This is a genomic window from Bradyrhizobium sp., assembly GCF_030654605.1.
In the GTDB taxonomy this organism is placed as follows: domain Bacteria; phylum Pseudomonadota; class Alphaproteobacteria; order Rhizobiales; family Xanthobacteraceae; genus Bradyrhizobium.
This window is the reverse complement of record NZ_JAURXB010000113.1, coordinates 1-41,099: the sequence shown is the minus strand read 5'-3', so window position 1 is coordinate 41,099 and position 41,099 is coordinate 1. Positions and strand designations below refer to the sequence as shown.

Annotated in this window: 32 protein-coding genes; 20 read left to right on the top strand and 12 right to left on the bottom strand. The window is 63.2% G+C overall.

What is annotated here, in order from left to right; genetic code table 11:
- Window positions 1–223 precede the first annotated feature (223 nt).
- The 6 genes from Q7U29_RS11160 to yghU all read left to right on the top strand — a co-directional run bounded on the left by Q7U29_RS11160 (window position 224) and on the right by yghU (window position 6,727).
- On the top strand, window positions 224–1,087 hold the full coding sequence (locus Q7U29_RS11160; protein WP_304741335.1) for an ABC transporter ATP-binding protein: 864 nt from the start codon (window positions 224–226) through the stop codon (window positions 1,085–1,087).
- Between the two features lie 13 nt (window positions 1,088–1,100).
- The gene (locus Q7U29_RS11155) at window positions 1,101–2,504 is read left to right on the top strand and encodes a hypothetical protein (protein ID WP_304741333.1); all 1,404 of its coding nucleotides are present in this window, start codon (window positions 1,101–1,103) and stop codon (window positions 2,502–2,504) included.
- Complete coding sequence (locus tag Q7U29_RS11150; protein ID WP_304741332.1) at window positions 2,501–3,652, top strand: Gfo/Idh/MocA family protein; 1,152 nt, start codon at window positions 2,501–2,503, stop codon at window positions 3,650–3,652. Before Q7U29_RS11155 ends, Q7U29_RS11150 begins: the two co-directional genes overlap by 4 nt.
- An 11-nt stretch (window positions 3,653–3,663) precedes the next feature.
- Entirely contained in the window at window positions 3,664–4,857 is a 1,194-nt protein-coding gene (locus tag Q7U29_RS11145; RefSeq protein WP_304741330.1) for a dihydrodipicolinate synthase family protein, read from the top strand.
- A complete protein-coding gene (locus Q7U29_RS11140; protein WP_304741328.1) occupies window positions 4,857–5,720 on the top strand; it encodes a sugar phosphate isomerase/epimerase in 864 nt (287 codons plus the stop codon). Before Q7U29_RS11145 ends, Q7U29_RS11140 begins: the two co-directional genes overlap by 1 nt.
- Before the next feature lie 122 nt (window positions 5,721–5,842).
- On the top strand, window positions 5,843–6,727 hold the full coding sequence (gene yghU, locus Q7U29_RS11135) for a glutathione-dependent disulfide-bond oxidoreductase (RefSeq protein WP_304741326.1): 885 nt from the start codon (window positions 5,843–5,845) through the stop codon (window positions 6,725–6,727).
- A gap of 53 nt (window positions 6,728–6,780) precedes the next feature.
- Here the strand turns inward: yghU and Q7U29_RS11130 are convergent, their stop codons facing one another.
- Window positions 6,781–9,561 (bottom strand): EAL domain-containing protein, encoded by a 2,781-nt coding sequence (locus tag Q7U29_RS11130; protein ID WP_304741324.1) that lies wholly within the window; start codon window positions 9,559–9,561, stop codon window positions 6,781–6,783.
- Window positions 9,562–9,741: 180 nt separating this feature from the next.
- Window positions 9,742–10,764: a GlxA family transcriptional regulator gene (locus Q7U29_RS11125; RefSeq protein WP_304741322.1), complete on the bottom strand. Its 1,023-nt coding sequence runs from the start codon at window positions 10,762–10,764 to the stop codon at window positions 9,742–9,744.
- A 255-nt stretch (window positions 10,765–11,019) separates the two neighbouring features.
- Between Q7U29_RS11125 and Q7U29_RS11120 the strand changes: the two genes are divergently transcribed.
- From Q7U29_RS11120 to Q7U29_RS11110, 3 genes are all read left to right on the top strand, one after another.
- On the top strand, window positions 11,020–11,619 hold the full coding sequence (locus Q7U29_RS11120; protein ID WP_304741320.1) for a class I SAM-dependent methyltransferase: 600 nt from the start codon (window positions 11,020–11,022) through the stop codon (window positions 11,617–11,619).
- Window positions 11,620–11,791: 172 nt separating this feature from the next.
- Complete coding sequence (locus Q7U29_RS11115; protein WP_304741318.1) at window positions 11,792–12,349, top strand: hypothetical protein; 558 nt, start codon at window positions 11,792–11,794, stop codon at window positions 12,347–12,349.
- Window positions 12,342–12,890, top strand: a complete 549-nt coding sequence (locus Q7U29_RS11110) for a hypothetical protein (RefSeq protein ID WP_304741316.1) — start codon at window positions 12,342–12,344, stop codon at window positions 12,888–12,890. Before Q7U29_RS11115 ends, Q7U29_RS11110 begins: the two co-directional genes overlap by 8 nt.
- A gap of 46 nt (window positions 12,891–12,936) precedes the next feature.
- Here Q7U29_RS11110 and Q7U29_RS11105 read toward each other — a convergent pair whose 3' ends face one another.
- On the bottom strand, window positions 12,937–14,154 hold the full coding sequence (locus Q7U29_RS11105; RefSeq protein WP_304741314.1) for a cytochrome P450: 1,218 nt from the start codon (window positions 14,152–14,154) through the stop codon (window positions 12,937–12,939).
- A gap of 265 nt (window positions 14,155–14,419) precedes the next feature.
- On the opposite strand from Q7U29_RS11105, the gene Q7U29_RS11100 reads away from it, so the two are divergent.
- The 4 genes from Q7U29_RS11100 (at window position 14,420) to Q7U29_RS11085 (ending at window position 20,335) form a co-directional block, all read left to right on the top strand.
- Window positions 14,420–15,100, top strand: coding sequence for a TetR/AcrR family transcriptional regulator (locus Q7U29_RS11100; RefSeq protein ID WP_304741339.1), 681 nt, complete (start codon window positions 14,420–14,422; stop codon window positions 15,098–15,100).
- A gap of 1 nt (window position 15,101) precedes the next feature.
- Window positions 15,102–16,295 (top strand): efflux RND transporter periplasmic adaptor subunit, encoded by a 1,194-nt coding sequence (locus tag Q7U29_RS11095; protein ID WP_304741312.1) that lies wholly within the window; start codon window positions 15,102–15,104, stop codon window positions 16,293–16,295.
- Between the two features lie 58 nt (window positions 16,296–16,353).
- Complete coding sequence (locus Q7U29_RS11090; protein WP_304741310.1) at window positions 16,354–19,449, top strand: multidrug efflux RND transporter permease subunit; 3,096 nt, start codon at window positions 16,354–16,356, stop codon at window positions 19,447–19,449.
- A 142-nt stretch (window positions 19,450–19,591) separates the two neighbouring features.
- On the top strand, window positions 19,592–20,335 hold the full coding sequence (locus tag Q7U29_RS11085; RefSeq protein WP_304741308.1) for a hypothetical protein: 744 nt from the start codon (window positions 19,592–19,594) through the stop codon (window positions 20,333–20,335).
- Between the two features lie 199 nt (window positions 20,336–20,534).
- Here the strand turns inward: Q7U29_RS11085 and Q7U29_RS11080 are convergent, their stop codons facing one another.
- From Q7U29_RS11080 to Q7U29_RS11050, 7 genes are all read right to left on the bottom strand, one after another.
- Complete coding sequence (locus tag Q7U29_RS11080) at window positions 20,535–22,340, bottom strand: gamma-glutamyltransferase family protein (protein ID WP_304741306.1); 1,806 nt, start codon at window positions 22,338–22,340, stop codon at window positions 20,535–20,537.
- 103 nt (window positions 22,341–22,443) lie between these two features.
- A complete protein-coding gene (locus tag Q7U29_RS11075) occupies window positions 22,444–23,445 on the bottom strand; it encodes an ABC transporter ATP-binding protein (RefSeq protein ID WP_304741304.1) in 1,002 nt (333 codons plus the stop codon).
- Window positions 23,442–24,428 (bottom strand): ABC transporter ATP-binding protein, encoded by a 987-nt coding sequence (locus Q7U29_RS11070; RefSeq protein WP_304741302.1) that lies wholly within the window; start codon window positions 24,426–24,428, stop codon window positions 23,442–23,444. The genes Q7U29_RS11075 and Q7U29_RS11070 overlap by 4 nt, the downstream gene beginning before the upstream one ends.
- Window positions 24,425–24,661, bottom strand: coding sequence for a hypothetical protein (locus Q7U29_RS11065; protein WP_304741300.1), 237 nt, complete (start codon window positions 24,659–24,661; stop codon window positions 24,425–24,427). The genes Q7U29_RS11070 and Q7U29_RS11065 overlap by 4 nt, the downstream gene beginning before the upstream one ends.
- Window positions 24,658–25,629: an ABC transporter permease gene (locus Q7U29_RS11060; protein ID WP_304741298.1), complete on the bottom strand. Its 972-nt coding sequence runs from the start codon at window positions 25,627–25,629 to the stop codon at window positions 24,658–24,660. Before Q7U29_RS11060 ends, Q7U29_RS11065 begins: the two co-directional genes overlap by 4 nt.
- A 16-nt stretch (window positions 25,630–25,645) precedes the next feature.
- Window positions 25,646–26,626, bottom strand: coding sequence for an ABC transporter permease (locus Q7U29_RS11055; protein WP_304741296.1), 981 nt, complete (start codon window positions 26,624–26,626; stop codon window positions 25,646–25,648).
- Window positions 26,627–26,721: 95 nt separating this feature from the next.
- Window positions 26,722–28,317 (bottom strand): ABC transporter substrate-binding protein, encoded by a 1,596-nt coding sequence (locus Q7U29_RS11050; RefSeq protein WP_304741294.1) that lies wholly within the window; start codon window positions 28,315–28,317, stop codon window positions 26,722–26,724.
- A 200-nt stretch (window positions 28,318–28,517) separates the two neighbouring features.
- Here Q7U29_RS11050 and Q7U29_RS11045 point away from each other — a divergent pair, with 200 nt between their 5' ends.
- The 7 genes from Q7U29_RS11045 to Q7U29_RS11015 all read left to right on the top strand — a co-directional run bounded on the left by Q7U29_RS11045 (window position 28,518) and on the right by Q7U29_RS11015 (window position 38,100).
- Window positions 28,518–29,774 carry an FAD-dependent oxidoreductase gene (locus Q7U29_RS11045; protein ID WP_304741292.1) on the top strand — a complete coding sequence of 419 codons (1,257 nt, stop codon included), beginning with the start codon at window positions 28,518–28,520 and terminating at the stop codon, window positions 29,772–29,774.
- A 125-nt stretch (window positions 29,775–29,899) separates the two neighbouring features.
- The gene (locus Q7U29_RS11040; RefSeq protein ID WP_304741290.1) at window positions 29,900–30,154 is read left to right on the top strand and encodes a DUF6489 family protein; all 255 of its coding nucleotides are present in this window, start codon (window positions 29,900–29,902) and stop codon (window positions 30,152–30,154) included.
- A 1-nt stretch (window position 30,155) separates the two neighbouring features.
- Window positions 30,156–30,953 carry a triacylglycerol lipase gene (locus tag Q7U29_RS11035; RefSeq protein WP_304741288.1) on the top strand — a complete coding sequence of 266 codons (798 nt, stop codon included), beginning with the start codon at window positions 30,156–30,158 and terminating at the stop codon, window positions 30,951–30,953.
- 81 nt (window positions 30,954–31,034) lie between these two features.
- Window positions 31,035–32,582: a wax ester/triacylglycerol synthase family O-acyltransferase gene (locus Q7U29_RS11030; protein WP_304741286.1), complete on the top strand. Its 1,548-nt coding sequence runs from the start codon at window positions 31,035–31,037 to the stop codon at window positions 32,580–32,582.
- A gap of 36 nt (window positions 32,583–32,618) precedes the next feature.
- Window positions 32,619–33,611 (top strand): alpha/beta fold hydrolase, encoded by a 993-nt coding sequence (locus Q7U29_RS11025; RefSeq protein ID WP_304741337.1) that lies wholly within the window; start codon window positions 32,619–32,621, stop codon window positions 33,609–33,611.
- Between the two features lie 159 nt (window positions 33,612–33,770).
- Entirely contained in the window at window positions 33,771–37,010 is a 3,240-nt protein-coding gene (locus tag Q7U29_RS11020) for a bifunctional cytochrome P450/NADPH--P450 reductase (RefSeq protein ID WP_304741284.1), read from the top strand.
- Window positions 37,011–37,056: 46 nt separating this feature from the next.
- Window positions 37,057–38,100: a glycosyltransferase gene (locus tag Q7U29_RS11015; protein WP_304741282.1), complete on the top strand. Its 1,044-nt coding sequence runs from the start codon at window positions 37,057–37,059 to the stop codon at window positions 38,098–38,100.
- Here Q7U29_RS11015 and Q7U29_RS11010 read toward each other — a convergent pair.
- Window positions 38,097–39,872 (bottom strand): hypothetical protein, encoded by a 1,776-nt coding sequence (locus Q7U29_RS11010; RefSeq protein ID WP_304741280.1) that lies wholly within the window; start codon window positions 39,870–39,872, stop codon window positions 38,097–38,099. The two genes, Q7U29_RS11015 and Q7U29_RS11010, sit on opposite strands and share 4 nt — an antisense overlap.
- Before the next feature lie 39 nt (window positions 39,873–39,911).
- On the bottom strand, window positions 39,912–40,832 hold the full coding sequence (locus Q7U29_RS11005; RefSeq protein WP_304741279.1) for an alpha/beta fold hydrolase: 921 nt from the start codon (window positions 40,830–40,832) through the stop codon (window positions 39,912–39,914).
- Window positions 40,833–41,099 lie beyond the last annotated feature (267 nt).

Genomic DNA, 41,099 nt, shown 5'->3' with positions numbered 1-41,099 from the left:
GGCCTCGAAGCCAAGGCCAAGGACAATCCGAAGGCGTTTTATACCAACGACTACCTGCCGAAGTAGGGCGTTGCTCTCTCAACGTCATTGCGAGCGCTGCGAAGCACTCCATGCTGTAACAAGCTGGATTGCTTCGTCGCTCTCCGCCTTCGCTCTGCGAGCTACGGCGGCCGCTGCTCGCAATGACGATTTTTCAACACCGTCTTCAAACGGACCGTGCTGAATGAACGCAGCGACCAACCCAGCCGGCGTCAATCAACCAGCCGCGCATCTTCGCGTCGTGTCCGACCGCGCGGGCTCAGATAAGGCCTTGGACGGCAAATCGGGCATCACACTCTCCGGTGTCTCGAAGACCTACCGGTCGCGCGATGGCGAGGTGGTGTCGCTAAAGCCGCTGGATTTCCACATCAATGCCGGCGAGTTCTTTGTCGTGGTTGGTCCATCCGGCTGCGGCAAGTCCACATTGCTGAAAATGATCTCCGGCTTGCTGGCGCCTTCGACCGGCGAGGTGTTCGTCGAGGGCGAGGCGGTGACAAAACCGCATGGCAATGTCGGCATCGTGTTCCAGAATTCGCTGCTGCTGCCGTGGCGCAATATCCTGGCCAACGTGATGTTGCCGATCGACATGAAGGGGCTGCCGCGCGACAAATACCTGCCGCGCGCCAAGGATCTGTTGAAGCTGGTCGGCCTCGAAGGGTTCGAGAAGAAACTGCCGTGGCAACTATCCGGCGGCATGCAGCAGCGGGCCTCGATCTGCCGGGCGCTGGTGCATGATCCCAAGATCATGCTGATGGACGAGCCGTTCGGCGCGCTCGACGCCATGACGCGAGAGCGCATGAATGTCGAGCTGATGCGGATCCAGCGCGAGACCGGCAAGACCGTGCTCTTGATCACGCATTCGATTCCCGAGGCCGTGTTCCTCGCCGATCGCGTGCTTGTCATGACCGAACGGCCGGGCTCGATCGCGGCGATCTACGACGTGCCGCTGCCGCGGCCGCGCTCGCTCGACGCCATGGCCGATCCCGTCTTCACCGAACTGGTGCAGCGCATCCGCAAGCATTTCTTCACCCAGAGCACGCTGGACTAAAGGTCAGGGCACCATGCCGCCACGCATCGCCGTGCGAGACATTTCATTCTTCGAGCGGCCGATCCCGTTCGCAAAGCCGTTCCGGTTCGGCAGCGTGGTCATCACCTCGTCGGTGCAGGTGTTCGTGCGCGCCGAAATCGAGATCGAAGGCAAGGGCACAGCCATCGGCGCCGCTGCCGAAATGATGGCCTCGAAATGGTTCGACAAGCGCGCGCATCTTTCGCCGCAACAGACCGTCGAGGAGTTGCGCCGCTCGCTGGCGATCGCGCGCGATCTCTACCTCGCGCGATCCGGATTCGACAGCGCGTTCGGGCACCACGCCGCGGTCATCGCCGCGCAGGTCGAGGCCTGCGCCAGGGAGGACATCCCGCCGCTCGCCGCCGGCTTCGGGCCGGCCGAGATCGACAAGGCGATCCTGGATGCGCTGCTGCGCGGGCTTGGCTCGAACTTCTTCGACGGCATGGCGCAAAATATCGCCGGGATTGATGCCCGGCTATCGCCCGATCTCGGCGATGCCGACATCGCGCAATTCCTCCGCGGGCGCCGGCGGCTGGAACGCGTCGCGATCCGGCACACCGTCGGCATGGACGACCAGATCGAGGGCGAGGGCGGCGTCGCCGACGTCAGGGAAAACGCCGGCGCCCGCTATTTCAAGCTCAAGCTCAATGGCGATCCCGACACCGACGCGGCGCGGTTGATCCGGATCGGCGCCGAACTGGCCACGCTGCCGCATGATTACAGCGTTACGCTCGACGCCAACGAGCAGTATGCGGATCTCAAAGCACTCGGCGCGCTGGTCGAGCATCTCGATTGCGATGCCGCGCTCAAACCGATCGGGGCGAAATTGCTGTATATCGAGCAGCCGATGCCGCGCGACAGCTTCAGGCAGTCGCCGCTCGGCGCGCTTTCGCGGCGCGACATCATCATCGACGAAGCCGACGATTCCTACGACGCCTTCCCGGCCGCCCGTGCGCTCGGCTATCGCGGCATCTCCTCGAAATCCTGCAAGGGCATCTACAAGTCTGTCGTCAACGCCACCCGCGCCGCCAAGTGGAGCGCGGACGGCGAGCGGTTCTTCATCTCGGGCGAGGACCTGACCTGTCAGGCCGGCCTCGGCGTGCAGCAGGATCTGGCGCTGGGCGCGTTGATCGGCGTCACCCATGCCGAGCGCAACGGCCACCATTATGTCGACGGCTTTGCCGAGACCCCGGCGGCCGAGGCAGAAGCATTTCTGTCAGCGCATCCCGATCTCTATATCGAGGAAGGCGCAAAGATCCGGCTGTCGATCCATGACGGCGATCTCCTGACGGAGTCGCTGACGGCGCCGGGCTTCGCCTCGAAAGTTCATCCGGAGTGGACGGCGTTGTCGCCGCTTCAACAACCAAAAGCAAAAACCCTGCAGGAGCAGTCAATATGACGACGCACCGCCTCGGCGTGATCATGAATGGTGTCACCGGACGCATGGGGCTGAACCAGCATTTGATCCGCTCGATCGTCGCAATCCGCGATGCCGGCGGCGTTCTGCTCGGCAATGGCGACCGCATGATGCCGGATCCGATTCTGGTGGGCCGCGATGCCGAGAAAATCGAGGGGCTGGCCAGGCGCTTCAACGTGACGCGCTGGACCACCGACCTCGACGCCGCCCTGCGCGACGAGAGCGACACCATCTTCTTCGACGCCGCCACCACCCAGGCGCGGCCGTCGCTGCTGACCAGGGCGATCAATGCCGGCAAGCACGTCTATTGCGAAAAGCCGATCGCGACCAACCTCGCCGAAGCCGTTGATGTGCTCAAGCTCGCCGCCGCCAAGGGCGTCAAGCACGGCACGGTGCAGGACAAGCTGTTCCTGCCGGGCCTGAAGAAGCTCGCTTTCCTCCGTGACTCCGGCTTCTTCGGCCGGATACTCTCGGTGCGTGGTGAATTCGGTTACTGGGTGTTCGAAGGCGACTGGCAGGAGGCGCAGCGGCCGTCGTGGAATTATCGCAGCGAGGACGGCGGCGGCATCATTCTGGACATGGTCTGTCACTGGCGCTACGTGCTCGACAATCTGTTCGGCGAGGTCGAAAGCGTCAGCTGCCTCGGCACCACTGACATTCCCGACCGCTGGGACGAGAAGGGCAAGAAGTACAAGGCGACGGCGGATGATTCCGCCTACGCCACCTTCAGGCTCAAGGGCGGCACGATCGCGCATATCAACATGTCCTGGGTGACACGGGTCTACCGCGACGATCTCGTCACCTTTCAGGTCGACGGCACCCATGGCTCGGCGGTGGCAGGACTTTCCGATTGCGTGATCCAGGCCCGCCAGGCCACGCCGCGGCCGGTATGGAACCCGGACGAGAAGCGCACCCACGACTTCTATTCAGACTGGCAGAAGCTGCCGGAGAACACCTCCTACGACAACGGCTTCAAGGAGCAGTGGGAAATGTTCATCCGTCATGTCTGTGAGGACGCGCCCTACAAATATACGCTGCTGGAAGGCGCCAAGGGCGTGCAGCTCGCCGAATGCGCGTTGCAGAGCTGGCGCGAGCGGCGCTGGATCGACGTCGCGCCGATCAACGTCTAGAGGAGAGGGACATGAACAAGCCGGTGATGCCGCTCTCGTCGCTGTCGCTGAAGCTGCCGAAGGCGGATCGTTCGATAGAGACCTATCGACTGGCGGCGGCGCGCAACTTTCCCGCCAAACTCGAGGGCACGCTGAACCGCGTCGCTTTCTCCGCCGCGCATGTGGTGGCCGATCCGCTGGCCGACGTCGATCCCTGGCTTGCTTCAGCGGTCGACTGGGACCGCACCATCGCCTTTCGTGAACATATCTGGGACCTCGGCCTCGGCGTCGCCGAAGCCATGGACACCGCGCAGCGCGGCATGGGGCTGGACTGGCCGACCTCGCTGGAACTGATCCAGCGCTCGGTGCGCGCGGCGAAGGCGAGGGGCGGCGCGCTGGTGTTCTCCGGCGCCGGCACCGATCACCTGGCGGTGGAAGATGCCAGGACTATCGACGACGTGATCCGGGCCTATGAGGAGCAGATCGCAGCGGTCGAAAAAGCCGGCGGGCGAATAATCCTGATGGCCTCGCGCGCACTGGCAAAACTCGGCCGCAACGCCGACGACTACGCCAGGGTCTATAACCGCGTGCTATCGCAGGTCCGCGAACCCGTGATCATCCATTGGCTTGGCGACATATTCGACCCGGCGCTGGGGAACTACTGGGGCACCGAAAGCCTAGATACCGCGATGGATATCGCGGTCGGCATCATCAACGCCAACGCCGCCAAGGTCGACGGCGTGAAGGTCTCGCTGCTCGACAAGCAGCGCGAAATCGACATGCGCCGCCGGCTCGACAAAGGCGTGAAGATGTATACCGGCGACGACTTCAATTACGCCGAACTGATCGCCGGCGACGACAAGGGGTTTTCCCACGCGCTGCTCGGCATCTTCGACGCCATCGCGCCGGCGGCGTCCTACGCGCTGTCGCGGCTTTCTGCCGGCGACGAGGCCGGCTTCCACGACGTGCTGGGGCCGACGGTGCCGCTGTCGCGCCACATCTTCAAGGCGCCGACCCGCTTCTACAAGACAGGCATCGTGTTCATGGCCTACCTCAACGGCCATCAGGACCACTTCACGATGGTCGGCGGGCAGGAGAGCACGCGCTCGACGCTGCATCTGGCCGAACTGTTCCGGTTGGCGGACCAGGCGGGATTGCTTTCCAACCCTGAAATGGCGACGCGGCGCATGAAGGCGGTGCTGGCACTGCGCGGTATCGAGGCGTGATGCGGGATTTTTCCGCCGACCATCGCTGGCTGTCGCTCAACACCGCGACGGTGCGCAAGCAGGGCGATCTCCTTGCGATCATTGATGCCTGCGCGCGGCATGGCATCCGCGCCATCGACCCCTGGCGCGACCAGGTCGCGGCGGTCGGACTTGATCGCGCGGCGCGGGCGGTGCGTGACGCCGGGCTCGAACTGACCGGCTATTGCCGCGGCGGCATGTTCACCGCGGACGCCGCGCACCGGATCGAGGCACGCGACGACAACCGCCGCGCGGTCGACGAAGCCAAAGCGCTCGGCGCGCCCTGCATCGTGCTGGTGGCCGGCGGCCTGCCGCAATATTCGCGGCCGGGCAGCGCAGTCTCCAAGGACATCGGTGAAGCGCGCGCCCAAGTGGATGACGCCATCGCCGAGATGATGGAATATGCCAAACAGGCCAACATGCCGCTGGCGATCGAGCCGCTGCATCCGGCCTATGCCGCCGACCGCGCCTGCGTCAATACGACAAAACAGGCGCTCGATATCTGCGACCGGCTCGATTCCGCCCGCACCGGCGTCCTCGGCGTCGCGCTCGATGTCTATCACATCTGGTGGGACCCGGAATTGCTGCCGCAGATCGCGCGGGCCGGAAAGGACCGCCTGCTGGCGTTTCATGTCTGCGACTGGCTGGTGCCGACCAAGGACATCCTCAACGACCGCGGCATGATGGGCGACGGCGTGATCGACATCAGATCGGTGCGTGCAGCGGTCGAGGCGGTGGGCTTTTCCGGCTATTCCGAGATCGAGATCTTTTCCCATGATTGGTGGGAAAAACCGATGGAAGAGGTGCTGCGGACCTGCATCGAGCGGCACCGCTCGGTGGTATGAGCTCACGCCATTCTGCATTGGGGGATTGTCGTGCCGAACCGCACCCGGCCCTTGCGGTTCGTCCCAACCTTGTTGATATCAGTTCGGCCGGCCAAACCGCCGGCTGTCTGGGAGCCACATCGATGACCGAGCCCGCCGAATACACGCCGCCGAAAGTCTGGACCTGGAACAAGGAGAGCGGCGGAAAATTCGCCGGCATCAACCGTCCTGTCGCGGGCCCGACCCACGACAAGGAATTGCCGGTCGGCCGCCATCCGCTGCAGCTTTATTCTCTGGCGACCCCGAACGGCGTCAAGGTCACAGTAATGCTGGAGGAACTGCTGGCGCTCGGACACAAGGGCGCGGAATACGATGCCTGGCTGATCAAGATCGACGGCAACCAGTTCGGCAGCGGCTTTGTGGCGGTCAACCCGAATTCCAAGATACCGGCGCTGATGGACCGCAGCGGCCCGGTGCCGATCCGGGTGTTCGAATCCGGCGCCATCCTGATGCATCTGGCGGAAAAATTCGGGACACTGTTGCCGACCGATATTGCTGCTCGCGCGGAATGCCTGTCGTGGCTGTTCTGGCAGATGGGCAGCGCGCCCTATCTCGGCGGCGGGTTCGGCCACTTCTACGCCTATGCGCCAAGCAAGATCGAATACGCCATCGACCGCTTCGCGATGGAGGTGAAGCGCCAGCTCGACGTGCTGGACCGGCGTCTTGCAGAAAGTGAATATCTCGCCGGCAAGGACTACACGATCGCGGATATCGCGGTCTGGCCCTGGTACGGCAGCCTGGTCAAGGGCGTGCTGTACGGTGCCGGCGAATTCCTCGATGTGCAATCCTACAAGAACGTGCAGCGCTGGACCGACGCCATCGCCGCGCGCCCGGCGGTCAAGCGCGGACGCATGGTCAACCGTACCTGGGGCGAGCCCTCGAGCCAATTGCACGAACGCCACGAGGCGAGCGATTTCGATACCAAAACGCAGGATAAGCTCGAGGCCGTTCAGGCCGCTGCGGGTTAAGTGAAATTTTCAGGGTGGGCAAAGCCGGCGGCCGCGCGAACGCGCTTCGCCGATCAGGCCGCGCCCGCCACCCTGCCGCGCGAGGAGAGCAACAGCCGGATCTGCGTTGCCGGTAGCGCCGGGCTATACAGATAGCCCTGCATCTCGTTGCAGCCGAGCGCGCGCAGCATTGTCCGTTGCGCCTGGGTCTCGACGCCCTCCGCGACCGTCGTCATGTGCCTGGCGGTCGCGATGTTGACGACGGCCTGAACGATGCAGGCCGATCCGTCCGCTTCCGCGATGTCCTTGATGAAGCAGCGGTCGATCTTGATCTTGTCGAACGGGAAGCGCTGCAGATAGCTCAGCGAGGAATAGCCGGTGCCGAAATCGTCCAGCGCGATGCGCACGCCGAGGCTGCGCAACTGATGCAGTGTGGCCAGTGCGGCTTCGTCGTCTCGAATGAGAACCGCCTCGGTAATCTCCAGTTCGAGGCGATGGGCCGGGAGGCCGGAGACCGCGAGCGCGGCGGCGACCTTCAGCGCGAGAGCCTGGCTTCGGAACTGAACCGGCGAGACGTTGACCGCCACCCTGACGTGATCCGGCCATGTTGCGGCTTCGGCGCAGGCCGCGGCCAGTACCCATTCACCGAGCGGGATGATCAGGCCGGTTTCTTCGGCCACAGGGACGAATTCCGCGGGTGAGATCGGACCCCTTGTGGGGTGATGCCAGCGCAGCAGCGCTTCGCAACCGCTGATCGCGTTGTTCGCGAGATCGACCAGCGGCTGGTAGTGAAGCTCGAGACCGCCGACGGCGATCGCCTGACGCAGATCCCGCTCCAGAAGACGCAACGCCTTCACCCGTGCATCCATGGCCGGTTCGAAGAAGCGCGAGGTGCGCCGCCCGTCGGCCTTGGCGGCATACATCGCCAGATCCGCATGCTTCAGCAGCTCGTTGAGATCGGCGCCGTCCTGCGGAGCCAGCGCAATGCCGATGCTGGCGTCGGTGGTGAGCAGGTGACCTGCGCAGTCATACGGCTCGCGAATCGCGGTGTAGATTCGCTCGACCAGGTGTGTGGTGTCCGCCGGCCGCTCGACCGCCAGCTGGATGATGGCACATTCGTCGCCGCCCAGCCGGGCCACGAAATCGGTGGCCGCGATGCACCCGCGCAGGCGGCCGGCCACCGCTCGCAGCAATTCGTCGCCGATCGGGTGTCCGAGCAGGTCGTTGACGCTCTTGAATTCATCGATGTCGATATAGAGCACCGCCAGCTGTCCGCCTTCCGCCAGGCCGTCGAGCGCCGCGGCAAGCTGCTCGCGAAACAGCGCCCGGTTCGGCAGGTCGGTCAGCGCATCGTAATGCGCCATATGCGCGATCCGCTCGTCGAACCGCGCGCGCTCCGTGATGTCCTCATGGGTCGCCAGCCACCCGCCGCCCGCCACCGTCCGGTTCACCACCTGGACCGAACGTCCGTCGGCGGTTGGCAAGATGAGCTGCGTCACCTTCTCTTGCACGACGTCATCCAGGATCGTCGCATAGTACACTTCCCCGTCGCCTTTGAACGACCCCGTCTGCCTGCGATGTGCTATCAGCTCACGCAGGGTGCAGCCGGGTTTGACCACGTCCCGCGAAAGCCCGTACATTTCGATGTAACGCTGGTTGCAGACGATGAGCCGCTCCGATCTGTCGAACAGCACCAGGCCCTGCGTCATGTTGTCGAGCGCGATATCGAGCCGCTGCTTTTCCAGCATCTCCAGGCTTTGCGACTGCCGGAGCTTTTCGTTGAGGTCCTCGATGTCGTGGCGCTGGCGTTCGAGCGACGCGGCGGTGCCGTTCAGAACCCTCATCAGGCTGCCAAGCTCGCCCCTGGGATAGGGCGGCGGAATCCGCGCGGCGAGGTCGCCGGCACCGAGCCGGCCGGCCATGGCCGCGATACGGCTGATCTGGACGCGAATTCCGACTTCCGCCAGCAACCAGACGCCGGCGAACAGCAACAGCGAGAGCACACCGAGGATGGCCATGTCTTCGGCGAGACGGCGGTTCGGCGCCGCCACCAGTTCGGATTTTGAACGACCGACCATGACATGCAAATTGACGCCGCCGACAGCGAGCGTCTCGGATGCGGACCAGACCTGGGTTTCGCCGCTGGCATTCACCAGCTCTTTCGAGCCGCCGCGATCCGCCGCAACGCGGAACATGGCGGAATCCGCGATCGAAGCGCCCGGCCCGCCGGCTCCAAGCGGCGCCGGTGACCGGCTCAATACCGTACCGTTGCGGTCCGCCAGCAGGACTTCGAAGCCGCGCGGCAAATTTTCGATTTGCTCCTTCATGAACCTGGTGAGGTCAAGCGAGGCCAGCAGGACGAACTCCAGCCGCTGGGACTCATCACGCACGGGATAGGCGATTTGCAGCACCGCGGAACCGGTGAGGCGTCCAAACACCGGCTCTATGACGATGCTATCGGCTGCGTTCGAGGCCTGCCTGAAATAGTTGCGATCGCGCAGGTCGAGCACGCGCCCGGTGCGCAACGAATCGCATAACAGGCCGCCATTGGGATCGATGGTCAGGATGCCCGTGTATTGGGGATGCTTCGCGAGAACCTCGGAAAGGAAACCGGAACATACCGCCTTGTCGGGACTGGCGAGGTCGCGGGCCCGCGCCAGACCGACGTGAAGCTGGCTGGTGCCCTGGATCCGCGTGTCGAGGTTCGTTGCGATGGAGCGGGCCGTCGCGGCCAAACCACTGATGGCAGCGTCGATGTCCTTGCCGCGATCCTCATAGTATCGCCAACCCACCAGGATGGCCGGCAGCAGAGCGGTGCCCAACACCAGCAATAACAGGCGGACGCGGATACTCACAGGCGATACACCCTGAACGAACTGATGAGAAAATCTGGATCGCCGATCCCCGGTCTGACAGCGGGGGTCGCCTTAAATGAATTGAGGCAACAGTCTGCCGCAAATCCTTAAAGGCCGGTTTGCGAGCGCGGGCGGTAGTTCTACGGGGGCTGGGCTCTCACCCTGCAGGGGAGTGTACGATCAAGACTCCGACGAACCCGGATGGCCGACCCGATCGAATTCCCTAACCATCTTCGGCGGCTGCAATTTCCGCCGGTATTCCGCGGGGCCGATGCCGGCCAGCCGCCGGAACAGGCGGCGGAACGACGACGCATCCTCATAGCCGACCTCGCGGCCGATCGCTTCAACGGCCGTGCTGGTGGTTTCCAGTAGCTGCTTGGCTTCCTCGATCCGCAACGCCTGAATATAGGCCAGCGGAGAATAGCCGGTGGCGGTCCTGAATCGCCTGTCGAAGCTGCGCTTCGGCAGGCCGGATTGCCGGACCAGGTCGCCCACGACATCGGCCTTGTCGTAATTCTCCGCGATCCATTGCTGCGCGCGCTCGATCGTGGCGTCGCCATGGTTCACGTTCTGGATCATGCTCGCATAGGGCAACTGTCCGTCGCGGTGCCACTGATACAGGAACATTTTCGACAGGCGGATGGCTTCGGCGGTGCCGGCGAATTTGGCCACCAGCAGCAGCGCCAGATCCTGCCAGGACGATGCGCCGCCGGAGCAGACGATGCTGTGGCCATCGCCGCTTTGGACGATCAGACGGTCGGCGTGCAGCGTCACGTCGGGGTACTGCTCCTTGAACAGCGCGGCGTAGCTCCAATGCGTCGTTGCCGCTTCGCCTTCAAGCAGGCCGGCCTCGGCCAGCACCAGCGATCCGCCGCAGGCCGAATAAAGCGCCGCGCCCTGGCCATGCATCGCCTTGATCCAGTCCAGCAACCTGCGATCCAGCCTACGGAGGCAGGCCGCCGATTTCACCAGAACGTTCGGCACGAACACGACGTCGGTCCGGTTCACCTCGTTGATTCCATCCTGAGGGATGATGCTGACGCCGGTCACGAGCTGCATCGCCTGTTTCGAGGTCGACACGATTCGCGGGATGAAGACCGGATGATCTTCGTTGTCGCTGAAGTCGCGGCCCGCCGCCCACAGGGTGTCGAATATGCCGTAAACGATCGACGGATCGCATTCGGGAAAGAGCACCAGGCTCACATGAACTTGATCTCGCGTGGATGAATTTCGCATCGATTTGGCTCAACCACCCCGGAAGCGGCCATTTTGCCACTCAACGGCGTCTGCAGCCAGCTCTATTAGATCGGCCATCGACGCATTTCGTCGCGGGCAGCCACGCCCGAAAATCAACTTCGAAAAGGTCTGGGTTCGATGTGCCGAAGCAAGAGCTTCTACGATCGTCATATTTCGCCGCGCCTGGTCCATGCCGGATGCAGCGTCGAAGAGTTTGCAACCATGCGCAAGCGGATCGTGCCGCGCGCCCGCGGGATTGTGGTCGAGGTCGGCTTCGGCTCCGGCCTCAATCTGCCCTATTACGATCCGAAGCGCGTCGACCTCTTGATCGGCATCGAGCCTGATGAGGCGATGATCGAGCTGGCGCAGCAGGAGCTGGACAAGATGGCTTTCCCGGCCGAGTTGCGCCAAGGCGTTGGCGAGAAGCTGCCGCTGAAGGACGCCATGGCCGACACCGTGGTGGTGACTTACGCGTTCTGCACGATTCCCGAACCGGCCAAGGCACTCGACGAGATCCGGCGTGTGCTCAAGCCGGGCGGCACGCTGCTGTTTTGCGAGCATGCCCGGGCCGAGGGCTGGCGGGGAAGCCTGCAGCGCGGCTTGAACGGCGCCTGGAGCGGACTGTTCGGCGGTTGCAACCTGACGCGCGATCCGGTTTCTGCCATCGAAGCCGCCGGCTTTACGACGGATGATGTGGTCGTCGAGCGCTTTTCGCTGCCCCGGGTGATGCTTGGCATGCACTATTCCGGACAGGCGCATGTGCGACGCGGCAACGTTACGGGCCTTGCGTCGGAGAAACGGGAAGAGGAGGGTGCGGGTTAGGCCCCCGCTTCTTCTTGCTCTTGGTCGACCGTGCTCGGCGACGGCCATGCGAAGTCAACATTTTGAGGGGTTTTCTCCCGCCTGATCGACGACAAATTCGAGACGCTATGGCATATTGCCGGAAGGCACAGCTTCCGATGCTCAGGTAAGCTCTGCATAAGGATTGATGTAAATGGCCAGAACCGATTTCGACGATTTTGTAAAGCGACAGCAAGAGCTATCGGCTGCTGCAGAAGAGAAGATACCCTTCGATCCGAAGAAAGAACTTGCGGAGTGGCTCGGTCGTTTGAACGCTCTCTATTCGGATGTTCAGGCCTATTTAAAGGATTATATCAGTGGAGGCTCTATATCATTCAAGATTGATAATAAAGAATTGAACGAAGATTTCAGCGGTCCTTACATTGCACCCAGAATGGTCATTCGAATTGGTCTGCAAGAAATCAGGCTTGAGCCGATCGGCACGATGCTCATTGGATCAAGGGGGCGAGTGGACGTTGTTGGACCGGCGGGAACGTCCAGACTGACTCTGATGAATAAGAAAATAACGAGCGCACATCAGCTTGTCAGCGTCACTGTCATTGACCCGAAGAACCCGCCGGCAGCAAAAAAGCCCATAGGCCAGGAAATTGAATGGGCTTGGAAGATAGTGAGTCGTCCACCAGCCTTGGGTTTCATCGAGTTAAACAAAGAATCGTTCTTGGAAATGCTGTTGGAAGTTAGCAATGGCTAGGGTGGCGTTTTCAAAACTGAACGTCAGCATTGCAGAGTTTGCGCTCCATCATTCTGATATTGAGGAATCGCTGCGGCTCTATTTCAGCCCCAATGCCCCGACATTTGGCGCTCGATTTTTTGGAGATCTCATAGAGGAGGTAAATGAAAAGCTGGAGCAGAGACTCGCCGAAATCGATATGGCGTCCGCTCTTACCGTGCTGTCGGCATTAGAAGCAGCATTTCGAATCGACTATCTTCAGCGATGCTATCGCAAAGAGAAAGACCCGCTGTCGCGTGCCTTTCGTGACCTTCACAAGCGGAAACAGACGAGAGTGCGCCTTGAGACCGAGATATTCGATGCATGGAAAGAAAACACGGATGTTGAGGCAAAGCTGATCGGCGATTTACGCAGCGCGTTCAAATTTAGACACTGGCTCGCTCATGGCCGATATTGGGAGCCCAAGTTCGGACGAGAATACGACTTCGTCACGGTATACGGCCTCGCTGCGAGCGTACTGTCCAGTTTCCCTTTGCTCGGGCCGTCAGCAGAAATGCCGTAAGGACGACGCAGACGACTGGACGAGCCTAACCATGTTGGACCTGGACTCAAACCGTGCACGGCACGCTCAAAAACCCGCGAAACCGGGCGCGGCCGCCGCGTACCGGCGCGCCGTTCAACGCGTAGTTCGGAAACCGCGCCAGAAATCGCGAAATCGCGATCGCGCCTTCGAGCCGCGCCAGCGCCATCCCGGCGCATTGATGCGCGCCGGTGGCGAAGGCGAGGTGCCGGTTCGGGGTGCGGGCGATGTCGAGGGTTTCCGGATCGGCGAATTGCGCCGGATCGCGGTTGGCAGCCCCGATGCACAGCGTCACCGGCGTGCCCGCGGGAAGCGTCACGCCGCCGAGTTCGACTGGCTCGGTGGTCATGCGGTTGCCGAGCTGGTTCGAGCTTTCGAAGCGCAGGATTTCCTCGACCGCGGTCTTGATCAGGTCGGGATGTTCGATCAGCCGCTTCTTCTGCTCGGGATTGCCGGACAGCGCCACCAGCCCGTTTCCGATCAGGTTGGTGGTGGTCTCGTGCCCGGCGTTGAGCAGGAAGATGCAGTTGTGCAGCAATTCCTTCTCGGTCAGCCGCTCGCCATTGTCCTCGCCCTGAATGAGGCGGGTCAGCACGTCGCGTTCGCCGTTGCCCGGCTTTGCACGGCGCCGCGCCACCAGGATTTCCAGATAGGCGAGAAAATCCGTCACCGCCTTGTTGCCGCGGGCAAAGACTTCCGGGGAGATCACCGGCTCGAGCGCGCCCAAAATTGCCAGCGACCAGTCGCGCAGGGGGCCGCGTTCGTCCTGCGGCACATCCAGCAGATTGCCGATCACCTCGATCGGAATCGCGGCGGCAAAGTCGTCGATCAGATCGACGCCGCCCTTGGCGGCGATCCCGGCCAACAGCCGGTCCACCAGCGCGATGATATCGGGCTCCATCTCGCCAATGGCGCGCGGCGATAGCGCGCCCATGATCAGCCGCCGCACCCTGGTGTGCGCCGGCGGGTCGTTGAAGACGAGGCTGGTGGTGTGGTGCTCGTAGAGCGGCGAATCGCCGTATTTCGGGAAAAACTCCCTCCGCTTGTCGGAGCTGAACTGTTTGGTGCTCTTGTAGGCGCTGACCAGGTCGTCATAGCGGGTCAGAAACCAGGAGCCGTTAGGCATCCGCTTGACCGGCTCATGCTCCCGCAGGGCACGATAGGTCGGATAGGGGTCGGCATAGAATTCGCCCGTCAGCTTCTCGATATTGAAGTCGGCGGCCAGCTCCCGTGCACCCAAGTTCATGGCTCTTCGTGCTCTTTTTTGAAGACTGAAAATGCGGCTCTTGCCGATGGCGCCCGAAGCGTGACGGGTCAAATTAGTCGCATTTGCAACTATCTTAGACTGCGTCCCAGGTCTGGCGTCAACTCCAATGGAACTATGACGTTTGGCTCATTCGACGCCGTTCCCATTGAGGCAACCAGGCATTTGTTGATATTGCATCGCAATATCATGCTTGACATTTGGCTTGGTGAGTGATTACTCACGCGCCATGAGTGCCCCCCTGCGAATGACCAGCGACCTGAGGCGGCAGCTCATCCTCAGCGCCGCCAAACGTTGCTTTGCCCGTCACGGCTTTGCCGGGACGACGACCAAAAGCGTTGCCGCGGCGGCCTCCATTTCGGAAGGACTGCTGTTCAAGCATTTTCCGTCCAAGGCCGCGCTGTATGCGGAAATCCTGGCGGAGGAGTGCGAGGCCGATCCCGATCTGATGCATCTGCTCGGGTTGGAGCCATCGACCGCGACCCTGGTCGAACTGGTCCGCGGTATGGTCGAACATTTCATGCAGATCACGGTCGATGAGCAGGAAGCGCAACGCCTCCGGCTGATGACCACCAGCCATCTCGATGACGGCGAATTCGCCCGGCTGCTTTACGGCAAGGTCGGGGATCTGATCAGTCCGGTATTCATTTCATCGCTCGAGCGCGCCGTGGCGGCGGGCGAGGCGTCGCGGATCGGAAACGAGCCGCTCAATTTGTTCTGGTTTGCGCATCACACGGTGATGATGGCGGGTCTGACGAAACTTCCGGCCGTGCCCTGTCTCACTTACGGCAATGCAGCCGATCTCGAGCGGCAACTTTGCGAATTCATCCTCCGCGGAATTGGACTTAACGAAGCCGCAATTGCTTCTCATTTGGACCGCGAAGTGTCGCCGGCTCCGGGGCAATCGGTTCCTGCAGAAAGTGCATGAGATGAACATTGTGACCGAACCCAATATCGCCGGCAAGCCGATCACCGAGAAGCCGCACAAGCGTCCGGTGCGGATGGTGCGCTGGTTCATCATCGTCGGGCTGCTGCTGGCGTTGCTGGTCGGCGGCATCGTCGGATTCAACTGGTTTCGCGGCAAGATGATCGCGCAGTTCTTCGCCACCATGAAGCCGCCGCCGACCGTGGTCACCGTCGCCGAGGCCAAATCCGAGGTGATTCCGAACCTGCTGAAGGCGGTCGGCGATCTCGCCGCAGTGCATCAGGTCAACGTCACTTCCGACGTCAGCGGGCGCATCACCGCCATCATGTTCACCGCGGGCTCCACCGTTAACGCCGGCGCGCCGCTGCTGCAATTATTCGATGGGCCCGAACAGGGCGACCTCGCGAGCTTCAAGGCCCAGGCTACGGTGGCGCAGCTGTCGCTGGAGCGCGCCAAGCAGCTGGCATCGCGTCAGTTCGGTCCGCAGGCGACGGTGGATACCGCGCAGGCCGCCTATGACCAGGCCCAGGCCGGTATCGCCAAGACCCAGGCGATCATTTCGCAGAAGCTGGTGCGCGCGCCGTTCGACGGCGAACTCGGCGTCCGCAAGGTCGAGGTCGGACAGTACCTCACCGCGGGGACGCAGATCGTGTCGCTGACCGATCTGTCGAACCTCTTCGCCAATTTCACGACCACGGAAAAGGACAGCGGGCTGCTCAAGGTCGGGCAGACCGTGCGCATCGTCGTCGATGCCTATCCCGGCAAGACCTTCGAAGGCAAGATCACCACCATCGAGCCCCAGATCAGCAGCGACACCCGCAACATTCGCGTTCAGGCCACCATCGCCAATCCCGATCGCATCCTGAAGCCCGGCATGTTCGCGACCACGACGGTGGTGCTGCCGGACAAGCCCGCCGTGGTGACCGTGCCGGAAACCGCGATCGATTACACGCTCTATGGCGATTCGGTTTATCTGATCACGGAAAAGAAGGCGGATGACGGCAAGGTCAGCCTGACGGCCGTCCGCACCTTCGTGCGTACCGGCGATCGGATCGACGGGCGCGCCGTCATCACCACCGGGGTGAAGCCGGGCGATCGCGTGGTGGCGGTCGGGCAGCTCAAGCTGCAATCCGGTGCGGCGGTCGCCATCTCGACCGATCCGCCGCCGCCGATTCCGGCCCAGGCGCCGCGCAACTAAGCAATTCCACGCGGGCCTGATGGTTCCCGCACCAAAGAACGACCACGGAGCGCCTGTAATGGCTTTTACGGATATCTTCATCAAGCGCCCCGTGCTGTCGCTGGTTGTCAGCCTGCTGATCCTGCTGATCGGCTTCAAGGCCGCGACGTCGCTGCCGATCCGGCAATATCCCAAACTGTCGAACACCGTGATCACTGTGACGACGGTTTATCCCGGCGCGTCGCCGCAATTGATGCAGGGGTTCATCACCACGCCGCTCGAGCAGGCGGTGTCGGCAGCCGAAGGCGTCGACTACATCACCTCGTCCTCGACCCAGGGCCAGAGCCTGATTTCGGTTTACGTCAAGCTCAACTTCGATCCCAACCAGGCGCTGACCGAAGTGATGGCGAAGGTGAACTCGGTCAGGTACCTGATTCCGCGAGAGGCCAACGACCCGGTCATCGTAAAGACGACCGGTCAGACCACGGCGGTCATGTATCTCGGCTTCTCCAGCGATGAACTCTCGGGATCGGCGATATCGGACTACCTGACGCGCGTGGTGCAGCCGATCCTGTCGACCGTCGATGGCGTGGCGTCGGCCGACATTCTCGGCGGACAGACTTTCGCGATGCGGATCTGGCTCGACCCGGCGCGGATGGCCGGGCGCGGCGTATCGCCCGACGACATCGCTGTGGCGATCCGGGCCAACAACTTCCAGGCTGCCGCCGGCCAGGCCAAGAGTTATTTCATCGTCTCCAACGTCACCGCCAATACCGATCTGCAGAACGTCGATCAGTTCAAGCGCATGACCGTCAAGGCCAAGGACGGCGGCTTCGTGCGGCTGGAAGACGTCGCCACCGTCGAACTGTCGGCGCAAAGCACCGACGCCAGCGTCGCCTTCTCGGGCGAGCGCGCGATCTTCATCGGCGTGCAGGCGACGCCGCAGGGCAATCCGCTCAACATCGTCACCGGCGTGCGCGCGCTGTTTCCGGAGCTCGAGCGCAACCTGCCGCCATCGCTCAAGATGAAAGTCGCCTACGACTCCACCAAGTTCATCCGTTCCTCGATCGACGAGGTACAGATGACCCTGATCGAGGCGGTCGGCATCGTGGTCGTGGTGATCTTCCTGTTCCTGGCCTCGTTCCGCTCCGTGATCATTCCGGTCGTCACCATCCCGCTGTCGCTGATCGGCGTCTGCAGCCTGATGCTGGTGGCCGGATTCAGTTTCAACCTGCTGACGCTGCTGGCGATGGTGCTGGCGATCGGACTCGTGGTCGACGACGCCATCGTGGTGGTGGAGAATATCCACCGCCATCTCGAGGAGGGCAAATCGCCGGTGCAGGCCTCGTTGCAGGGCGCGCGCGAGATCGTCGGCCCGGTGATTTCGATGACCATCACGCTGGCCGCGGTCTATGCACCAATCGGATTCCTCGGCGGTCTCACCGGTTCACTGTTCCGGGAATTCGCCTTCACGCTGGCGGGATCGGTGATCGTTTCCGGCGTGATCGCGCTGACGCTGTCGCCGATGATGTGCTCGGTGCTGCTCAAGCAGGAGCAGAGCGGCTGGTTCGCCCGCAAGGTCGACAGCGTGTTCGGCGCCAGCACGCGCTGGTACGGCAGGCAACTCGACCGCTCGCTCGACTATCGCCCGATCACCGCGATGTTCGCGGTGACGATCCTCGGGCTTGTGGTGTTTCTCTATCAGAATACCCCAAAGGAGCTGGCGCCCGAGGAAGATCAGGGCATCGTGTTCGCGGTCGTGAAGGCGCCGAAATACGCCAATATCGACTACACCGATTTCTACAGCCGCAAGATGGACAAGGCGTTCGCGGCGTTTCCCGAGACCGACCTGCGCTTCGTGATCAACGGTACCGCCGGTCCCAGCAACGGTATCGCGGGCATGCTGCTGAAGCCGTGGGACGAACGCGAGCGTTCCTCGATCAAGCTGAAGCCGCTGGTGCAGGCGGAGCTCAGCAAGATCGAAGGCGTCAATGCGTTCGCGTTCAACCTGCCGCCGCTGCCGGGCGGTCCGGGCGGCTTGCCGGTGCAGATGGTGATCAACTCCACCAACGGTTACCAGGCGATCTATGAGGAGATGCTGAAGCTGAAGGACGCCGCGCGCAAGAGCGGGCTGTTCATCGTTGCCGACAGCGATCTCGACTTCAACCAGCCGGTGGTACGGGTGAAGATCGACCGCTCCAAGGCCAATGACCTCGGCATCACCATGGCGCAGGTCGGCGGCACGCTGGCGACGCTGCTTGGTGGCAACTACACCAACCGCTTCAATCTCGAGGGGCGGTCGTACCAGGTGATCCCGCAGGTGCCGCGCGGGCAGCGGTTGTCGCCGGAATCGCTTGCGAATTTTTACGTACCGACCGCCGCGGGCCAGCAGGTGCCGCTGTCGACGGTGGTAACGATCGAGACCGCGACCGATCCCAATGCGCTGACGCATTATAACCAGCTGAACGCCGCCACCTTCCAGGCGGTGCCGATGCCGGGCGTCACGGTCGGCCAGGCCGTGAATTTCCTCGAGGGCGCGGCCAGGAACCTGCCGGCCGGCTACAGCCATTCCTATCTGGCGGATTCCCGGCAGTATGTGCAGGAGGGCAATCAGCTTGCCATCGCATTCGGCTTCGCGCTGATCATCATCTTCCTGGTGCTGGCGGCGCAGTTCGAAAGCCTGCGCGATCCCCTGGTGATCCTGATCAGCGTCCCGATGGCGATCTCGGGTGCGTTGATTCCGTTGTTCTTCGGGCTCGCGACCATCAACATCTATACCCAGGTCGGGTTGCTGACCCTGATCGGACTGATCAGCAAGCACGGCATCCTGATGGTCGAGTTCGCCAACGAGCTGCAGCTCAAGGAAGGGCTCGACAAGCGTTCGGCGATCGAGATGGCGGCACGGGTCCGGCTTCGTCCGATCCTGATGACGACGGCTGCGATGGTGACGGGCTTGCTGCCGCTGCTGACGGCATCGGGCGCCGGTGCTGCGAGCCGGTTCTCGATCGGCCTTGTCGTGGTGTCCGGCATGATGATCGGCACGCTGTTCACGCTGTTCGTGCTGCCCGCGGTCTATGTGGCGATTGCAACCAATCACCGCGCAAGCGCCGAATCCCAGCGTACCCGGGAGATCGAGGATTTCGATCTGGGTCTGAAGACGCTGAAGACCAGCTGAGCCCGCATAAGTACTTCCTGAGCGACAGTGGATTTAACCCCGCTGTCGCTTTCGTTTTGCCCCGTGCTATCTTGCCCGTGCGGACGAACGACGATGGCGTCCGCATGAAGCATCAAGAAAAGCACCCAGGGGGGCACCCAACATGACGCAAGAGTTTCCGGCCGGCAATTACAGCTTCACTCCGGCGGTGTTTCAGTATTCGAGCGGCGCGGCCGCCAGCCCCGGCTATGAGGTCGAGCGGGTGCGCTTCGACAAGATGCCGCCTTTGGCCGATGGTTTCGCGCTGATCAGGCAATATATCGAGGCGGCGGGACGGCCGCTGACCTCGTTCTGCGCCTGCGAACTGCGCTCGCCGGCGGCGTTCACCGAAGACGGATTTCTGAAGTTCAACCAGCACTACGTCAAGACACTGGCGGAGTGGGGCCTGTTCGACGGGTCAACCAATCCGGTGGCGCGCAGCAATGTCTGTCCGGAGATCGATCCGCCGGTCGAGCCGTCCTTTTTCGCCTTCTCGTTCACGCGCCCGAGCGGCAACCCCAGCCCGAGTTTCGTCATCGCCGGCGGCGCCGAATCCCGCGACGGCCCCGGCACCTATCCCGAGCGCACCGTGCGCTACCGCGATCTCAGCCCGGATGGTTTGAAGGAAAAGGTCCGCTTCACCGTCGCCTCGATGGAAAGCCGCCTCGGCGCCTTCGGCTTCGGCTGGAAGGACACGACGGCGGCGCAGGCCTATACCGTGCACGATTTTCATCCGGTCATCGTGGATGAGCTGGTTCGCCGCGGCGTCATGCGATCCGGCCTGATCTGGCATTTTGCGAGGCCGCCGGTGATCGATCTGGAATACGAGATGGATTGCAGGCGCGTGCTGCGGGAGACGGTGATTTAGGCGGCACTCGTCTTTCCCTCTCCCGCTCTTGCGGGGGAGGGTGCCGAGCCCAAGGGTCGGCGCGAAGCGCCGCCCGAGGCGAGGCGGGTGGGGGCTCTCTCCGCGAGTCCCGCCGCTGAGAGAGCCCCCACCCCGACCCTACCCCGACCCTCCCCCGCAAGGGCGGGAGAGGGAGCACAGCGTGCTTGCGTCGACACCTCTACCGTCCAGCCGCGTAACCCTGCATGCCCCTTGGATTGGCGGCGGCACGGCGTCGGCGGTCGAGTTTCGAGGCCGCGGTGAGGCGTCCTTCCGACCAGGCGGGGCCGGTCTCGACGATATGGCCACGTTTGGTCAGGACATCGACGGTCGCCTTCGGCACGCGGTCTTCCACGACCAGTACGCCGGGCCGCGAGGTGCGCGGCCAGAACGAAATCGGGAAATGCTCGGAATGCCATGCCGGCGCGTCGATGGCTTCCTGCAGGTTCATGTTCGCGTGAACGTGGCGCAGGAAGAATTGTGTGGTCCACTGGTCCTGCTGGTCGCCGCCGGGCGACCCCCAGGCCATGTAGGGCTCGCCGTCGCGCAGGCACATGCTGGGCGAGAGCGTGGTGCGCGGACGCTTGCCCGGCGCCAGTGCGGCGGGGTGATTTTCCTCGAGCCAGAACATCTGGGCGCGGCTGCCGAGGCAGAAGCCGAGTTCGGGAATCACCGGCGATGACTGCAGCCAGCCGCCGGACGGCGTCGCCGAGATCATGTTGCCGGCCTGGTCGATGATGTCGAAATGCACGGTGTCGCCGCGCACCTCCCCGAAGCGGCCGACGGTCGGCTCGCCGGCGCCCATCGCGCCGACCGCCTCGCGCTGACCTTCCTGGTGGCGCAGTTTTACCACGGAGCCCAAGCCTTCCACCGATCCGGGCCGGAAATCGAGCGAGGCGCTGTCTCTCGAGATCAGCTTGCGGCGCTCGTCATTGTAGGCGTCCGACAACAAGGTCGCGATCGGGATCTCGCTGAAGTCAGGATCGCCGTAAAACTTCTCGCGGTCAGCGAAGGCCAGTTTGGCGGCTTCGGTCCACAAATGAATGAACTCCGGTCCCGCCGGATCGAGCCCGTCCAGTTCAAATCCCTTCAGCAGCGCGAGTTGCTGCAGCATGACCGGGCCCTGGCTCCAGACGCCGGGCTTGCAGACGGTGTAGCGGCCATAGTCGTAAGTGAGCGGCGCTTCGACTGATGGCTGCCAGCGCGCCATGTCGTCGGCGCGCAGCACGCCTCTATGCGGCGAGCCGCTGACGTCCATGACGTCCTGGGTGCGGCAGAATTTATCGATCGCCTCGGCGACGAATCCTTTCGACCATGCGCGCCGCGCCGCTTCGATCTGCGCGACGCGGTCGCTGCCGACGCTTTCGGCTTCCTTCAGGATGCGGGCATAGGTTTCCGACAGCGTCTTGTTGGTGAACAGCGTGCCGGGTTTCGGCACTTCGTTGTTCGGAAAATAGACCGCGGCGGACGTCTTCCAGTGCGTACGGAACATTTTCTCGACGGTCTGGATGGTCGCGGCGGCGCGCTCCACCAGCGGATAGCCGTCGCGGGCGTAGGCGATGGCGGGCTCCAGCACGTCGCGCAGCCGCAGCGTGCCGTAGTCGCGCAGCAGCAGCATCCAGGATTCGAAAGTGCCGGGCACGCAGGCGGCCAGCAAGCCGGTGCCGGGCACCATCTCCAGCCCCTCGCTGCGGTAGTGCGCGATGGTGGCGCCTGCCGGGGCAGGGCCCTGGCCGCAGATCACCTCGGTTCGCGCGCGCTTGACGTCGTGGACGATGATCGGAACGTCGCCGCCCGGCCCGTTCAGATGCGGTTCCACCACCTGCAGCGTGAACGCGGTGGCGACACCGGCATCGAAGGCATTGCCGCCTTTTTCCAGTGTCGCCATGCCGACCGCGGTGGCGATCCAGTGGGTGGAGGTCACGACCCCGAAGGTGCCTTCGATTTCCGGCCGGGTGGTGAAGGGATCGGGATTGATGTTGCTCATGGGAATCCATCGGTTCGCTTAAGCCGCGCGGCGCGCGCACTTGAACACAGCGGAGGCGGGCTGCCAACCAAGCCGGAATGCATTGCTGCTGCCACCCCTGCGATCAGGCTGGCGTTGTGGCGCGCGCCGGATCGTTGACGGCGTGACAGGCGACGCCGTCGATCAGCGCGGGTGCGACCTTGCGGCAGAGGTCGAACACCAGCGGACAGCGCGGGTTGAAGGCGCAACCGGGCGGCGGATCGATCGGGTTCGGAATTTCGCCTTGTACCGGGATCCGCTGCCGGCCGGACATGGCGAGATCGGGAACCGCGCCCAGCAGCATCCTGGTGTAGGGCATTCGCGGATTGTTGAAGAGTTCGCGCCCTTCGGCGATCTCGACGATGCGGCCGAGATACATCACGCCGATGCGGCTCGCCATGTGCCGGACCACGGCGAGGTTGTGGCTGATGAAGAGATAGGTGAGGCCGAACTTGTCCTGCAGGTCGCGCATCAGATTGAGGATCTGCGCCTGCACCGAGACATCGAGCGCCGAAGTCGGCTCGTCGCAGACGATGAACTCGGCTTCCGATGCCAGCGCCCGCGCAATCGCGATCCGTTGCCGCTGCCCGCCGGAGAACTCATGCGGATATTTCAAGGCATCGTCGGCATGCAGGCCGACGAGCGACAAGAGCTCGCCGACCCGCGCCTGGATGTTGCGCTCGCCCTCGATCAGGTCGAAGGCGCGGATCGGTTCGGAGACGATGGCGTCGACCCGGAAGCGCGGATTGAGGCTGGCATAGGGATCCTGAAAGATCATCTGGATGCGGCGGCGCAACTGCTGGCGCGCCTGCAATTGTCTGGCGTCGCTCATCGACACCCCGTCGATGATGACCTCGCCCGAACTCGGCGGCAGCAGTCCCACCACCATGCGGGCGACGGTGGTCTTGCCGGAGCCGGATTCGCCGACCAGGGCAAACGTCTCGCCCTTCCTGATGTCGAAGGTGACGCCGTCCACGGCCTTGAGAAATTCGAGATGGCCGCCCTCGATCACCCGGTTGAGCCAGGGTTTCGAGACGTCGAATACGCGGCGCAAATTCCTGACGTCGATGAAGGGGGCTGAGGTCATGCCGCGGTTTCCGTCGCGGCGGTGTCGTAGAGATGGCAGGCCACGGACTGGGAGCCGTGCCGGATCGGCTCCGGCCGCTCTACCCGGCAACGATCGAACGCGAAGGCGCAACGCGGATTGAACGGGCAACCCGGCGGGATCGCCGACAGCCGCGGCATCGAGCCGGGTATCTGGACCAGGCGATCGGTGTCGCTGGCGAGCGTCGGGATCGCGCCCATCAGGCCCTTGGCATAGGGATGCAGCGGGTTCTGCACCACGTCCAGCACCGGCCCGATCTCGGCGACGCGGCCGGAATACATCACCGCGACGCGGTCGGAGGTCTCCGCGATCACGCCCATGTCATGGGTCACCAGCATCACCGCGGTGCCGTGGTCGCGCCCGAGCCGCTTGATCAGCGAGATGATCTGGGCCTGTACCGAGACGTCGAGCGCGGTGGTCGGCTCGTCGGCGATGATCAGTTCCGGCTCGGCGCAGATCGCCAGCGCGATCACGACGCGCTGGCGCATGCCGCCGGAGAATTCGTGCGGATAGGCGTCGATGCGTTTTTCAGGAGCGGGAATGCCGACTTCGGCCAACAGGTCGATGGCGCGCTTGCGCGCCGCCGTTTCCGACAGATTGAGATGGGTCCTGATGGTCTCGACCAGCTGGTCGCCGATCCGGTACAGCGGATTGAGGCTGGTGAGCGGGTCCTGGAAAATCATGCCGATGCGTTTGCCTCGCACCCGGCGCAATTCCTCCGGCGGCAGATTGTCGATCCGCATGCCCGACAGATAGATCTCGCCGCCGGCGATGCGGCCGGGCCGGTCGATCAGGCCGATCACCGCGAGGCCGGTGACGGATTTGCCGGCGCCGGATTCGCCGACCACGCCCAGCACCTCGCCCTTGGCGATGTCGAACGACACCCCGTCGATGGCGCGCAAGATGTCGCGGCGGGTGACGAACTCCACCTTCAGATTGCGCACGGAGAGAACGGGTTCGGTCATGCGACTTCGGCATCGGCCTTGAGGCCGACCCTGATGAAGAATGAACAAACACCGGTGTCATCGCCCGGCTTGACCGGGCGACCCAGTATTCCAGAGACGGTCATGGTCAACGCGGAGGCCGCGGCGTACTGGATCGCCCGGTCAAGCCGGGCGACGACAGTCTTGTCGTGTTGGGCGTCTTGCCAAGCCCAGGTTCTTCCGATGGCAAGCATGGGGTTCGCCACGTCCATCATCGGAGTTTCGGGTTGAGCGCGTCGCGCAGCCAGTCGCCGAGCAGGTTGATCGCCAGGATCAGCGACGCCAGCGCGAGGCCCGGAAACGCCACGATCCACCATTCGCCAGCGAACAGATAATTGTTGCCGATCCGGATCAGGGTGCCGAGCGAGGGCATGGTGTCGGGCATGCCGACGCCCAGGAACGACAGCGTGGCCTCGGTGATGATGGCGAGCGCAAGGTTGATGGTGGCGATCACCAGGATCGGCCCCATCGCGTTGGGCAGCACATGGCGCAGCATGATGACGGGTGCCGACAAGCCGATCAGCTGCGCCGCCGCCACGTAGTCCTTGTTCTTCTCCACCATCACCGACCCGCGCACGGTGCGGGCATAGTGCACCCAGGAACTCAACGCGATCGCGAACACCAGCACCGCCAGCGTACTCATGGCATCGAGGCGATTGCCGAATACCGACTTGGCGACGCCGTTGATGAGGAGCGCGATCAGGATGGCGGGGAAGGTCAGCTGCACATCGGCAATCCGCATGATCAGACCGTCGACGGCGCCGCCGACATAGCCGGCGATCAGTCCGAGGAGGATGCCGAGCGTGCCGGAGAGCAGCACGCTGAGCACGCCGACCGTGAGCGAAATCCGCAAGCCGTAGAGAATCGCCGAAAATACGTCGCGGCCCTGTTCGTCGGTACCGAGCAGGAACGGGCTTTGCCCATCCGCGGTCCACAGCGGCGAAATCCGCGAATTCATCAATTGAAGTTGTGCCGGATCGAACGGATTCTGCACCGCCAGAAGCGGCGCCAGCAGCGCCAGCAGAAAGAACAGCAGCGTCACGGCGGCCGCGACCATCGTCATTTTCGAGCGCCGGAACGAATAGAACACGTCGCTGTCGAGGGCGCGCTTGAGCCAGCTGCTGCCGGCATGCGGGTGCGGCACGCCCGGTTCGGCTGGATGTGGCGCGACGGCGTCTGTCATCAACGGGATCCCGGGTTCATGTCGGGCGGCGGAGGGTGGAGCGCAGGCGCGGATCGACCACCGTATAGAGGATATCGACCACGAGATTGATGGTGACGAAGATCAGCGACACCATCAGCAAGTAGGCGGCCATGATCGGAATATCGACGTTCTGCACGGCTTGTACGAACAACAGTCCCATGCCCGGCCACTGGAAGACGGTTTCGGTAATGATTGCAAATGCAATAACCGCGCCAAACTGCAGGCCGGCGATGGTGATCACGGGCACGAGCGTGTTCCGCAGCGCGTGACCGAAATGGACCGCCCGCGTCGTCAGGCCGCGTGCCCGCGCAAAGCGGACATAGTCGGTGCGCAGCACCTCGAGCATCTCGGCCCGCACCAACCGCATGATCAACGTCATCTGGAACAGGCCGAGTGTTATCGAAGGCATGATCAGGGCCTTGAGGCCGGAAATCGTCAGTAGCCCGGTGGTCCACCAGCCCAGCCGCACCACCTCGCCGCGTCCGAACGACGGCAGCCAGCCCAGCACCACCGCGAACAGGTAAATCAGCAGGATGCCGATCAGGAAGGTCGGCAGCGAGATTCCGATCAGCGACACCGCCTGGAATACCTTGGCCAGAAACGTGTCGCGTTTCAGCGCCGAATAGACCCCCATCAGGATGCCGAACACCATCGCGAAAACGGTGGCGCAGGCGGCGAGCTCCAGCGTCGCCGGCATCCGCTCCATCAGCAGGGAAGAGACCGGCTGGCGAAACTGATAGGAGACGCCGAATTTGAACTGCGCCGCGTTGCCGAAATAGCGGGCGAATTGCAGCACCACCGGATCGTCGAGCCCGAGCGACTTGCGCACGGCCTCACGTTCGGCGGCCGGCGTATCCAGCGAGACGATCTGGTTGACCGGATCGCCCGCGAAGCGAAACATCGAGAACGAGATGATCCCGACCGCGATCATGACGCCAATCGCCTGGATGGCCCGGCGAAGAGTGAAAGCGAGCATGTGTTCCTTTCACTTGACGTGCGATGGGCGGGCGTCAGCCCAAAATCAACGGTCCCGGAAGCGGGAAGCCACCGGGACCATGAACTCGGGACCTTCTAGTCCTGTTTGGTTGCCCAATACAGCATGACCTGATTGTCGGCACGCTGCGTCAGCTTCACCTTCTTCGATACCCCCCAAGCCAGCGCCTGCTGATGCAACGGGATATAGCCGAAATCCCTGGCGCCGATTTCGAACGCTTCCTTGATCAGGAGATCGCGCTTGGCGTTGTCGGTCTCCAGCAGCACCTTGTCGGCGATGGCGTCCAGCTTCTTGTTGCAGTAGCCGCCGAGATTGGCCTCGCCGCGGTTGGATTTCGGATCGTCGCGGCATCCCATGATGTCGTGCAGGACGTTGTGCGCGTCCGAGGTACCGGGCGTCCAGCCCAGCAGATAGAACGACGTCTGGTAGCCGCCGGGTTTCAGCACCTTGGCGAAATACTGCGCCTTGGGCTGCGCCAGCAGATTCACCTTGACGCCGATGCGCGCCAGCATACCGACCACCGCCTGGCAGATCGCGGCGTCGTTGACATAGCGGTCGTTGGGGCAATCCATCGTGACTTCGAAACCGTCGGGATAGCCGGCCTCGGTCAGGAGCTTCTTGGCGCCGTCGGGATCGAATTTCGGACGGGTGAAGTCCTTGGAAAGCGGGAACAGCTGCGGCGCGATCATCAGGGCCGACGGCGTCGAGAGGCCGCGCATCACGCGGTTCTTGATCAACTCGATGTCGACCGCCTTGAAGAAGGCCTCGCGGACCTTGATGTCCTTGAACGGGTTCTTGCCCTTGATGTTCGAATACAGCAGTTCATCCCGGACCTGATCCATGCCGAGAAAGATCGTCCGCAGCTCGGGGCCCTTCAGCACCTGTGCATTGGGGCTGGAGTCGACGCGGGAGATATCCTGCAGCGGAACCGGCTCGATGACGTCGACTTCGCCGGATAGCAACGCCGCCACACGTGTGGCGTCGGAGCCGATCGGCGTGAAGATGATCTCCTTGAGATTGTGCTCGGGCTTGCGCCAGGCGTTCGGATTTACCTTGAACACGGTCTTGACGCCGGGCTGGTGGCTTTCGACGGTGAAGGCGCCGGTGCCATTGGCGTTGAGCGAGGCAAAACTCGGCGACGTCGCCGCGGCCGGCGTCGGCGCCGCCGCGTTGTTCGCTTCGGACCATTCCTTGTCCATGATGTACCAGGTATCCCATTGCGAATTCAGAATGGGATTTGGCGAGGTCAGGATGAAGTCCACGGTATGGTCGTCGACCTTGACGACCTTGGCATCCTTGGCAATGCGGGTCTGCAGGTTGGAGCCGGCGGCCCTGACGCGGTCTGCCGAGAACACCACGTCGTCGGCGGTGAAGGGGTTGCCGTTCGAGAACTTGACGTTCTTGCGCAGATGGAAGCGCCAGCGTGTCGGCTCCGGGGTCTCCCAGCGTTCGGCAAGGCCGGGAATGATCTTCAGGTCCTTGTCGCGCGCGATCAGGCCTTCATAGACCTGCCCGATATGGGCGTGGGTGGTGCTTTCGTTGAGGGTATAGGGGTCGAGCGATTTGAGGTCGCCCTGGTTGGCATAGCGCAGGGTCTGGGCCGATGCCGGAGCCATCGCCAAAGCGACGATCGAGAAGCTGGTCGCTGCGAACAAGGATTGACGTACCGACATGTGTCAGGGTTCTCCGCTGTGGCGCGTTGTTCATGGCTGCAATCATGGCAGCTGTGGCTGATCCATTGTTGCCAGAGTTTGGCTGCCGCGCAAGCGCGATTTCCCCTGATCAGGCCGGTTTGCGCGCCGCTACCGCAATGGCTAGCTTCAAGGTAAGCAGGCGGAACAAGAACGTAACATTCAGCTTTCGGAGTGCCGTGATGGCGGAATTCAAGGCCGATGTTCTCGTGCTGGGTGCGGGCATGGTCGGCGTCGGCGCTGCCCTGCATCTGCAACAGCGGGGGCGCGATGTCGTTCTGGTCGACCGGCACGAACTCGCCGGGGAGGAAACCAGTTTCGGCAATGCCGGAATGATCGAGTGCGCGTCGGTGTTTCCCTATATGTTTCCCCGGGATTTCGGACAGATTCTCCGCTACGCCCTGAACAGGGCGCCGCAGGTACGCTACAGCCTCGCCGACCTGCCGGACTTCCTGCCGTGGCTGGTGCGCTATTATCTCGCCTCCGCGCCGGAGCGGGCGCTTCGCGGTGCGCTGGCGGTGATGCCGCTAATTCGCCGCAGCCTGGTCGAGCATGAGACGCTGATGGTTGAAGCCGGCGCGTCGGAGTTGTTGCGGCGGTGCGGCTGGATCAAGATGTATCGCGAGGATGCGACGCTCGCCAATGCGCTGCGGGATTTCGAGCGGGCGAAGCAGTACGGGGTCGAGGGCGAAATCCTCGACAGCAAGACGATTATCCAGCGCGAGCCTCACCTCAGCGGCGAATTCGCCGGTGCGATCCATTTCACCGAACCCGGCTTCGTGCTCGATCCGGGCGGGCTGGCCAAGGCCTATGCCGAGCTGTTCCACCGCAAGGGTGGGCGCTTTATGGTTGGCGATGCGCAGACCCTGGAACAGGAACCCGGCGGGCGATGGCAGGTCGCGACACCCGTGGGCAAGGTGAGTGCACGTGAGGTCGTGGTGGCGCTCGGGCCGTGGTCCGATTTGGTATTCGGCCGCCTCGGTTATTCGATCCCGTTCAACGTCAAGCGCGGTTACCATCTGCACCTGGCGTCGCGCGGCAATGCCGTGCTGCATCGTCCGGTGCTCGACGCTGACAACGGCTATGTGCTGGCGCCGATGAACCGCGGCATTCGCCTCGCCACCGGGGTCGAGTTTGCCCGTCGCGATGCGCCGCCCAGTCCGGTCCAGCTGGAACGGGCGCTGCCACTGGCGCACCAGCTGTTTCCGCTGGGAGAAGCGATCGATGCAAAGCCCTGGAAGGGCGCGCGGCCGTGCCTGCCGGATATGCTGCCGGTGATCGGCAAGGCGCCCCGCCATGCCGGGCTGTGGTTCGATTTCGGCCACCACCACCACGGCCTGACGCTGGGTCCCGCGACCGGCCGCCTGCTGGCGGAGATGATGACCGGGGAGACGCCGTTCGCCGATCCCACGCCCTTTGCCGTCGAGCGGTTCGGTTGACCATAGTTGACCAAATCTGCCGAATGTAGCCCCGGGACGCCTCCCGGTCCGGTCAGGCCGCTTGCGCCGCGCCGCCTGTCGCGGCGATACTGTGGCAAGCTGTCGAATAGCGGTCAGGAGCCGACATGAAGGTTAACGTTGAAATAGATTGCACGCCGCTCGAGGCCCGGCAGTTCTTCGGGCTTCCGGATGTGCAGCCGATGCAAACCGCGGTCATGGACAAACTTCAGCAGCAGATGCTGGCCAACATCGAGAAGGTTTCGCCGGAAGCGCTGATGCAGAGCTGGTTCACCTTCGATCCGAAAATCGCCGAGCGGTTTGGCGACATGTTCGTGACCATGGCGGGCCTCGGTGGATCGCGCGCCGCCGACAAGAAGTAACGTGGCGATCGACCGCGGCGATACGCCCCCGGCGGACCGGCTTCGTCCGCCCGGACTCGGGCTGCTGCTGGCCGAGGCGAGGGGGATCTTCGAGTTCAACTTCAGCCTGCTGCTGTCGCCGCTGCTGATGCGCGCACCGCGAGGCGACGGCCATCCGGTGCTGTTGCTGCCCGGGTTTCTCGCCAGTGACCTGTCGATGGCCCCGATGCGCAGATACCTCAGGGAACTCGGTTACGACGCCCATGCGTGGCGGATGGGCCGCAACCTTGGTGGCGTGACACGGATGCGGGCCGCGCTGCGCGACCGCCTGGCCGAAATTCATGCCGCCGCCGGCCGCAAGGTCAGCATCGTCGGGTGGAGCCTTGGCGGCGTCTATGCGCGCGATCTGGCTCTGCAGGCGCCGGAGATGGTGCGATGTGTCGTGACGCTGGGAAGTCCGTTCGCCAATGATGTCAGGGCGACCAACGCGACGCGGCTCTATGAGGCGCTGTCAGGTGAAGGTGCGGAAGACAATCCGGAGCTTCGTGCCGCGATCGCGGGCGATCTGCCGGTTCCGGCCACGTCGATCTATTCGCGCACCGACGGCATCGTGAACTGGCGCACCTGCCTGCTGACCCCGTCCGATACCGCTGAAAATATCGAGGTCCATCTTGCCAGCCACGTCGGGCTCGGCGTCAACCCGGCCGCCCTGTGGGCGGTCGCCGATCGGCTGGCCCAGCCCGAGGGCGAATTCAGGCAATTTGACCGATCGGGGCCGTTTGCCATTGCATATGCGCCTCCGGAAAATGCACAATCCTGACTAATGTCCCGGCAACAGGGGCGGTCTGAAAGACAAAGAAGCGCCACCAAGGCGTCACGTGATCCGCGGGAGGGAACAAACATGAGTGACGCCAAAAAGCTGACATCGATGGACGCGTCGTTTCTGTATCTGGAAACGCCCGAGATGCCGATGCATGTCGGGAGCATGGCGATCTTCCGCCTGCCTGACGACTACAAGGGCGACTTCTTCGAGGACTTCAAGTCGATGATCGCCTCGCGGCTGCACATCGCGCCGATCCTGAAGGCCCGCCTGGAAAAGGCGCCCCTCGACATCGACCATCCCTCCTGGGTCGAGGACGACCAGTTCGATATCGACCGCCATATCTTCCGCGGCAGCCTTCCGGCGCCGCACGACCGCGCCACGCTGGAGCGGATCGTCGGATGGATGCATGCCAAGCTGCTCAACCGCGCCCGTCCGCTCTGGGAGTTCTACGTCTTCGAGGGCATGAAGGACAACGAGATCGGGCTCTATTCCAAGATGCATCACGCCTGTATCGACGGCGGCGCCGGGGCGGCGCTGACCAGCATGATCTACGACGTGACACCGATCCCAAGGACGATCGAGCCGCCGACCGCGCGGGCCAAAACCGGGCAGGAGCCGCGCGATATCGCCGCCAATTTGATCGATTCCTACCAGGCGCTGTGGCGTCAGCCGTTTGGCGGCGCAGAGGCGCCGAAGAGCATCGACCTGCCGCGCTCGGGCAAGAGCGATCTCGGATCGATCCTGTTCGACAACGCCATGTTCCAGATCGAAAGCGCCGTGAAATTCGCCGGCAGCATTCCCACCCTGCTGAAAAGCGTCTCCGACGTGGTCGGCAAGATTTCCGATCCGAAATCGCGCGACAGCATGGCCGGCATGGTGTCGCCGTCGACCATCCTGAACAAGGCGATCTCGTCGGAACGCAGCTTTGCCGGCGTTTCGATCTCGCTGAGCCAGGCCAAGGCACTGGCCAAGGCGTCCGGCGGCAAGCTGAACGACGTGGTGCTGGCGCTGTCGTCCGGTGTTGTCAGGCGCTATCTGCTGCAGCAGGGCGCGCTGCCGGCCAAATCGATGACGGCCGCGGTACCGATCTCTTTGCGCGAGGAGGGCAACACCGATTCCAACAATCAGGTGTTCGGCATGATCTGCTCGATCGCCACCAATATCGAGGATCCGAAGGCGCGGCTGGAGGCGATCATCGCGCAATCCACCAAGTCGAAGGAGATGTCGCATCCGCTGCGCGCCCTGATGCCGCAGGTGTCCAACATCTCGATGCTCGGCGCGCCGATCCTGGTGCAGATCCTGGCGCTGCTGTACAGCCGCTCCAACCTGTCGGACGTGTTGCCGCCGGCGGCGAACATCACGGTTTCCAACGTGCCGGGCCCGCGCCAGACGCTGTATGCGGCGGGTGCGGAATTGCTGCACATCTTCCCGGTGTCGATCTCGACCCATGGCCTCGCGCTCAACATCACCGTGCAGAGCTACCGCGACCAGCTGGATTTCGGCTTCATCGCCGGCGCCAACATCATTCCCCATGTTCAGGTTCTGTGCGACATGCTGCCCGGGGAGTTCGCTGCCCTCGAGGCTGCCTTTGCGCCACCGGCCGAGTTCAAAAGCGCGGCAAGCTGAAGCCAGGTATCCGAGTATCAGAGTGAGACACCAATGATGATAGAGATGCCGCCGCTGCAGTTCGCCCAGACCAACGGCATTCGCATGGGTTACTACGAAGCCGGCCCGAAAACCGACGCGCCGCCGGTCATCCTCTGCCACGGCTGGCCGGAGATTGCGTTTTCCTGGCGCCATCAGATCAAGGCGTTGAGCGAAGCCGGCATCCGGGTGATCGCGCCCGATCAACGCGGCTATGGCGCGACCGACCGGCCGGAGCCGGTCGAGTCCTATGATATCGAGCACCTCACCGGCGACCTGATCGGCCTGCTCGACCATCTCAAAATCGACAAGGCGATCTTCGTCGGCCACGACTGGGGTGGCTTCATTGTCTGGCAGATGCCGCTGCGGCACATCGATCGCGTCGCCGGTGTGGTCGGCATCAATACGCCGCATACCGGCCGGGCGCCGTCAGATCCGATCGATCTGCTGCGCAAGCGTTTCGGCGAGCACATGTATATCGTCCAGTTCCAGGACCCGGCGCGCGAGCCCGATAAGATCTTCGGCAGCCGGGTCGAGCAGACCTTCGATGCCTTCATGCGCAAGCCGGTGCCGCGCGGCAACGCGCCGGCGGAAGAAGTGGTCGCCGGCGTCGGCGCGTCGCCGCGGCTGAATCTGGCGTTCCCGCAGATGATCGCGGCCTATGACGCCAAGCACGACCCGCGCACGCCGATCCTGTCGCCGGAAGAGAAGAAGGTGTTCGTCGACACTTTTACAAAGTCCGGATTCACCGGCGGCATCAACTGGTACCGCAACATGTCGCGCAACTGGCAGCGTTCGGCCGACATCGACCATACCGTGCGGGTGCCGTCGCTGATGATCATGGCCGAGAACGATCACGTGCTGCCGCCGTCCTCGGCCGACGGCATGGAGAAGATCATTCCCGATCTCGAAAAATACCTGGTTCGCGACAGCGGCCACTGGACACAACAGGAAAAGCCGGACGAGGTCAGCGCCAAGCTGATCGAATGGCGCAGGAAGCGGTTTGGGTGACAAGCGGCACCGGCCTCTCATCGTCATTGCGAGGAGCCCTTGCGACGAAGCAATCCATTCTTCCTTTCTGTTGCACGATGGATTGCTTCGCTTCGCTCGCAATGATGTTGTGAGGGCGGTGCGCCACTAAAGTAAGATCAGCCAGGGGAAACTATCGCGATGGCGTCGACCAACAAACTGAGCCCGATCCCGCATCCGCCGAAGAAGCCGGTGGTCGGTAACATGCTGTCGCTGGACGCCAACGCGCCGGTGCAGCATCTGGTGCGGCTGGTCAAGGAGCTCGGGCCGATCTTCTGGCTCGACATGATGGGCGCGCCGCTGGTGATCGTCGCCGGTCACGATCTGATCGACGAACTCAGCGACGAGAAGCGGTTCGACAAGGCGGTGCGCGGTTCGCTGCGCCGGGTCCGCGCGATCGGCGGCGACGGCCTGTTCACCGCCGACACCACTGAGCCAAACTGGAGCAAGGCGCACAACATCCTGCTGACGCCGTTCGGCAACCGCGCCATGCAGTCCTACCATCCCAGCATGGTCGACATCGCCGAACAGCTGGTGAAGAAGTGGGAGCGGCTGAACGGCGACGAGGAAATCGACGTCGTGCACGACATGACGGCGCTGACGCTGGATACCATCGGCCTGTGCGGATTCGACTACCGGTTCAATTCATTCTACCGGCGCGATTACCACCCCTTCGTGGAATCGCTGGTGCGCTCGCTCGAGACCATCATGATGACCCGCGGCATTCCGCTGGAGAACCTGTGGCTGCAGAAGCGCCGCCGCGATCTCGCCGCCGACGTCGCCTTCATGAACAGGATGGTCGACGAGGTCGTCGCCGAGCGCCGCAAGAACGCCGAGGCCGCCGAGGGCAAGAAGGATATGCTCGGCGCCATGATGACCGGCGTCGACCGCGCCACCGGCGAACAGCTCGACGACGTCAACATCCGCTACCAGATCAATACCTTCCTGATCGCGGGCCATGAGACCACCAGCGGCTTGCTGTCCTGCACGCTGTATGCGCTGCTGAAGCACCCCGACGTGCTGAAGAAGGCCTATGAGGAAGTCGACCGGGTGCTCGGCCCCGATACTGACGCGCGGCCGACCTATCAGCAGGTCACGCAGCTCACCTACATCACGCAAATTCTGAAAGAGGCGCTGCGGCTGTGGCCGCCGGCGCCGGCCTATGGCATCTCGCCGCTGAAGGACGAAACCATCGGCGGCAAATACCAGCTCAGGAAGAACACGTTTATCACCGTGCTGGTGATGGCGTTGCACCGCGACCCCAGTGTCTGGGGACCCAATCCCGACGCCTTCGATCCCGAGAATTTCAGCCGGGAGGCCGAGGCGGCGCGTCCGGTCAATGCCTGGAAGCCGTTCGGCAACGGTCAGCGTGCCTGCATCGGCCGCGGCTTCGCCATGCATGAGGCGGCGCTGGCGATCGGCATGATCCTGCAGCGCTTCAAGCTGATCGACAACCACCGCTATCAGATGGTGCTGAAGGAGACGCTGACCATCAAGCCCGACGGCTTCAAGATCAAGGTGCGTCCGCGCACCGATACCGAGCGCGGCGCGTTTGCCGGCCGCGCCACGGCGACCGCGGCGGTTTCGACCGGTGCTGCGGCGGCGCCTGCGCGCACGCGCCCGAGCCACAACACGCCGCTGCTGGTGCTCTACGGATCGAACCTCGGCACCGCCGAGGAACTGGCGATCCGGGTCGCCGACCTCGCCGAGGTCAACGGCTTTGCCACCAAACTCGCGCCGCTCGATGATTTCGCAGGCCAATTGCCGGAACAGGGCGGCGTGCTGATCTTCTGCGCGTCCTACAATGGCGCGCCCCCCGACAACGCCACCCGGTTCGTCAAATGGCTCGGCGGCGACCTGCCGAAGGATGCCCTTGCAAAGGTGCGTTACGGGGTGTTCGGCTGCGGCAACAGCGACTGGGCCGCGACCTATCAGTCGGTCCCGCGGCTGATTGACGAGCAACTGGCGGCCCATGGCGCGCGCAGCGTATATCCGCGCGGCGAAGGCGATGCCCGCAGCGACCTCGATGGCCAGTTCGAGAGCTGGTTCGCCAAGGCCGCACCGCTGGCGATGAAGGAATTCGGCGTCGATTCGAGTTTCAGCCGCAGCGCCGACGACGAACCGCTGTACCGGATCGAGCCGGTGGCGCCATCGGCGGTCAATGCGATCGTGGCGCTGGGCGCCGTGGCGCCGATGAAGGTGCTTGCCAATAGCGAACTGCAGAACAGGACCGGCGCCGGCGCCTCGGATCGCTCGACCCGGCACATCGAGGTGCAGCTGCCTGCCGGCGTCAGCTACCGGGTCGGTGACCATCTCAGCGTGGTGCCGCGTAACGATCCCTCGCTGGTGGATGCCGTCGCGCGCCGCTTCGGATTTCTTCCCGGAGACCAGATCCGGCTGCAGGTCGCGCAAGGCCGCCGCGCGCAATTGCCGGTCGGTGACGTGGTGTCGGTCGGGCGCCTGCTTTCCGAATTCGTCGAGCTGCAGCAGGTCGCGACCCGCAAGCAGATCCAGATCATGTCGGAGCACACGCGCTGCCCGATGACCAGGCCGAAGCTGCTGGCCTATGTCGGTGACGATGCCGCCGCCACCGAACGCTATCGCGCCGACATCCTGACCAAGCGCAAATCGGTGTTCGACCTGCTTGAAGAGCATCCGGCCTGCGAATTGCCGTTCCATGCCTATCTCGAAATGCTGTCGCTGCTGGCGCCACGCTACTATTCGATCTCGTCGTCGCCGTCGGTCGATGCCAACAGCTGCAGCGTCACCGTCGCAGTGGTGGAAGGTCCCGCGAGTTCCGGACGCGGCGTCTACAAGGGCATCTGCTCGAACTACCTCGCCAGTCGCCGCGCGGGCGAGACCATCCACGCCACGGTGCGCGAGACCAAGGCCGGATTCAGATTGCCCGACGACAACAGCGTGCCCGTCATCATGATCGGACCGGGCACGGGTCTGGCGCCGTTCCGCGGCTTCCTCGCGGAGCGTGAGGCGCGTAGGTCCAAAGGCGCCAGCCTCGGTCCGGCCATGCTGTTCTTCGGCTGCCGTCATCCCGATCAGGATTATCTCTATGCGGACGAGCTGAAGGCGTGGGCCGCAGCAGGGATCACCGAACTGCACACCGCGTTCTCGCGCGCCGAAGGCCCGAAAACCTATGTGCAGCATCTGGTGGCGGCGCAGAAGGAGCGTGTTTGGAGCCTGATCGAACAGGGCGCGATCATCTACGTGTGCGGCGATGGCGGCAAGATGGAGCCGGACGTCAAGGCCGCGCTGGTGGCGATCTACCGGGAGCGCAAGGGCGCCGACGCGGAGGCGGGATTGCGCTGGATCGAGGAAATGGGCACCGGCAATCGCTACGTGCTGGATGTGTGGGCGGGGGGATAGCGACGAAGCGCTTTACCCGGCCACACAGCGTGGTTAGAAGTCCGCCATGCAGCCGATCCTCTTTCTGTTCCCCTCCTACCAGCCGACGGTGCTGTTTTGCGAATTGCTGGAACGGTTTCGGCAGATCGACCCATCGCCCATTGTCGTTGTCGATGATGGCAGCGGCCCGGCCTACGACGAACTGTTTCGGCGCGCCGCCCGAATATCCGACACCGTTGTTCTGAAGAACGCCGTCAATCTCGGCAAGGGCGCGGCGCTCAAGCATGGTATCAACCATATTCTGGTGAACTACCCCGATTGCATCGGGGTTGTCACCGCCGACGCTGACGGGCAGCACGCGATAGAAGACATCCTGAATGTCGCGAACGAACTTCGATCGCGGCCGACCGAGGCCATCTTCGGCTCGCGCAGCTTCAAGCGCGACGTTCCCTTCCGCAGCAAGATCGGCAACATCATCTCGCGCTATGTCTACCGTTTCCTGATCGGCCTCAACTTGTCGGACACGCAGACCGGCTTGCGCGGAATCCCGCGGCGGCTCGGCGAACTGAGCTTGGGCATTCGCGCCAACCGCTATGAATTCGAAACCGAGCAGCTGATCATCCTGACCAACGAGCGCATCGGATTTCGGGAAATACCGATCCAGACCATCTACATCGACGAAAACCGGGAATCCCATTTCCGGCCGCTGTACGATTCCCTGAAGATCTATTTTGTCCTGCTGCGTTACGCGCTGGCCAGCGTGGCCGCTGCCGCGACCGACCTGGTGACGTTCTGGATCATCTTCGGATCGACTCAGCAAATCCTGCTGTCGAACATGTCGGCGCGAATGATTTCACTGTGGGTGCAACTGGCCTTGCTGCAGAGTTTTGTTTTCCGCAGAAAGATCAGCGTCAGGATTTTCGTCGAGTACATCGGGCTCGTGCTGGTGTCCGGCCTGATATCCAGTGCTCTGCAGATTCAGTTGCTGCAGCTTGTCAATGTGCCGCTTCTTACCAAGATCGTCGCAGATACCCTTGTGTTTCTGTTCAATTTTCTCTTCATCCGGGATTTCATTTTCCGGCGCTGGAACGAAGCCGCCACCGAGGACTAGGGACGCGCATCCGATACCAGTAACGTCATGCCCGAGCCTTCGACCACTTTCCGGTAGCCGCGCGCCTTGGTCTGCGCGGCTATGAAATCCAGGATCGTCGGATGGGTCAGGTGAGGCGGATAGAGGATGCCGGTGCAGCCGGCTGATTCACTGATTTGCTGCGCAAGTTGATCGGATAGCGGGTCGGCGACATGGAAGAACCGGATCTGGGACAGAAATTTCTGGAAGGCCGCAATCGTGGTGATATAGGCGTCGACGCTGAAGACCGTGCAACCGCGAACCAGCAGTTTCTCCACGTTCTGATTGATCTCGATCCCGAACCCCCGGATCATCTGCTCGTGGGCGAACCGTTGTTTCAGTTTCTCGTCATTGAGTGCCAGCGGTAGCGTCAGAACGACACAAAGCACGGCCACGCCGGCCGCGACGGCGATATCCCGAACATGCCACGGTCGCTCGCCCGTGGCGCCCCGTGCCGTTGTCAATCGGCGCGCCACCGCAAACAGCGGAATGAAAGCGGTGATCAGCAGGAGTCCCAGCGCATTCCGCAGGTCGTAGCTGGCGGTGTTGGCCCACAACCACAGTCCTGCCCCCAGCGGTAGTGCGAGCCATCGCACCCGCGGCAGGAACGGGCACAGCGCAAGGCCGGCGACAAGCAGAATGCGAAACGGCAACGTGAAGTTCGAATTGAGCAGGTTGGCGGCCCGGGAAAGCCTTTCGGACAACTCCGTCACCGGGTAGTGAGGCATCCCCCGGAACGCAAGATGTGAATAATTGATGGCATAGGTGGCGACGAAAATCGCGACCACGCCGATCGCGGCGGCGATGAGCCTGTTTCTCTCGGTGCCCCGGAGATATCTGGCGGCATCGGTACAGGTCGCGATCAGGAGCGCGATCGCCACCAGGCCGTGCATTGGTTTCGTCGCTGCGGCGATGGCGAGAAGACACAGCGACAGCAGCGCCGTGACGATTTTCCGTCGATCGAAATCGCCTTCAGGAGCGTTGGTGAGAAATAGCGCGGTGCCGCCAAGTGCAAAAATCGCGGCGATCCAGTCCGGAAATCCCTCCTGCAGGGTAGATCTGATCCACGGCTCGCGAATTTCAGCCACGAACCAGACGAACACGAAGAGCAGGGACACCGCATAGCGCCAGCTCAGCCGGCCCAGGATTGCCGTCAACAGGACGATGGGGACGGTGATGAGAACGATATAGGTATAAAAAGCAAAATACTGTTCTGCTGACCCGATGAAGATGTAGGTGGCCGCCCAGGTGGTCGGAATGAATTGCGGATAACCCATGGAGCGGACCGGAAACAATCCGTCCGACCAGATCCGCGCCCAGATGTTCCAGTTCACGGGGTCGCTGTTCTGGAAGATGTTGGGAACGCCGTGTTTCCAGATGTTGAAATAGGTGAAGCCGAGCACGACGAGGCTGCCGACCATCCACTTCACGTCCGATAGCAGAAGGACCGATGTGCCCGGCTGGGCCGGCGTTCCCGGCGCTGCGACTTTCCTTGCCATCATGAAGATCAGGGCGGCGATCAGCACGGCCGCGACGACGCGATAGGTCGTGAGCGGGTCGAGATGGAACAGGGCGATCAGCGTCACCAGAGCATGGTTCGCCACCAGGCTGCTGAGGTAGATGGCGAGCCAGCGCTGCGGAAAACCCGGAATATCGAACGCGCGGACAAGCACCAGTCCCGGCAGAACAAAGACGAAGAATATCGCCAGCAACCCATTCACGTAAATGGGGGCGAAGCCAAGAAATCCTGTCATGCCAAGAGCATTTCGTTAATACGCCACCGAATGCCGAAACTACGCCGCCTTCGCCACCGCCCCATGGGCATGTTTGTCGATCGCGTCGATGATTTCCGGCCACATCGGAATCGGCAGCGCGTGGCCCATGCCCTCGATCATCAGCAGCTTGGCGCCCGGGATCGAGGCTGCGGTGTCCTTGCCGCCCTCGGGACGGACCAGCGGATCGACGGTGCCGTGGATCACCAGCGTCGGCGCCTTGACGGCGTGCAGCCGTGGCTTGCGGCTGCCCGAGGCCAGGATGGCGCGGAGCTGGCGGCCGACGCCGTTGGGATTGAGGCCGCGCTCGAAGGTGCGTTCGGCGCGTTCGAGGTCCTTGGCTTCGTCGAGCGGGAAATGGCCGACGCGCAGCACCTTCCAGGTCTGGGCGAAGCGCGTGATATATTCTTCCTTGGTAGTCGGCGGCGGCGCCATCAGCATCGCCGCCGCCTCGCGGGTCGGCGGCGGCACCTTCGGATTGCCGGTGGTCGACATGATCGAGGTGAGCGAGCGCACCCGCTGCGGAAACGAGATGGCGATTTCCTGGGCGATCATGCCGCCCATGGAGGCGCCGACGATGTGCGCCGACTTGATGCCGAGTGCGTCCATCAGCCCGGTGGTGTCCTCGGCCATGTCCCTGATCTTGTACGGCGCGGCCACCGGAATTTTCAGGAACCGGAGTTTCATCAGTTCGAGCAGGGTCAGGCGCTGGCCGCCGCTCAGCCGGCCGGACTTTCCGATGTCGCGATTGTCGAAGCGGATAACGCGAAATCCGCGGGCCGCGAGTTCACGGCAGAACTCGTCGTCCCACAGGATCATCTGCGCGCCGAGCCCCATGATCAGCAGCATCGGCTCCGCGCCGGCGTCGCCGAAGATCTCGTAACAAATGTCGATGCCGTTGGCCCGCGCGATCTGCGGCGGCTGATGGGTTGACGAATTCACGTAATGGGCTCCCTCGAATGGCAAGCGACTGGGAACTCTATGGCACGGTTTTTCGCGCCGCAGAAGGCTCCGGTGCGGCAGGCGGCCTGACAAATCGCACGGGGCGATCAAATCGACGCCGGCGATCAAAATGACGCCGGCGATGTTGACCGCCCTGTCGCAACAGTGTGGTATGGACCAAAAGGCGGGGCGCCAAAGCCCCCGGTGATTACGCTGGAGGGCGCCGATGGCAGACAAGAGCAACGATCCGGTCGCGATGTGGCAGAA

What these genes read in the sequence shown, in the direction of transcription:
- Q7U29_RS11160 (WP_304741335.1), top strand. Translation starts at nt 224, where the DNA reads ATGAACGCAGCGACCAACCCAGCCGGCGTCAATCAACCAGCCGCGCAT.
- Q7U29_RS11155 (WP_304741333.1), top strand. Translation starts at nt 1,101, where the DNA reads ATGCCGCCACGCATCGCCGTGCGAGACATTTCATTCTTCGAGCGGCCG.
- Q7U29_RS11150 (WP_304741332.1), top strand. Translation starts at nt 2,501, where the DNA reads ATGACGACGCACCGCCTCGGCGTGATCATGAATGGTGTCACCGGACGC.
- Q7U29_RS11145 (WP_304741330.1), top strand. Translation starts at nt 3,664, where the DNA reads ATGAACAAGCCGGTGATGCCGCTCTCGTCGCTGTCGCTGAAGCTGCCG.
- Q7U29_RS11140 (WP_304741328.1), top strand. Translation starts at nt 4,857, where the DNA reads ATGCGGGATTTTTCCGCCGACCATCGCTGGCTGTCGCTCAACACCGCG.
- yghU (WP_304741326.1), top strand. Translation starts at nt 5,843, where the DNA reads ATGACCGAGCCCGCCGAATACACGCCGCCGAAAGTCTGGACCTGGAAC.
- Q7U29_RS11120 (WP_304741320.1), top strand. Translation starts at nt 11,020, where the DNA reads ATGCGCAAGCGGATCGTGCCGCGCGCCCGCGGGATTGTGGTCGAGGTC.
- Q7U29_RS11115 (WP_304741318.1), top strand. Translation starts at nt 11,792, where the DNA reads ATGGCCAGAACCGATTTCGACGATTTTGTAAAGCGACAGCAAGAGCTA.
- Q7U29_RS11110 (WP_304741316.1), top strand. Translation starts at nt 12,342, where the DNA reads ATGGCTAGGGTGGCGTTTTCAAAACTGAACGTCAGCATTGCAGAGTTT.
- Q7U29_RS11105 (WP_304741314.1), bottom strand. Translation starts at nt 14,154, where the DNA reads ATGAACTTGGGTGCACGGGAGCTGGCCGCCGACTTCAATATCGAGAAG.
- Q7U29_RS11100 (WP_304741339.1), top strand. Translation starts at nt 14,420, where the DNA reads ATGACCAGCGACCTGAGGCGGCAGCTCATCCTCAGCGCCGCCAAACGT.
- Q7U29_RS11095 (WP_304741312.1), top strand. Translation starts at nt 15,102, where the DNA reads ATGAACATTGTGACCGAACCCAATATCGCCGGCAAGCCGATCACCGAG.
- Q7U29_RS11090 (WP_304741310.1), top strand. Translation starts at nt 16,354, where the DNA reads ATGGCTTTTACGGATATCTTCATCAAGCGCCCCGTGCTGTCGCTGGTT.
- Q7U29_RS11085 (WP_304741308.1), top strand. Translation starts at nt 19,592, where the DNA reads ATGACGCAAGAGTTTCCGGCCGGCAATTACAGCTTCACTCCGGCGGTG.
- Q7U29_RS11080 (WP_304741306.1), bottom strand. Translation starts at nt 22,340, where the DNA reads ATGAGCAACATCAATCCCGATCCCTTCACCACCCGGCCGGAAATCGAA.
- Q7U29_RS11075 (WP_304741304.1), bottom strand. Translation starts at nt 23,445, where the DNA reads ATGACCTCAGCCCCCTTCATCGACGTCAGGAATTTGCGCCGCGTATTC.
- Q7U29_RS11070 (WP_304741302.1), bottom strand. Translation starts at nt 24,428, where the DNA reads ATGACCGAACCCGTTCTCTCCGTGCGCAATCTGAAGGTGGAGTTCGTC.
- Q7U29_RS11065 (WP_304741300.1), bottom strand. Translation starts at nt 24,661, where the DNA reads ATGATGGACGTGGCGAACCCCATGCTTGCCATCGGAAGAACCTGGGCT.
- Q7U29_RS11060 (WP_304741298.1), bottom strand. Translation starts at nt 25,629, where the DNA reads ATGACAGACGCCGTCGCGCCACATCCAGCCGAACCGGGCGTGCCGCAC.
- Q7U29_RS11055 (WP_304741296.1), bottom strand. Translation starts at nt 26,626, where the DNA reads ATGCTCGCTTTCACTCTTCGCCGGGCCATCCAGGCGATTGGCGTCATG.
- Q7U29_RS11050 (WP_304741294.1), bottom strand. Translation starts at nt 28,317, where the DNA reads ATGTCGGTACGTCAATCCTTGTTCGCAGCGACCAGCTTCTCGATCGTC.
- Q7U29_RS11045 (WP_304741292.1), top strand. Translation starts at nt 28,518, where the DNA reads ATGGCGGAATTCAAGGCCGATGTTCTCGTGCTGGGTGCGGGCATGGTC.
- Q7U29_RS11040 (WP_304741290.1), top strand. Translation starts at nt 29,900, where the DNA reads ATGAAGGTTAACGTTGAAATAGATTGCACGCCGCTCGAGGCCCGGCAG.
- Q7U29_RS11030 (WP_304741286.1), top strand. Translation starts at nt 31,035, where the DNA reads ATGAGTGACGCCAAAAAGCTGACATCGATGGACGCGTCGTTTCTGTAT.
- Q7U29_RS11025 (WP_304741337.1), top strand. Translation starts at nt 32,619, where the DNA reads ATGATAGAGATGCCGCCGCTGCAGTTCGCCCAGACCAACGGCATTCGC.
- Q7U29_RS11020 (WP_304741284.1), top strand. Translation starts at nt 33,771, where the DNA reads ATGGCGTCGACCAACAAACTGAGCCCGATCCCGCATCCGCCGAAGAAG.
- Q7U29_RS11015 (WP_304741282.1), top strand. Translation starts at nt 37,057, where the DNA reads ATGCAGCCGATCCTCTTTCTGTTCCCCTCCTACCAGCCGACGGTGCTG.
- Q7U29_RS11010 (WP_304741280.1), bottom strand. Translation starts at nt 39,872, where the DNA reads ATGACAGGATTTCTTGGCTTCGCCCCCATTTACGTGAATGGGTTGCTG.